At 73.0% G+C, this 55,962-nt stretch carries 48 protein-coding genes and 1 pseudogene; 20 read left to right on the forward strand and 29 right to left on the reverse strand.

Going from position 1 to position 55,962, the window contains the following annotated elements:
- Positions 1 to 92: 92 nt before the first annotated feature.
- The 4 genes from ACFV6E_RS35630 to ACFV6E_RS35645 all read right to left on the reverse strand — a co-directional run bounded on the left by ACFV6E_RS35630 (position 93) and on the right by ACFV6E_RS35645 (position 2,095).
- On the reverse strand, positions 93 to 470 hold the full coding sequence (locus ACFV6E_RS35630; protein ID WP_385165604.1) for a peptidase inhibitor family I36 protein: 378 nt from the start codon (positions 468 to 470) through the stop codon (positions 93 to 95).
- A 32-nt stretch (positions 471 to 502) separates the two neighbouring features.
- The gene (locus ACFV6E_RS35635) at positions 503 to 1,276 is read right to left on the reverse strand and encodes a hypothetical protein (protein WP_385467379.1); all 774 of its coding nucleotides are present in this window, start codon (positions 1,274 to 1,276) and stop codon (positions 503 to 505) included.
- Positions 1,277 to 1,279: 3 nt separating this feature from the next.
- The gene (locus ACFV6E_RS35640) at positions 1,280 to 1,648 is read right to left on the reverse strand and encodes a hypothetical protein (protein WP_385165540.1); all 369 of its coding nucleotides are present in this window, start codon (positions 1,646 to 1,648) and stop codon (positions 1,280 to 1,282) included.
- Between the two features lie 207 nt (positions 1,649 to 1,855).
- A complete protein-coding gene (locus tag ACFV6E_RS35645) occupies positions 1,856 to 2,095 on the reverse strand; it encodes a hypothetical protein (RefSeq protein WP_385165542.1) in 240 nt (79 codons plus the stop codon).
- Positions 2,096 to 2,238: 143 nt separating this feature from the next.
- Here ACFV6E_RS35645 and ACFV6E_RS35650 point away from each other — a divergent pair, with 143 nt between their 5' ends.
- Together ACFV6E_RS35650 and ACFV6E_RS35655 are read left to right on the forward strand one after the other, a co-directional pair.
- Entirely contained in the window at positions 2,239 to 3,276 is a 1,038-nt protein-coding gene (locus tag ACFV6E_RS35650; protein ID WP_385467382.1) for a PHP domain-containing protein, read from the forward strand.
- A gap of 40 nt (positions 3,277 to 3,316) precedes the next feature.
- Positions 3,317 to 3,982, forward strand: coding sequence for an HAD family hydrolase (locus ACFV6E_RS35655; protein ID WP_385165546.1), 666 nt, complete (start codon positions 3,317 to 3,319; stop codon positions 3,980 to 3,982).
- A 25-nt stretch (positions 3,983 to 4,007) separates the two neighbouring features.
- Here the strand turns inward: ACFV6E_RS35655 and ACFV6E_RS35660 are convergent, their stop codons facing one another.
- Positions 4,008 to 5,315, reverse strand: a complete 1,308-nt coding sequence (locus tag ACFV6E_RS35660; protein WP_385165548.1) for a hypothetical protein — start codon at positions 5,313 to 5,315, stop codon at positions 4,008 to 4,010.
- A 414-nt stretch (positions 5,316 to 5,729) separates the two neighbouring features.
- Between ACFV6E_RS35660 and ACFV6E_RS35665 the strand changes: the two genes are divergently transcribed.
- Entirely contained in the window at positions 5,730 to 6,701 is a 972-nt protein-coding gene (locus tag ACFV6E_RS35665) for an SDR family NAD(P)-dependent oxidoreductase (RefSeq protein ID WP_385165549.1), read from the forward strand.
- A 40-nt stretch (positions 6,702 to 6,741) separates the two neighbouring features.
- Here ACFV6E_RS35665 and nrfD read toward each other — a convergent pair whose 3' ends face one another.
- From nrfD to ACFV6E_RS35690, 5 genes are all read right to left on the reverse strand, one after another.
- On the reverse strand, positions 6,742 to 7,668 hold the full coding sequence (gene nrfD, locus ACFV6E_RS35670) for an NrfD/PsrC family molybdoenzyme membrane anchor subunit (RefSeq protein WP_385467404.1): 927 nt from the start codon (positions 7,666 to 7,668) through the stop codon (positions 6,742 to 6,744).
- Between the two features lie 65 nt (positions 7,669 to 7,733).
- Entirely contained in the window at positions 7,734 to 8,636 is a 903-nt protein-coding gene (locus tag ACFV6E_RS35675) for a 4Fe-4S dicluster domain-containing protein (protein ID WP_385165551.1), read from the reverse strand.
- Entirely contained in the window at positions 8,633 to 11,878 is a 3,246-nt protein-coding gene (gene fdh, locus ACFV6E_RS35680; RefSeq protein WP_385165553.1) for a formate dehydrogenase, read from the reverse strand. The genes ACFV6E_RS35675 and fdh overlap by 4 nt, the downstream gene beginning before the upstream one ends.
- 16 nt (positions 11,879 to 11,894) lie before the next feature.
- Positions 11,895 to 12,149: a hypothetical protein gene (locus ACFV6E_RS35685; protein WP_385165555.1), complete on the reverse strand. Its 255-nt coding sequence runs from the start codon at positions 12,147 to 12,149 to the stop codon at positions 11,895 to 11,897.
- A gap of 266 nt (positions 12,150 to 12,415) precedes the next feature.
- Positions 12,416 to 13,711 carry an ROK family transcriptional regulator gene (locus ACFV6E_RS35690; RefSeq protein WP_385165556.1) on the reverse strand — a complete coding sequence of 432 codons (1,296 nt, stop codon included), beginning with the start codon at positions 13,709 to 13,711 and terminating at the stop codon, positions 12,416 to 12,418.
- A gap of 178 nt (positions 13,712 to 13,889) precedes the next feature.
- Here ACFV6E_RS35690 and ACFV6E_RS35695 point away from each other — a divergent pair, with 178 nt between their 5' ends.
- The 4 genes from ACFV6E_RS35695 to ACFV6E_RS35710 are packed head-to-tail and all read left to right on the forward strand — an operon-like array spanning position 13,890 to position 18,516.
- Positions 13,890 to 15,209 (forward strand): ABC transporter substrate-binding protein, encoded by a 1,320-nt coding sequence (locus tag ACFV6E_RS35695; RefSeq protein WP_385165558.1) that lies wholly within the window; start codon positions 13,890 to 13,892, stop codon positions 15,207 to 15,209.
- Positions 15,210 to 15,258: 49 nt separating this feature from the next.
- Positions 15,259 to 16,257 (forward strand): carbohydrate ABC transporter permease, encoded by a 999-nt coding sequence (locus tag ACFV6E_RS35700; protein WP_385165560.1) that lies wholly within the window; start codon positions 15,259 to 15,261, stop codon positions 16,255 to 16,257.
- Positions 16,258 to 16,279: 22 nt separating this feature from the next.
- Positions 16,280 to 17,119 (forward strand): carbohydrate ABC transporter permease, encoded by an 840-nt coding sequence (locus ACFV6E_RS35705; protein ID WP_385165608.1) that lies wholly within the window; start codon positions 16,280 to 16,282, stop codon positions 17,117 to 17,119.
- Positions 17,120 to 17,157: 38 nt separating this feature from the next.
- Positions 17,158 to 18,516, forward strand: a complete 1,359-nt coding sequence (locus ACFV6E_RS35710; RefSeq protein ID WP_385165562.1) for a GH1 family beta-glucosidase — start codon at positions 17,158 to 17,160, stop codon at positions 18,514 to 18,516.
- Positions 18,517 to 18,531: 15 nt separating this feature from the next.
- Here ACFV6E_RS35710 and ACFV6E_RS35715 read toward each other — a convergent pair whose 3' ends face one another.
- Both ACFV6E_RS35715 and ACFV6E_RS35720 read right to left on the reverse strand, forming a co-directional pair.
- On the reverse strand, positions 18,532 to 19,512 hold the full coding sequence (locus tag ACFV6E_RS35715) for a phosphotransferase family protein (protein ID WP_385165563.1): 981 nt from the start codon (positions 19,510 to 19,512) through the stop codon (positions 18,532 to 18,534).
- A gap of 73 nt (positions 19,513 to 19,585) precedes the next feature.
- Positions 19,586 to 22,762 carry a cytochrome P450 gene (locus ACFV6E_RS35720; protein ID WP_385165565.1) on the reverse strand — a complete coding sequence of 1,059 codons (3,177 nt, stop codon included), beginning with the start codon at positions 22,760 to 22,762 and terminating at the stop codon, positions 19,586 to 19,588.
- Positions 22,763 to 22,914: 152 nt separating this feature from the next.
- Here ACFV6E_RS35720 and ACFV6E_RS35725 point away from each other — a divergent pair, with 152 nt between their 5' ends.
- Entirely contained in the window at positions 22,915 to 23,565 is a 651-nt protein-coding gene (locus tag ACFV6E_RS35725; protein WP_385165567.1) for a PAS domain-containing protein, read from the forward strand.
- 61 nt (positions 23,566 to 23,626) lie between these two features.
- On the opposite strand, the gene ACFV6E_RS35730 is transcribed toward ACFV6E_RS35725, so the two are convergent.
- Positions 23,627 to 24,484, reverse strand: coding sequence for a DUF3626 domain-containing protein (locus ACFV6E_RS35730; RefSeq protein ID WP_385467407.1), 858 nt, complete (start codon positions 24,482 to 24,484; stop codon positions 23,627 to 23,629).
- A gap of 265 nt (positions 24,485 to 24,749) precedes the next feature.
- Here ACFV6E_RS35730 and ACFV6E_RS35735 point away from each other — a divergent pair, with 265 nt between their 5' ends.
- Both ACFV6E_RS35735 and ACFV6E_RS35740 read left to right on the forward strand, forming a co-directional pair.
- On the forward strand, positions 24,750 to 26,006 hold the full coding sequence (locus tag ACFV6E_RS35735) for an aromatic acid exporter family protein (RefSeq protein ID WP_385165569.1): 1,257 nt from the start codon (positions 24,750 to 24,752) through the stop codon (positions 26,004 to 26,006).
- 50 nt (positions 26,007 to 26,056) lie between these two features.
- Positions 26,057 to 27,121, forward strand: coding sequence for a hypothetical protein (locus tag ACFV6E_RS35740; RefSeq protein WP_385467384.1), 1,065 nt, complete (start codon positions 26,057 to 26,059; stop codon positions 27,119 to 27,121).
- A 318-nt stretch (positions 27,122 to 27,439) separates the two neighbouring features.
- Here ACFV6E_RS35740 and ACFV6E_RS35745 read toward each other — a convergent pair whose 3' ends face one another.
- Both ACFV6E_RS35745 and ACFV6E_RS35750 read right to left on the reverse strand, forming a co-directional pair.
- Positions 27,440 to 28,168 (reverse strand): DUF2470 domain-containing protein, encoded by a 729-nt coding sequence (locus tag ACFV6E_RS35745; RefSeq protein WP_385165571.1) that lies wholly within the window; start codon positions 28,166 to 28,168, stop codon positions 27,440 to 27,442.
- An 86-nt stretch (positions 28,169 to 28,254) separates the two neighbouring features.
- Complete coding sequence (locus ACFV6E_RS35750) at positions 28,255 to 28,863, reverse strand: TetR/AcrR family transcriptional regulator (protein ID WP_385165572.1); 609 nt, start codon at positions 28,861 to 28,863, stop codon at positions 28,255 to 28,257.
- 108 nt (positions 28,864 to 28,971) lie between these two features.
- On the opposite strand from ACFV6E_RS35750, the gene ACFV6E_RS35755 reads away from it, so the two are divergent.
- Entirely contained in the window at positions 28,972 to 30,519 is a 1,548-nt protein-coding gene (locus ACFV6E_RS35755; RefSeq protein ID WP_385467387.1) for a cytochrome P450, read from the forward strand.
- Here the strand turns inward: ACFV6E_RS35755 and ACFV6E_RS35760 are convergent.
- The 10 genes from ACFV6E_RS35760 to ACFV6E_RS35805 form a co-directional block, all read right to left on the reverse strand.
- On the reverse strand, positions 30,481 to 31,368 hold the full coding sequence (locus tag ACFV6E_RS35760; RefSeq protein WP_385467390.1) for a pentapeptide repeat-containing protein: 888 nt from the start codon (positions 31,366 to 31,368) through the stop codon (positions 30,481 to 30,483). The two genes, ACFV6E_RS35755 and ACFV6E_RS35760, sit on opposite strands and share 39 nt — an antisense overlap.
- 54 nt (positions 31,369 to 31,422) lie before the next feature.
- Positions 31,423 to 31,641: a hypothetical protein gene (locus ACFV6E_RS35765; protein ID WP_385165577.1), complete on the reverse strand. Its 219-nt coding sequence runs from the start codon at positions 31,639 to 31,641 to the stop codon at positions 31,423 to 31,425.
- Between the two features lie 55 nt (positions 31,642 to 31,696).
- Complete coding sequence (locus tag ACFV6E_RS35770; protein ID WP_385165579.1) at positions 31,697 to 32,995, reverse strand: alpha/beta fold hydrolase; 1,299 nt, start codon at positions 32,993 to 32,995, stop codon at positions 31,697 to 31,699.
- A gap of 174 nt (positions 32,996 to 33,169) precedes the next feature.
- The gene (locus ACFV6E_RS35775; protein WP_385165581.1) at positions 33,170 to 34,195 is read right to left on the reverse strand and encodes a LacI family DNA-binding transcriptional regulator; all 1,026 of its coding nucleotides are present in this window, start codon (positions 34,193 to 34,195) and stop codon (positions 33,170 to 33,172) included.
- A gap of 92 nt (positions 34,196 to 34,287) precedes the next feature.
- Positions 34,288 to 35,700 carry a BNR repeat-containing protein gene (locus tag ACFV6E_RS35780; protein WP_385467393.1) on the reverse strand — a complete coding sequence of 471 codons (1,413 nt, stop codon included), beginning with the start codon at positions 35,698 to 35,700 and terminating at the stop codon, positions 34,288 to 34,290.
- 78 nt (positions 35,701 to 35,778) lie between these two features.
- Positions 35,779 to 36,099 carry an L-rhamnose mutarotase gene (locus ACFV6E_RS35785; protein ID WP_385165585.1) on the reverse strand — a complete coding sequence of 107 codons (321 nt, stop codon included), beginning with the start codon at positions 36,097 to 36,099 and terminating at the stop codon, positions 35,779 to 35,781.
- A 29-nt stretch (positions 36,100 to 36,128) separates the two neighbouring features.
- Positions 36,129 to 37,211 (reverse strand): rhamnose ABC transporter substrate-binding protein, encoded by a 1,083-nt coding sequence (gene rhaS / locus ACFV6E_RS35790; protein WP_385165587.1) that lies wholly within the window; start codon positions 37,209 to 37,211, stop codon positions 36,129 to 36,131.
- A 46-nt stretch (positions 37,212 to 37,257) separates the two neighbouring features.
- The gene (locus tag ACFV6E_RS35795) at positions 37,258 to 38,256 is read right to left on the reverse strand and encodes an ABC transporter permease (RefSeq protein ID WP_385165589.1); all 999 of its coding nucleotides are present in this window, start codon (positions 38,254 to 38,256) and stop codon (positions 37,258 to 37,260) included.
- Positions 38,249 to 39,289 (reverse strand): ABC transporter permease, encoded by a 1,041-nt coding sequence (locus ACFV6E_RS35800; protein WP_385165591.1) that lies wholly within the window; start codon positions 39,287 to 39,289, stop codon positions 38,249 to 38,251. The genes ACFV6E_RS35795 and ACFV6E_RS35800 overlap by 8 nt, the downstream gene beginning before the upstream one ends.
- Before the next feature lie 91 nt (positions 39,290 to 39,380).
- Positions 39,381 to 40,895: a sugar ABC transporter ATP-binding protein gene (locus ACFV6E_RS35805; protein ID WP_385165592.1), complete on the reverse strand. Its 1,515-nt coding sequence runs from the start codon at positions 40,893 to 40,895 to the stop codon at positions 39,381 to 39,383.
- A 308-nt stretch (positions 40,896 to 41,203) separates the two neighbouring features.
- Between ACFV6E_RS35805 and rhaI the strand changes: the two genes are divergently transcribed.
- The 7 genes and pseudogenes from rhaI to ACFV6E_RS35840 all read left to right on the forward strand — a co-directional run bounded on the left by rhaI (position 41,204) and on the right by ACFV6E_RS35840 (position 50,179).
- Entirely contained in the window at positions 41,204 to 42,364 is a 1,161-nt protein-coding gene (gene rhaI, locus ACFV6E_RS35810) for an L-rhamnose isomerase (RefSeq protein ID WP_385165594.1), read from the forward strand.
- Positions 42,365 to 42,480: 116 nt separating this feature from the next.
- Positions 42,481 to 44,520, forward strand: coding sequence for a bifunctional aldolase/short-chain dehydrogenase (locus ACFV6E_RS35815; RefSeq protein WP_385165596.1), 2,040 nt, complete (start codon positions 42,481 to 42,483; stop codon positions 44,518 to 44,520).
- Positions 44,521 to 44,525: 5 nt separating this feature from the next.
- Positions 44,526 to 45,977, forward strand: coding sequence for a rhamnulokinase family protein (locus ACFV6E_RS35820; RefSeq protein ID WP_385165612.1), 1,452 nt, complete (start codon positions 44,526 to 44,528; stop codon positions 45,975 to 45,977).
- 99 nt (positions 45,978 to 46,076) lie between these two features.
- On the forward strand, positions 46,077 to 46,850 hold the full coding sequence (locus ACFV6E_RS35825) for a (Fe-S)-binding protein (protein WP_385165598.1): 774 nt from the start codon (positions 46,077 to 46,079) through the stop codon (positions 46,848 to 46,850).
- Positions 46,847 to 48,334 (forward strand): LutB/LldF family L-lactate oxidation iron-sulfur protein, encoded by a 1,488-nt coding sequence (locus ACFV6E_RS35830; RefSeq protein WP_385165600.1) that lies wholly within the window; start codon positions 46,847 to 46,849, stop codon positions 48,332 to 48,334. The genes ACFV6E_RS35825 and ACFV6E_RS35830 overlap by 4 nt, the downstream gene beginning before the upstream one ends.
- A gap of 11 nt (positions 48,335 to 48,345) precedes the next feature.
- Entirely contained in the window at positions 48,346 to 48,993 is a 648-nt protein-coding gene (locus ACFV6E_RS35835; protein ID WP_385165614.1) for a lactate utilization protein C, read from the forward strand.
- 22 nt (positions 48,994 to 49,015) lie between these two features.
- Positions 49,016 to 50,179: pseudogene (locus ACFV6E_RS35840) on the forward strand (ABC transporter ATP-binding protein).
- A 44-nt stretch (positions 50,180 to 50,223) separates the two neighbouring features.
- On the opposite strand, the gene ACFV6E_RS35845 reads toward ACFV6E_RS35840, so the two are convergent.
- The 4 genes from ACFV6E_RS35845 to ACFV6E_RS35860 all read right to left on the reverse strand — a co-directional run bounded on the left by ACFV6E_RS35845 (position 50,224) and on the right by ACFV6E_RS35860 (position 53,623).
- Positions 50,224 to 51,057 (reverse strand): hypothetical protein, encoded by an 834-nt coding sequence (locus tag ACFV6E_RS35845; protein WP_385177531.1) that lies wholly within the window; start codon positions 51,055 to 51,057, stop codon positions 50,224 to 50,226.
- 205 nt (positions 51,058 to 51,262) lie between these two features.
- Complete coding sequence (locus ACFV6E_RS35850) at positions 51,263 to 52,213, reverse strand: ABC transporter substrate-binding protein (RefSeq protein ID WP_385467396.1); 951 nt, start codon at positions 52,211 to 52,213, stop codon at positions 51,263 to 51,265.
- Positions 52,210 to 52,881, reverse strand: a complete 672-nt coding sequence (locus ACFV6E_RS35855) for an ABC transporter permease (RefSeq protein WP_385177527.1) — start codon at positions 52,879 to 52,881, stop codon at positions 52,210 to 52,212. Before ACFV6E_RS35855 ends, ACFV6E_RS35850 begins: the two co-directional genes overlap by 4 nt.
- Before the next feature lie 61 nt (positions 52,882 to 52,942).
- Positions 52,943 to 53,623 (reverse strand): ABC transporter permease, encoded by a 681-nt coding sequence (locus ACFV6E_RS35860; RefSeq protein ID WP_385467399.1) that lies wholly within the window; start codon positions 53,621 to 53,623, stop codon positions 52,943 to 52,945.
- A gap of 189 nt (positions 53,624 to 53,812) precedes the next feature.
- On the opposite strand from ACFV6E_RS35860, the gene ACFV6E_RS35865 reads away from it, so the two are divergent.
- Together ACFV6E_RS35865 and ACFV6E_RS35870 are read left to right on the forward strand one after the other, a co-directional pair.
- Positions 53,813 to 54,604 carry an ABC transporter ATP-binding protein gene (locus ACFV6E_RS35865; RefSeq protein WP_385467402.1) on the forward strand — a complete coding sequence of 264 codons (792 nt, stop codon included), beginning with the start codon at positions 53,813 to 53,815 and terminating at the stop codon, positions 54,602 to 54,604.
- Positions 54,605 to 54,607: 3 nt separating this feature from the next.
- Positions 54,608 to 55,918 (forward strand): FtsX-like permease family protein, encoded by a 1,311-nt coding sequence (locus ACFV6E_RS35870; protein ID WP_385177521.1) that lies wholly within the window; start codon positions 54,608 to 54,610, stop codon positions 55,916 to 55,918.
- Positions 55,919 to 55,962 lie beyond the last annotated feature (44 nt).

A 55,962-nucleotide genomic window follows, 5' to 3' on the forward strand; every position in this document is an offset into this window, starting at 1 on the left:
CCCCAACCTTCCGGGGCGGGTGGGGTGGGGGCGGGCCGCGCCGGGCGGCGGGGGGCGGGGGGGGGTGGCCCGGCCCACGGCCCTCCCCCGGTTCAGCAGGTCATGGCCCAGGTGTGCGAGTCGCCCCGGTCGTTGGCGACTCCGTTGTAACCGACCTCCTCCCCGGGCGAGAGACAGATGGTCATGTCGCCGCCCTGCCAGGCGTCCTCGTAGACCTGGACGTGGTCCTTCACGCCCGGTCCCGAGATGCCGTGGTTGGCCCAGGAGGAGTCGGAGTCGGCGATCCAGCTCTCCCACCAGCCGTCGTCACCCGACCAGTTGGCCCGCTGCCCGTCGAAGTCGGCGTTCTCCCAGACGCAGAAATTCCCGCTGGGACAGTCGGCGGCGGCGGAGGGCGTGGCGAGCGCCAGACCTCCGGTGAGGGCGAGCAGGAGTGCGGCGGCGGAGCCGGCGAGGCGCTTGGTGATCATCATGGGTACTGCCTTTCTCTCGGTTCGGTTCGTCATGACGCGCTGTGCTTCCGTGGCGCGGCGTGAGGTGTCTCCTCCTGGTGCGCCGGGTCGGTGCGCTCGGCGTACAGGGCCGCCGCGCGGTGCAGTGCGCGGAGACGCAACTGCCGGTAGGTGGTCAGCTGGTCCCGCCGGTCGGCGCGGACCCCGGCCAGCAGGGCCGGTGCCAGCCGGGCGCGCAGCCGGGCGAGACCGCTGCTGCGGGCGCAGCGCGCGGAGACGGCCGGGTCGGGCCGCTCGGGGCGCGGCCGGTGCGCCGGGGTGGCACAGCGGGCCCAACGGGCCGTCGCGGCGCGGTAGTCGGGGTCGCGCCGCATCCGCTGCTGTGCCTCGGCCCGCAAGTTGTTCACGACGGCCCGCGCCCGGAACCACCGCCGCTGGTCCCCGTACAGCGCGCGCTGGGCGGCGGCGAGGCAGCCGTCGGTGTGCGCGGTGACGGTGTAGCCGGTGGCGAGGGTGACGGACAGCTCGGGGCGCCCGCGCCCGAAGACCGCCTCCTGGAGCCGCCGGTCCTCCCGGACGGCCGTACGGCTCGCCCGGGTGCGGTGGCGTGCGTCATGGCGAGGCACCGGGTGACGCAGGGTCAGGCCGCGGCGGGCCAGGCAGCGTTCGACGAGACGGTGTTCCGCGGTGTCGACGAGGGCGTCCCGGGAGCGTGCGTCGCGGGGCAGGGGCGGCCGGTCCGGACCCGACGCCTGGCCCGCGGCGCAACCGGTCAGCGCCAGGATCACGAGGGCGGCGGCGCACAGCGCGCGCAGGAGGGGCACGGGTCAGCCGACCTGGCAGTCCATCGTGGTGTCCGCGACCCCGTCGAGGCGGGCGCCCCAGGGCCAGTTGTCCGCCAGGTCGTGGGCGCGGATCAGCCGGTAGTAGCAGGTGTCGCGGGCCCAGTCGATGGCGTACACGTCGGTGTCCGCGTCCGAGCGGTACGCCGCCGCCTTGTCGTGCAGGAACTCCGGTACGTCCGTGTAGCCGGGCGGCGTGTAGCACCAGGACTGGCCGTGCTGTCCGGCTCCGGTGTAGAAGCACACGCTTCCGGCCAGCGGGGCGCCGGTGGCGGGGGCGGCGACGGCGGGGCCCGCGGCCAGGGACAGGGCGGCGGCGAGGACGGCTGCGGGCATGGCGAGGCCACGGAACATGACGGCTCCCGTCGGGAAGGGGGATTCCGGGGCGGATACCGGCCCCCGGCAAGGACAACGGTGCCCCGGCCGGTACGCGCGCACGCGCGGTTCCCGCTGATCGCCCCTTCTCGCCGAGGTGCGGGGGCACCCCTCCGGCGGCAGCTCACGAGGGCGTGAAACCCGCAGGTCCGCGCGCTCCCGACGATCTGTCCCGTTCCCTGCGCGCTACCGGCGCGGCGTCCAGGTGAGCTTGTCGCCGCCCACCCAGCGGATGGTGTCGGGGTCGTCGAGGTCGTGGACCGTGATGCCGCGGGCCGACGCGGCGATCAGGACGTCGGTCAGGTCCCTCGCCTCGCCGACCACCTCGCCGTCGATCTCGACGATGCGGAAGGGCGGCGTGCCCGGCTGCACTCCGAGCACGGTGATCCGGGGAGTGGGGATGTAGGGGCTCGCGCTTTCGGTCATATGTCGAGGTTAAGGCGGTTCCTCCGGGTCAGCAGCCCGCCACCGGCCCGCCGTGCGGGCGGACGGCGGCTGGGCAACGCTGGACACCACAGGCGGCGCCCGCGTACCGGAGAGGCGGCGCCGGACCCGTACCGGAGGTGGCGATGGAGCCCGTGGCGGCGCTGGAGCGGATCGCGTTCCTGCTGGAGCGGGGGCAGGCGCCCACGTACCGGGTGCGGGCCTTCCGCACGGCGGCCGGGGTGCTGGCCGGGCTGCCGCAGGACGAGGTCCGGGAGCGGGCCGCGGCCGGGACGCTGGAGTCCTTGAAGGGGGTCGGGCCGAAGACGGCGCAGGCGGCGCGCGAGGCGCTCGCCGGTGAGGTGCCCGGGTATCTGCTCAAGCTGGAGAAGGCGGCCGAGGCGCCGCTCGTCCCCGGCGGTGAGACGCTGCGGGCGCTGCTGCGCGGCGACTGCCATCTGCACTCCGACTGGTCGGACGGCGGCAGCCCGATCGAGGCGATGGGCCGGGCCGCGGCCGGTCTCGGACACGAGTGGGCGGTGCTCACGGACCACTCGCCGCGGCTCACCGTCGCCCGCGGCCTCTCCCCGGACCGGCTCCGCGAACAGCTGGACGCGGTGGCGGAACTCAATCGCACCTGGGCGCCGTTCCGGCTGCTCACCGGCATCGAGTGCGACATTCTCGAGGACGGCTCGCTGGACCAGGAGCCGGAGCTGCTCGACCGGCTCGACGTCGTGGTGGTCTCCGTCCACTCCAAGCTGCGGATGGACGCGCGGTCGATGACGCGGCGCATGGTCGCCGCCGTCGGCAATCCGCTCGCGGACATTCTCGGCCACTGCACGGGGCGGCTGGTCACCGGGCGCGGGCGGCCCGAGTCCGAGTTCGACGCGGACGCCGTCTTCGCCGCGTGCGCGGAGGCCGGGACGGCCGTGGAGATCAACAGCCGTCCCGAGCGTCTGGACCCGCCCCGCCGGCTGCTGCGGCGGGCGGTGGACGCGGGCGTGCTGTTCGCCGTGGACACCGACGCGCACGCGCCGGGCCAGCTCGACTGGCAGGCGTACGGCTGCGCGCGGGCCGAGGAGTGCGGGGTGCCCGCCGAGCGTGTGATCACCACGTGGACGGTGCGTGAGGTGCTGGAGTGGACCAGGAAACGGCAGGTTCCGCAACGCGTGGCGCGTGTCTGACGTGGTACTCGGGCGGCGGCGCAGGAGGAGGAGAGGGCTCATGGAACGCGCAGCCGTGTTCGACATCGACGGCACGTTGGTCGACACCAATCATCTGCATGTGACGGCGTGGTGGGAGGCCTTCCGGCAGGCGGGCCACCAGGTGTCCATGTACGCGATCCACCGGGCGATCGGGCTCGGTTCGGCGGATCTGATAGCGCATCTGCTGGGCGAGAACCGTGATCCGGACGAGGTCGACACGATCAGCAAGGCGCACAAGGCCCTGTACGGCACCTACTTCGACCGGCTGCCGCCGCTGCGGGACGCCGGGCGGCTGCTGAAGCAGCTCGACGCGGACGGCTGGACCGTCGTCCTCGCGACCTCGGCCGGCGGCTTCGAGCTGGGCGCGCTGCGCCGGGCGATCGGCGCCGACGAGGCGATACGGGCCACCGCGAGCGCCGACGACGTGGAGCGCGGCAAGCCGGAACCGGACCCGGTCGTGCACGCGCTGGAGCTGGTGGACATCCCCGCGGCCCGAGCCGTCTTCGTCGGCGACAGCGTGTGGGACATGCGGGCGGGCGACCGGGCCGGGGTCACCACCGTGGGCGTGCTCTCCGGCGGCATCCCGCGCGCCGACCTGGAGGAGGCCGGGGCCCGTGCGATCTACCGGGACCCGGCCCATCTGCTCGCCCTGCTGCCGGACAGCCCGCTGGCCCGGGAGGGCTGAGGACCCGGGTCCGCGGAACCGGCGCTCAGGACCGGGGTGCCGCCGCCTTGCGCAGGTTTGTGATGCACATGTCCAGGGCGGCCTGGAGCTCCTCCAGGCGCTGGAGCATGTCGTCCTCGTAGATCTCCTGGATGTCGCCGCCGTCCTCGACGTCGTCGAAGGTCAGCTCCTCGAAGACCTTCGTCGCCCGCTGGAGGCTGCTGTAGAACTTCGCGCGCCGCTCCTGGACCCGCAGCTCCGGGTCGGCCCGTACGGTCTCGGCGACGAGTTCCCTGACGCTGTCGTACGCCTCGGTGGCCCACTGCCCGGCGTCCTCGTCGTCGTCGAGCTCGTCGATGAGGGAGAGGTGCCGCTCGGCCTCCGCGCGGAGGTCGGCGGGGGCGTCGATCGTCTGCCCGGCCGCGGTCTTGGCCTGGCCGTTCTCCGCGATCTGCCGCACGTAGCCGATGCGGTCGGCGGCGCGGGCCTCGGTGGCGACCGCCTTCTTGAGGTCGTCGGTCCGCGCGATGTCGCGGGCCAGCTCGGTCTGGAGGGTCGGGTCCTCCTTCAGCCGGTCGAGCAGCGCCGTCCGCGCGGCCTGCGCGGTGGAGGGGTCGCCGAGGATCGCGGCGCGCAGGGCGGTGGGGTTCTCGGCGACCTCCAGCGCCTTCGTCGGCCGGATGCCCTCGGCCTCGGCCGACGCGGAGATGGCGGCGCCGCGCTCGGAGGCGGCGCTGGAACGCGGCACGTAGTACGTGTGCCACAGGTCGGAGTCCGGCAGCTCGACGTCCGCGCCGGGCGCCAGGACCTCGAAGTACGGCACGACCCCGTCGTCCGCCGCCTTGTCCCACGCCTTGTAGTAGCGCATGACGCGCTCGGGCGAGCAGCCGGCCAGCTCGGCGAACGCCTTCGCCGACACCTTCGCCGTCTCCCCCGCGGCCTGCCCGCCGGGCCGCACGCTGCGCGCCACCTTCAGGGCGAACGCCCAGCCGCCGGCCCGCACGTACTCCCCGAAGTCGCGGGCGTCCCGGGCGACGCTCTCGTCCACGACACCGCCGTCCGACAGCTCGTCCGCGGCACCGTCCGACGATTCGTCCGACGGCTCGTCCACAGCGCCGTCGGGCAGCTCGCCCGCGGCATCGTCCGGCAGCTCGTGCGCCGCGCCGTCCGGGGCCCGGCGCCCGGCCGGGACGGCCGCGGTCACCGGGGTGGTGTCCTCGGCCGCGTCCCCCGCGGTGTCCCCGGCGACCGCCGCTGCCGCGGCCGGGGCGCCCTCGACCCAGATGTTCTCCTCGCCGGACGGCTCGGCGGCGGGCGGGACGGCCGCTTCGGACACGGCGCTCGGTACGGACACGGGGCGCTCCTCCAGATCGGTGCGGGCGGACCGGCACGCGGCCGGTCACGCGGGACGAACAGGTCGAGCAGCCTATAGGACCCCCGGTACACGCCCCGGTCAGCGCCTCGCGTGACCCGGATCACCTGGATCACCCGGAATCCCGGGAACACCGGAAGGTAGTCCACCGTTGAACCAACCGTGGGTGCGGATGGGACAGTGTCCCCGGGCCTCACCTATTGCCCACAGGGACGATCGTCCGGCTGAAGCCCTGTGGAGCGTCTCGCCGAGAGGCGACCGCCATGCGTACCCACACCCTGACGAGCCCCGGCCGTGATCCCCCCGTCCCGGTCGGGGCTCCTCCCTTGCCCGGGCCGGCCCCGCGGCCCCGCCGCGCTTGACTTCGAGCACTCTCCAATTCGTAGCGTGCTGCGCATGACCACTGCACAGCACAAGATCGGTTCCGGCTTCGGTTACCGGAGCACGGCCGACGACGTTCTGCACGGCATCGACCTCACCGGCAGGTCGGCCCTCGTCACGGGCGGCTACTCGGGCATCGGCCTGGAGACCACGCGGGCGCTGCTGAAGGCCGGGGCCCACGTGACCGTCCCCGCCCGGCGCCCTGCCACCGCCCGGGAGGCGCTCGCGGACCTCGACGGCGGCGACCGCGTCGAGGTGGACGAGCTCGACCTCGGCGACCTCGACAGCGTGCGCGGCTTCGCCGAGCGGTTCCTCGCCACGGGCCGCGTCCTCGACCTCGTCATCAACAGCGCCGGGATCATGGCCTGCCCCGAGACCCGGGTCGGACCCGGCTGGGAGGCTCAGTTCGCCACCAACCACCTCGGCCACTTCGCGCTCGTCAACCGGCTCTGGCCGGCGATCGAACCGGGCGGCGCACGGGTGGTGTCCGTCTCCTCCCGCGGCCACCACTTCTCCGGCATCCGCTGGGACGACGTCCAGTGGGAGCGGGACGCCTACGACAAATGGGTGGCGTACGGGCAGGCGAAGACGGCGAACGTGCTCTTCGCCGTGCACCTCGACCGGCTCGCCCGGGAGTCCGGAGTGCGCGCCTTCTCGCTCCACCCGGGCGGGATCATGACGCCGCTCCAGCGCCACATCCCCCTGGAGGAGAAGATCGAGCGCGGCTGGATCGACGAGAACGGCGACCCGCTCAACCCGGAGCAGTTCAAGACGCCCGAGCAGGGCGCGGCCACCCAGGTGTGGGCCGCCACCTCCCCGCAGCTCGCCGGGCTCGGCGGGGTGTACTGCGAGGACTGCGACATCGCCGGGCCCGCCGTGCCGGGCGACCAGAGCGGCGGCGTGTGCGACTACGCCGTGGACCCCGGGCAGGCGGCGCGCCTGTGGCGGCTCTCGGCGGAGCTGACCGGGGTGGACGCCTTCGCGTGACCGGCCCCGGAGCCTGACGTCCGGTCCGCCGGCCCGGACGTCAGGCCGCGCCCTGCTGCCGCTCGCGTTCCCGCGCCTCGTGCTCCAGCCGTTCGCGCTGCGGCACCACCGTGTACTTCGGGTCCTGAGCCGAGGCGATCCCGGCCTCGAAGATCCCGAAGCGGGTGCAGGCGGACCCGGCGAGCAGGGCGAGCCCGCTGACGGCCGCCGCGCCCCGGGAGCGGCCCCCGAAGAGCGCGGCGCCGATTGCGCCGCCCGCGGTGAGGGCGCGGGCGGTGCGCAGCAGCGTGCCGGCCCTGCCCTCGCGCCAGGTCTCCGCGACCATGCCGAGGCGCCGTTCCGCGGCCCGGGTGACCGCCGTCTCGGCGAGCGCGGCGAGCCCGGCGGCGCAGCGGGCGGGCCCGGTCTCCCGGGGCGGGGCGACGGCCAGCGCCATCCCGGCGGCGGCCGCGGTCGCGGAGGCGGCGAAGAGGTAGGGCAGCTCCCGGTGGGCGTCGTGCCAGGCCGGTACGGCCGTGTCCGCCGCGAGGACCGCGGTGTACGCGGCGACGGCCGGGCCGAGCAGGGCGGCGGCGCCGGTCGCGGCGGCCCCGGCCCGGGGCAGGCGGCCGGTCACGGCGGTGGCCGCGGCCACGCCCGCCGCGGGTCCGTACGCGGAGAGCAGCCAGGAGCCGACGCTCATCGGCGAGGTGGGCTTGCAGACGCGGAGCATGTTCACGAAGCGGCCGGGGCGGCCGAGGTCGTGGACGAGGGCGGCGGCGGAGAGCGAGACGGCGGTGAGCGAGGAGATCTTCAGCGCGGTCGCCGTGGTGGTCCGGCCGGTCAGGTGGGCGCCCGCCGCCAGTACGGAGCCGGCCCCGGCGAGCCCGCCGAGGAAGAAGTAACCGGCGATGTCGGACGCCGACCAGGAGGGTGCCTTGATGACGGGCCGGCCGTAGTACGAATCGAACTCGGCGCGCGGCACCATGAGTTGTTCGCCGCGCTTGCCGCGGCGCCGGCCCGGCCGCTGGGGGCGGGTGCTGTCGGTGCTGGTCATCGGCGGCCCTTTCCGGCGCCGGCGCCCTTCCCGGCGACGGCGTACGAGAGCGCGATGCCGCCGAGCAGGGAGAGGGCGGCGGCGCCCGCGTGCTTCCACATGGCGGGCAGGTCGCGGGTGGTGACGACGGGGTCCGGCGGCAGTCCGTACACCTCGGGTTCGTCGAGGAGCAGGAAGAACGCGCCGTCGCCGCCCACGCCGTTGTCGTCGTGCCCGTAGAGGCGGGCGTCGGTGACCCCGGCCTCGTGGAGCTGGTCGACGCGCAGGGCCGCCTTCTCGCGCAGTTCGTCGAGCGGGCCGAACTGGATGGACTCGGTGGGGCAGGCCTTGGCGCAGGCCGGTTCCTGGCCCGCGCCGAGCCGGTCGTAGCACATCGTGCATTTGAACGCCCGGCCGTCCGCGGGGCGTTGCTCGATGACGCCGTAGGGGCAGGCGGGTACGCAGTAGCCGCAGCCGTTGCAGATGTCCTCCTGGACGACGACCGTGCCGAACTCGGTGCGGAACAGCGAGCCGGTCGGGCAGACGTCCAGGCAGGCGGCGTGCGTGCAGTGTTTGCACACGTCGGAGGACATCAGCCAGCGCATGCCGCCGTCCGGGGTGGCGGCGGCGGTACCGGGCTGTGCGGCGTCCTGCGCCAGCGGCAGTTCGGTGCGTCCCTCCGGTTCCGGGCGCTGCGGCTGTTCGATGAACGCCACGTGCCGCCAGGTCGAGGCGCCGAGCGCTTCGGTGTTGTCGTACGACATGCCGGTCAGGGAGAGGCCGTCCTCGGGGAGGGCGTTCCACTCCTTGCAGGCCACCTCGCAGGCCTTGCAGCCGATGCAGACGGAGGTGTCGGTGAAGAAGCCGACGCGTTCCCGGCTCGTCTCCGCGCCCGTCTCCGGGCTCGTGTCCGCGCTCACTTGCGGGGCTCCGTTCCGGTGGTTTCGGTGATGCCCGCGCGGCGGCGGTACTCGGCGACCAGGCGGGGCAGTTCGGGGCCGCGCGGCCGGCGGCCGGGGCGGATGTCGGCGGTGAGCGCCTTGTCCTCCTGGATGTGGGCGTTGGGGTCGAGGGCGATGGCGACGAGTTCGTTGACGGCGTCGCCGGTGACCATGCCGTTGGGTCCCCAGTGGAAGGGCATGCCGATCTGGTGGACGGTGCGGCCGTGCACCTTCAGGGGCCGGATCCGTTCGGTCACCAGGACGCGTGCCTCGACGGCGTTGCGTGCGGTGACGACGGTGGCCCAGCCGCCGTGCGTCAGACCGCGCTCCTTCGCGAGTTCGGGTGAGATCTCGCAGAACAGCTCGGGTTGCAGCTCGGACAGATGGGACGACCAGCGGCTCATGCCGCCCGCGGTGAAGTGCTCGGTCAGCCGGTGCGTGGTCACCACGTACGGGTAGACGTCCGCGCCCGGGTCGTCGCCGCTCGGGTGGTAACGGTTGCCCTCGCGCTCGATGACCTGGCGGACCGGGGAGCGCGGGGTGGACGGGTACAGGGCGTTGGTGAACGGCGAGTCCTGCGGCTCGTAGTGCGTGGGCAGCGGGCCGTCCTCCAGACCGGCGGGCGTGAACAGCCAGCCCTTGCCGTCGGCCTGCATGATGAACGGGTCGTCGCCGCGCAGCGCGTCGGGTCCGGTGGCGTCGTCGTCGGGCACGAAGCCGGGCGCGCGGTCGGGGATGAAGTCCGGCACGTCGCGGCCGGTCCACTTCCCCTCCTCCGGGTCCCACCAGACGTACGCCTTGCGTGCGCTCCAGGGGGTGCCGTCGGGGGCGGCGGAGGCGCGGTTGTAGAGGATGCGGCGGTTGGCGGGCCAGGCCCAGGCCCATTCGGCGGCCACCCAGTCCTGTTCCGACCCCGGTTTCCGGCGGGCCGCCTGGTTGACGCCGTCCGCGTACACACCGCAGTAGATCCAGCAGCCGCAGCGGGTCGAGCCGTCGTCCTTCAGCTCGGTGTACGAGCCGAGCGGGCCGCCGTCGGGGCCCTGGCCGTTGATCTCGGCGAGCACGGCGTCGGCGACGGGCTCCTGGAGCGGCCCGGTGAGCGGGTAGTCCCAGGTCAGGTCGCGCACCGGGCGGTCCATGGGGTCGGTGGAGGCGGCCAGCCGCTCCTTGATGCGGCGGCCCAGGTGGTACATGAACCACAGGTCGCTGCGGGCGTCGCCCTCGGGTTCGACGGCCGCGTGGTGCCATTGCAGCCAGCGGTTGGTGTTGGTGAAGGAGCCTGACTTCTCGGTGTGGGCGGCGGCGGGGAAGAAGAACACCTCGGTGCCGATGTCCTCGGTGCGCAGTTCGCCCGTCTCGATCTCGGGGCCGTCGCGCCACCAGGTGGCGGACTCGATGAGGGAGAAGTCGCGGACGACCAGCCATTCGAGGTTGGCCATGCCCAGGCGCTGGAGGCGGGTGTTGGCGGAGCCGACGGCCGGGTTCTCGCCCATCAGGAAGTAGCCCTTGCAGTCGCCGTCGAGCTGCTTCATGACCGTCTGGTAGGTGGAGTGGTCGCCGGTGAGGCGCGGCAGGTGGTCGAAGCAGAAGTCGTTCTCCGCGGTGGCCGCGTCGCCGTAGTACGACTTCAGCAGGGAGACGAAGTAGGCCCGCATCTCGCCCCAGAAGCCTTTCTGCGTACGGCTGGTGGAGACGAAGTCGTCCAGGCTCATGTGCGCGTGGGCGTGCGGCATCGGCAGATAGCCGGGGAGCAGGTTGTAGAGGGTGGGGATGTCGCTGGAGCCCTGGATGGAGGCGTGGCCGCGCAGCGCCTGGATGCCGCCGCCAGGGCGTCCGATGTTGCCGAGCAGCAGCTGGAGGATGCTCGCGGCGCGGATGTACTGGGAGCCGACCGAGTGCTGGGTCCAGCCGACGGCGTACACGAAGGCGCTGGTGCGCTCGCGGCCCGAGTTCGACGTCAGGTCCTCGCAGACCTGGCGGAAGGCCTCGCGCGGGACGCCGCACACCTCCTCGACCAGTTCGGGGGTGTAGCGGGCGTAGTGCCGCTTGAGCACCTGATAGACGCAGCGGGGGTGCTGGAGGGTCTCGTCGCGCGGGGGGCGGGGCCCGGTGCGGGCGCCGCCCGAGCCGTGCGCCTCGGCGCTGGCGGTGTCCTTGAGCCGGGCCTCGTAGCGGTCGTCGACGTCGCCGGTGGGCTGCTGGACGTCGACGCCCTCGTACTGCCAGCTCGTCGTGTCGTAGTGCCGCTCGTCCTCGTCGAGGCCGGAGAAGACGCCGTCGAGGTCCTCGGTGTCCCGGAAGTCCTCGCTGACCAGGCTGGCGGCGTTGGTGTAGTTGAGGACGTACTCGCGGAAGTCCTTCTCCTCGGTGAGCACGTGGTTGATGATGCCGCCGAGGAAGGCGATGTCGCTGCCCGCCCGGATGGGTACGTGCAGGTCGGCGAGGGCGCTGGTGCGGGTGAACCGCGGGTCGACGTGGATGATGCGGGCGCCGCGCGCCTTGGCCTCCATCACCCACTGGAAGCCGACCGGATGGGCCTCGGCGAAGTTGGAGCCCTGGATGACGATGCAGTCGGCGTGCTGGAGGTCCTGCATGAAGGTGGTGGCGCCGCCGCGGCCGAAGGAGGTGCCGAGTCCGGCGACGGTGGAGCTGTGGCAGACCCGGGCCTGGTTCTCCACCTGGACCACGCCGAGGCCGGTCAGCAGCTTCTTGATGAGGTAGTTCTCCTCGTTGTCGAGGGTGGCGCCGCCGAGGCTCGCGATGCCCATGGTGCGCGCGGTGCGCACCCCGTCCTGCTCCCACTGCCAGGTCTCGCGGCGGGTGCGCACGACCCGTTCGGCGACCATGTCCATGGCCGTCTCCAGGTCCAGCGGCTCCCAGTCGGTGCCGTACGGGCGCCGGTAGAGCACCTGGTGCTCGCGCGCGGAGCCGGTGGTGAGCTGGAGCGTCGCCGAGCCCTTGGGACAGAGCCGGCCGCGGCTGACGGGCGAGTCGGGGTCGCCCTCGATCTGGACGACCTTGTCGTCCTTGACGTAGACCTGCTGGCCGCAGCCGACGGCGCAGTACGGGCAGATCGACTTGGTGATCCGTTCGGCCGAGTGGGTGCGCGGCCGCAGCTGTCCGGTGTACCTGGACTTGGCGGCGCTGCCCCGGCCCGAGGGATCCTCGCCGGTGAGCTGCCGGTAGACGGGCCAGTCGCGGAACCGGTCGGTCAGACCCATGAACACTCCCTGTGGCTCAGCCGGAGGACTCTTCGGCACCGGGGTGCTCGGGGTGAACGGTGTCCGAGCGGGGCGTGCCGTGCCGGCCGGTGCCCGCTTCGTCGGTGTCGGGCACGTCCGAGCCGGGTTCGGCGCCGTCGTCCTCGTCGCCGCCGCCCGCCGCCGGGCCCGCGTCCCACTGGTCCTCGCCCTCGTGGGCCTGCTGGTCGGGCAGGTCGCGGGGGATCGGGGTCCCGTGCTCCCCCGGGCCCTCCATCCGGTGATCGGTCACAGCGCGCTCCGTTCTTCGCTGGTACCGGGCCCGCACATGCCGGTGCGGGCCTCGGCGGCGTGGCGCCGGGTACCGCGTGGGACACCGGCGAAACCACCCTGCCCGATCGGCGCGGTGCGCGCCCGCGCGCCGGGCGGACGGCCGAACCAGCGGGCCGGGTGCGCGCCGGGCGGACGGCCGCGCTCCGCGGCCCGGTCCGCACGGGATCAGTGCGGTGCGCGCTTCCGAGGGCGGTGCTCCAGGCAGGTGACCGGCCGCGCACGGGGTCAGTGCGGTGCGCGTTCCTCCAGTGCCGTGCGCCAGGCGGGTGACCGGCCCTCCCGTACGGTCTCGGCGCGGCGGCCGCCGCGGGCGAAGAAGTCGGCGAGCGGCAGGATCGCGGCGCCGACGGTGACGGCGTCGGGGCCGAGCCTGCCGAGGTCGATGGTGACGTGCTCGGCCGGATGGCGCAGCGCGTAGGAGACGGCGTAGCGGCGGACGGCGGGCAGGAAGCGGGCGCCGAGCTGGAGTCCCGCCCAGCCGCCGATGAGGATGCGTTCGGGCTGGAAGAGGTTGATGAGGTCGGACAGGCCCGCGCCCAGGTACTCGGCGGTCTCCTCCAGGACGGCCAGGGCGACGGGGTCGGGGGCGGTGTCGTCCGCCGGGTAGGCGGCGGCGAGCATGGCGGTGAGCGAGGTCTCCTCGTCGACGCCGGCCGGCGGGCGTCCGCCCTCCTCGCGCCAGCGGTCGAGCAGCGCCTCGGCGCCCGCGTACGCCTCCAGGCAGCCGAGGGCGCCGCAGCGGCAGCGGCGGCCCCTGACCCGTACGGTCAGATGGCCCCATTCGACGGCGCGGCCCTGGTCCACCTCCTCGGTGACCAGGCTGGCGCCGACGCCCGAGCCGAACAGGACGACGACCGCGTTGCGGGCGCCGCGCCCCGCGCCGAACCACATCTCGGCCTGGCCGAGGGTCTTGGCGCCGTTGTCGGTGAAGTACGGGACGGAGTCGGGGAGCCGGGCGGTGGCGCGGAGCAGGGCTTCGAGGGGGACGGCGTCCCAGCCGATGGTCTGGCCGTGCACGACCGCGCCGTGCTCGGGGGTGCGGGCGACGATGCCGGGGACGCCGATGCCGACGCCGAGCAGCCGGTCGGGGGCGAGGTCCGCGCGGGCCAGGACCTCGGTGATGCCGTCGCCGATGTGCCCGACGATGGACTCGACGTCGTAGCCCCGGCGGGCCGGTTCCAGCGGGCGCTCGGTGCGGGCGAGTTCGGTCAGGGTGAGGTCGAACAGCTCGATGCGGACGCGGGTCTCGCCGACGTCGACGCCGATCATGTGGCCGCTGTCCGGGGCGACGCGCAGCAGGGTGCGCGGGCGGCCGCCGTCGGAGTCGACGCTGCCGGCCTCCTCCACCAGGCCGTCGGCGAGCAGTTCGGCGACCACGTTGCTGACGGAGCCGGAACTCAGTCCGGTGGCCGGGCCCAGCTCGTAGCGGCTCAGCGGCCCGTCGAAATACAAATGTTGCAGGACGGCGGTGCGATTGCCCCGCCGCAGGTCACGTACCGTCCGCCCGTTCCGCCCCGCCATGTGGGTCCCTTCCGCTTGGCCCGACCTGCAAGATACCTCTGCGCGATCCCTTGACGCGACTTTGTTCCAGGTCTTAACTCACAGCCTAAATTAAGCCCTGAGGGGCCTTCGGGAAGTGAACGCGGTGCTTCCGCCCTCCTCTTGGGGTTCTTCCTGTCCGGAAAGGGACGTCTGAGCCATGCGCAGAACCCGAGCCGCGGCCGCCGGTGCGGTCACCGTCTGCCTGCTGACCGCCGTGACCGCCTGCGGCGGCGGCTCGTCGACGGACGGCGGCGGATCCAACGAGTCGCCGAAGACGCTCACCTACTGGGCCTCCAACCAGGGGCCGAGCGTGGAGGCCGACAAGAAGATCCTCACGCCCGAGCTGAAGAAGTTCGAGAAGCAGACCGGTATCAAGGTCAAGCTGGAGGTCGTCCCCTGGTCGGACCTGCTCAACCGGATCCTCGCGGCCACCACCTCGGGCCAGGGCCCGGACGTCCTCAACATCGGCAACACCTGGTCCGCCTCGCTCCAGGCGACGGGCGCGCTGCTGCCCTGGGACCAGGCGAACTTCGACAAGATCGGCGGCAAGGACCGCTTCGTGGAGTCCGCGCTCGGCTCGGCGGGTGCCGAGGGGCAGGACCCGGCCGCGGTCCCGCTGTACTCGATGGCCTACGCGCTCTACTACAACAAGAACATGTTCGCCGACGCGGGCATCTCGAAGCCCCCCGCGACCTGGGACGAGCTGGTCGCCGACGGCAAGAAGATCTCCAAGGACGACAAGTGGGCGCTGGGCGCCGAGGGCGCCAACCTGTCGGAGAACATCCACCACGTCTTCGTCCTCGGCAAGCAGCACGGCGCCGACTTCTTCGACGCCGAGGGCAAGCCCGACTTCACCTCGGACGGCGCCGTGGCGGCCGTCCAGCAGTACGTCGGCCTGATGGGCACGGACAAGATCATCGCCCCGGGCAACGCCGAGTACGCGCAGAACCAGTCCCTGACGGACTTCGCCAAGGACAAGACGGCGATGGTGCTGTGGCAGACCGCGTCCGCCACCTTCGAGGCGCACGGCATGAGCGACGACGAGTGGGGCGTCGCCCCGGTGCCGGTGCAGTCCGGCACGCCCGGCTCGGGCACCGCCACCAACTCGATGGTCGCCGGCATCAACATGGCCGTCTTCAAGAACACCAAGAACATCGACGGCGCCACCGAGTTCGTGAAGTTCATGACCAGTGACGCCGAGCAGAAGATCCTCAACAAGACGTACGGCTCGATCCCGCCGGTGAAGACCGCGCAGGCGGACAAGGCGTTCAGCACCCCCGCCCTCGCCGTCATCCGGGACACCCTCGCCAAGAGCGCCGCGCCGCTGCCGCAGGTCACCGAGGAGTCGCAGTTCGAGACGGCCGTGGGCACCGCGGTGAAGGAACTGTTCGCGGACGCCGCCGCCGGACGGGCGGTGACCACCGCCTCGGTGAAGTCGGCGCTCGCCAAGGCCGAGCAGCAGATGCCGAAGAAGTGAGCGCCCGGATGCCTGTGAAGTCCGCGACCGGCTGGAAGGCGGGCGCTGCATGACCGTGACCGCCGTCCCCGGCACCGACGGGCGGACGGTGGGCAAGGACTCTCCCGGGACGGCGCGCGGCCGGCGCCGCCGTCCCGGGCGGATCCGCCGCACCGGCCTGCCCTACCTGCTCCTGCTGCCCGCCCTGCTCCTCGAACTCCTCGTCCACCTGGTGCCGATGGCCGTCGGCATCCTGATGAGCTTCAAGCAGCTCACCAACCTCTACATCCGCAACTGGGACGCCGCGCCCTGGGCGGCCCTGGACAACTACCGCCTGGTGGTGGACTTCGACGCCCCGCTCGGGGAGTCGCTGCTCCACTCCTTCTACGTCACCTGCGGCTTCACCGTGCTGTCCGTCGGGCTGTGCTGGCTGCTCGGCACGGCGACGGCGGTCTTCCTCCAGGAGACGTTCCGCGGCCGTGGCCTGCTGCGCGCGCTGTTCCTGATCCCGTACGCACTGCCGGTCTACGCGGCCACCATCACCTGGGCGTTCATGTTCCAGCACGACAACGGCCTGGTGAACCACGTCCTGCACGACCAGCTCGGACTCACCGACCAGCCGTCCTTCTGGCTGATCGGCGACAACAGCTTCTGGGCGCTGCTGACCGTCTCGGTCTGGAAGGGCTGGCCGTTCGCCTTCCTGATCGTGATGGCGGGACTGCAGAACATCCCCAAGGAGCTGTACGAGGCCGCCGCCATCGACGGCGCCGGGATCCGGCAGCAGATCCGCCGCATCACCCTGCCGTCGCTGCGCCCGGTCAACCAGGTCCTCGTCCTGGTGCTGTTCCTGTGGACGTTCAACGACTTCAACACGCCGTACGTGCTGTTCGGCAAGTCGGCGCCGAAACCCGCCGACCTGATCTCCATCCACATCTACCAGTCGTCGTTCCTGACCTGGGACTTCGGCACCGGCTCCGCGATGTCCGTCCTGCTGCTGCTCTTCCTGCTGGTGGTGACCGGCGGCTATCTGGCCGTCACCTCGCGCGAACGGAGGTCCGCCCGTGCCTAGGACCGCGCCGCCCCGGTCCCCGATGGCGCCGCCGGCGTCCTTCCTGTGGTCGCGGCGGATCTTCCTCACCCTGCTCACCGGCTTCGTCCTGCTGCCGGTGTACGTGATGCTCTCCAGCTCGCTGAAGCCGCTTCAGGACGTGTCGGGCAAGTTCCGCTGGCTGCCGAGCGGGCTGACCGTCCGTCCCTACATCGACATCTGGTCGACCGTCCCGCTGGCCAAGTACTTCGTCAACTCGGCGATCGTGGCGGGCGCGGCGACGGTCTGCTCGGTGGTGATCGCGGTGTTCGCCGCGTACGGCGTCAGCCGCTACCGCTTCCGCGGCCGGCGCGTCTTCACGGTGACCGTGCTGTCCACCCAGATGTTCCCCGGCATCCTCTTCCTGCTCCCGCTGTTCCTGCTGTACGTGAACATCGGCAACGCCACCGGCATCGCCCTGTTCGGCTCGCGCGGCGGCCTGATCCTCACCTACCTCACGTTCTCGCTGCCGTTCTCGATCTGGATGCTCATCGGGTACTTCGACTCGGTGCCGCGGGATCTGGACGAGGCGGCGACGGTGGACGGCTGCGGGCCGTTCGGCGCGCTGTTCCGGGTCGTCGTGCCCGCCGCGGTCCCGGGGATCGTCGCGGTCGCCGTGTACGCCTTCATGACCGCCTGGGGCGAGGTGCTGTTCGCCTCCGTCATGACCAACGACACCACCCGCACCCTCGCCGTCGGCCTCCAGGGCTACGCCACCCAGAACGACGTGTACTGGAACCAGGTGATGGCCGCCTCGCTCGTCGTCAGCGTCCCCGTGGTCGCCGGGTTCCTGCTCCTCCAGCGCTACCTGGTGGCCGGCCTCACGGCGGGAGCCGTCAAGTGACCCGAACCCCTCTTACCGATCCCCTCGAAAGGACCTCCGTGACCATCGATCTCGCCGCACTCCCCCGGGACTTCCTCTGGGGCACGGCCACCTCGGCCTACCAGATCGAGGGCGCCGTCGCCGAGGACGGCCGCTCCCCCTCCATCTGGGACACGTTCTCGCACACCCCCGGCAAGATCGACAACGGTGACGACGGGGACATCGCCTGCGACCACTACCACCGCTGGCGCGAGGACATCGCCCTGATGCGGCGGCTCGGCACCAACGCCTACCGGCTGTCCGTCGCCTGGCCCCGGGTGCTGCCCGGCGGCGACGGCGAGGTCAACACGCGCGGCCTGGACTTCTACGACGCGCTCATCGACGCCCTGCTGGAGGCGGGCATCACCCCGTCCGTCACCCTCTACCACTGGGACCTGCCGCAGGTGCTCCAGGACCGCGGCGGCTGGCCGGAGCGGGACACGGCCCACCACCTGGCCGCGTACGCGTCGGTCGTCGCGGAGCGTCTCGGCGACCGCGTGCAGCACTGGACCACCCTCAACGAGCCGCTGTGCTCGGCATGGATCGGCCACCTGGAGGGCCGGATGGCGCCCGGCTGGACCGACCTCACCGCCGCGGTCCGCGCCTCGTACCACCTGCTGCTCGGGCACGGGCTCGCCGCCCAGGCGATCCGCGCGGCGGCCCCGGACGCGCAGGTCGGCATCGTCAACAACCTCTCCAGCGTCGAGCCCGCCACCGACCGCCCCGAGGACGTCGCCGCCGCGCTCCGCATGGACGGCCACACCAACCGCTGGTGGCTGGACCCGGTGCACGGCCGCGGCTTCCCCGCCGACATGCGGGAGGTCTACCGGGTCGAACTCCCGGAACAGGCAGGCGACCTGGAAACCATCGCCCAGCCGCTCGACTGGCTGGGCCTGAACTACTACTTCCCGACCGCGATCGCCGACGACCCCACGGGCCCGGCCCCCCGCGCCCGCGAGGTGCGCAGGCCCGGCGTCCCGCGCACCGGCATGGACTGGGAGGTCGACGCCGCCGGCATCGAGAGCCTGCTGCTGCGCCTCACCCACGACTACAAGGCGCCCAAGCTGTACGTCACGGAGAACGGCTCCGCCTACCCGGACGTCGTACGCCCGGACGGGACCGTCGACGACCCCGAGCGCACGGCGTACCTGGAGCAGCATCTCGCGGCGTGCGCCTCGGCGGCCCGCAAGGGCGCCCCGCTCGCCGGCTACTTCGCCTGGTCCCTGCTGGACAACTTCGAGTGGGCCTACGGCTACGACAAGCGGTTCGGGCTCGTGCACGTCGACTACCGGACGCAGGCGCGGACGGTGAAGGGCAGCGGGCACCGGTACGCGGACCTCATCCGCGGGCACGGCGGCCGCGGGCGCAGCGCGGCCTGATCCCGGGGCCCGGGCTCACGCGGCGCCACGGTCCAGCTCCGCCAGCGCGGCGAGCAGTGCGGGATCCGTGTAGGCGCGTACCCGGGCCACGTGTGCCGGGTCGTACGCGCGGGGCACCGTCTCCGTCAGCATGATCAAGTAGAGGTAGCTGCGGTAGAGGGCGAGGCGGCGGCGGGCCGGCGGGCCGAGGGCGGCGGGCCCGTCCCCGGCCCGGTAGCCGGTCAGGAAGTCCTCGTCCCGGGTGATGTCCCCGAGGAGGGCGAGCGAGACGAAGTCCGCCACGGGGTCGCCCCAGAGCATGCGCTCACCGTCGATCAGCCCGCCGATCCGCGGCGCCGCCCCCGCCCGGTCCACGAGGATGTTCCCCCGCCACAGGTCGAAGTGGACCAGGCGCGGCTCGGTCACCTCGTCGAGCAGGTCGTAGGCCCTCTTCGCCGTACGGGCCACCTCGTCCACCGGCCGGGGCAGCCGGGCGCCGTAGCGGCGGGCGTCGTCCAGGACCGCCTCGTACATGGCGGTGAAGGCGGTGCGCCAGTCGGCGGCGAGCGGTCCGAGCGCGCCGGACGGGTAGCCGAAGCCGGGGCCCGTCACCCGGTGCAGGCGCGCCGTCAGCCCGCCCAGTTCGGTGCGCAGGACGGCCCGGTCGGCGTCGTCGGCGGCACCCCACGGGTCGCCCGGACAGGCCGTCATCAGCAGGTAGCGGCCCGTCGGCGCGGACGCGTCGGTGCACACGCCGACGGCCTCGGGCGCGGGCACGCCGACGGTGGCGGCCGCCCGGTAGAACTCGGCCTCCGCCGCCAGCAGGTTCCGCTCGTGCGCGAGACCGGGGGCGGCGAGCGGCGGCGGGATCTTCAGCATGTACCGGCTGCCGTCGGTCAGCCGCAGCTCCTCGACCGCGTTGTACGTGCCACCGGGCAGCGGTCGGCTCACCGCGAGGGCGTCCGGCGGCAGGCCCGCCGCCGCCAGGACCAGCCGTGCCCGTTCCCGGATGTCCACCGCGGCCCCCGTCCGTCACCGGTGGGCCCACTGTGCCAGCCGGGTCCACCGCCGCGCACCCCTCACGCCGGCCTCAGCCCGCGTACACGTCCTCGGCGTAACGCCCTTGCGCCATCAGCCCGTTGAGCCACTCTTCGGGATCGCCGTCCGGGACGCGGTCCCGGTGCAGCGTCCGGAACGCCTCCCGCACCCCGGGGGCCATCCGGGCGCCGTCGCCGCACACGTACACCCGCGCTCCCGCCTCCAGCAGTCCCCAGACCTCGTCGGCCTCGGCGGCGATCCGGTGCTGGACGAAGGCGGCGTCCGCGACCGGTGCGGCGCTGAAGGCGGGCCGCAGCGAGACGGCGCCGGCCGCCTCGGCGGCGTGCAGTTCGTCCGCGTGCAGATAGTCCGCGTCGGGGGCGTCGCAGCCGAAGTAGCAGATCGCGGGCGCGAGTCGAGCCCCGGTGGCCAGGAGCGAGACACGGTCGGCGACGGCGGCGCGGAACGGGGCGAGGCCGGTACCGGCCGCGATCAGGATGACCGGCGTGTGCGCGTCGTGCACGACACGGAACGCCTCCCGGCAGGGCTGCACCCCGGCGAGGACGGTGTCCCCGGGCTTGACGGTGGCCAGATAGCCGGAGCCGGTCCCCCGGTACGTCCCGTCGCCCGAGCGGGCCGGCGCCTGGAGCAGCGAGACCATCAGGTCGGCGTGGGCGGGGTCGGTGGCGGGCGAGGAGGACACCGAGTAGTGCCGCGGGCGCAGCGGGGTCAGGACGTCGAGCAGGGCCGGCCAGTCCAGGGCGCCGCGCAGGGCGGGGTGCGCCTCGGCGAGCTCGGCCAGGGTCCGCGGGTCGTCGGTGAGCGCGGCGAGGGCCGCCCGCTCGGGCGGGCACGGGTTCGCCGCCGCGACCACGGCGAGCTGCGCCTTTGTCGGTCGGGCCTGCAATTCGACGTGGTGGGTGAGCAGGTGGCGTACGGTCAGCGGCCGGTCGACGGCGAGCCCGTCGCGGCGCGGGCGGGTGGCCCGGATGTCGAGGACGGTGTCGAGGTCCAGGCCGAGGGCCGTGGCGGTACGGGTCACGAGGGCCGGGTCGTTGACCGGGAGGACGGTGAGGTGGTCGCCGCTGCGGTAGGCCGTGCCGTCCGGCAGGGCGAGGCGGACGAACCGCTTGGTGCGCGGATGATCCGGCGCGGTGAGGTCGTGGGCGTCGGTCACGGTCATGGGCACCAGACCGTGCCGTTCGGCGAGCGCGTCGAGCGGGCCGCCGGTGACCACGCGCACCTCGTACGCCGCTTCGGGCGCGGCGTCGGCCGCCGTGGCGGCGGGGTCTCCGTACCGCTCCAGGAGGGCGGTGCGCAGCCGGGCCGTGAAGGCGGCGACGGTGCCGGTCAGGTCGCCGGAGGCATCGGCGGCGGCGCGGTCCAGGAGGCGGGTGCCGCCGAGTTCCGCGAGGCGTTCGTCGATACGGGTGGGGACGTGCTGGTAGGTGGCGGCCCAGTTGCGGTCGCCGACGCCGAGGACGGCGTAGGCCGGTTCGCCGATTCCCGCGGACCGCTCCAGCCGGGCGGCGAAGGCCGTGGCGTCGTCCGTCGGGCGGCCGTTGTACGAGGCCGCGGTGATGACCACGGGCCGGTCGGCGGGCAGTCCGTCCGCGTAGGCGTCCAGCGGGGCGACCTCCGCCTCGCAGCCGATCGCGGCGGCCTCGTCGGCGAGTCGGGCGGCGATCTCTCGGCACGTCCCGTAGTTGCTGCCGTGCAGGAAGAGGACGCGGGTGCCGGGACGTACACGGGCGGGCATCGATCCCGCTCCGGCCGGAGTCCCGGCCGGGACGGTGCCCGTGCCCGTGCCCGTGCCCGGGAGCGGCGCGTGCGTGCGGTCGGCGGCGGTGCGCGGCGAGAGGGTCAGCGTAAAGCCGTCCGGCTTCAGGGTCAGCGTCTCCCTGACCGTGAGCCGGTAGCCGGCGTGGTCGTGCAGCCGGTAGCGGTGGACCAGCATCGCCAGCAGCATGGTCGCCTCGTGCAGCGCGAACTGCCGCCCGATGCAAGCCCGTTCACCGGTGCCGAACGGCTTGAACGCGTGCGGCGAGCGGGCGGCCTCCGCCCCGGGCGCGAACCGGGAGGGGTCGAACAGCTCGGGGTTGTCACCCCAGACCGGCTGCCGGTGCAGCATCGGCGTCAGGACGGAGACCGGCTGCCCGGCCTTGAGCGGGATCCGCCCGCCGAGCAGGGTGTCCTCGCGCGCCTGCCGGCCGAACGCGGCGGCCGTCGGCCACAGCCGCAGCGCCTCGTTCAGCACCTGCCGGGTGAAGTCCAGCCGCCCGACGTCCTCGAAGGTCGGCTCGGGGTCCGCGGCGTCGCCCCACAGGGCGTCCACCTCCCGCCGTACGAGATCGAGCACCGCCGGGTGCTTGGCCAGGTAGTACAGCGCGAAGGACATGGCGCCCGACGTGGTCTCGTGCCCGGCGATCAGGAAGGTGATGACCTGGTTGCGGATGTTGGCGGCGTCCAGGGTGGTGCCGTCGGCGGGGTGCTCGGCGGTGAGCATGAGCCCGAGCAGGTCCCCGGCGGACCCGTCGCCCCCGGCGACACGTGCGGCGATGACCTCGTCGACGACCTGCGCCAGGTGGTCCGCGTCCCGCCGGAACGCCGCGTCCGCCTCGCTGTGGTCGCTGCCCGGGACCCGGGCCAGCCGGGTCATGCTCCACTCCAGACAGCGGACCATCGACTCCACGAACGGGTGCGGCTCGGCGCGTGTGAAGGAGCCGAAGTCGTAGCCGAACCCGGCCAGGCCGATGGTGTCGAGCGTCATCCGGGTCATGTCCTCGGGGACCTCGACCGGGCGCCCGTCCCGCTGGGCGCGGTCCCAGGAGTCGATCAGTCTGCGGGCCACCCGCAGCATGACGGGGTGGTAGGTGTGCATCGAGCCGAGCGCGAAGGCGGGCATCAGGATGTCGTGCGCCTTCGCCCAGTTCGGCTCGTCGTTGTACGCGGTGAACAGGCCGTCGGCGGCGAACTCCCGGACGTTGCGCAGGGCGGGCCCGACGGCCTTCGCGAACCTGGTCTCGTCGGACAGCTCCGTGACCAGGTCGAGCTCGCTCACGAACAGCACGTCCCGGCCGTGCAGGCGCCGCACCAGGGCCGGGCCGTGCTCCCGCATCAGCTCCATCACCTGCTGCATGGGCGTACGTCCCGGCCCGGTGCGGGAGACGTCGACGACGGGTACGGGGTGGGAGTCGGCCGGGGACGAGGGGCGCTCGGTGGGGGGCATGCGCGGCAACTGCCTTTCGCGGTACGTAAGTCCTGCCCCACCAGCCTGGCCGCCGGAGCCCGCCGGAACGCGTGTCGCGACTACATGATTGTGTAGTGCATGTACAGCGGCCGGTCTTGCCCCGGCCCCGTCCGGATGGCTCTGGAGACACGGTGGATCTCACTCTCGCCCGGCCCGACGCGGTGGTGTGGCGGAACCGGGCACTGCTGCTGTTCGACCGCATCCCGCTGCCGGTGGCGGTCTGCGACGTGCAGGGGGCCGTCGCCCTGGCCAATCCCGCGATGGCGACGGAGTGGGGCACGACGCCGGGCGGGCTGCGCGGGCGCAATGTGCTGGAGCTGTTCAGACCGCAGGAGAAGACGCAGGTGGCGCGGATCGTGCAGGCGCTCAGGCTGGGGCACCGCTCGCGCTATCCCGTCTCGGTGTGCTGGGACGCCGCCGACGGGGCGCGGCGGCACGGGGAGCTGACCGCGGACCCGGTCAGCGACTCCGCCGAGGCGCCCACGGCGCTGCTCGTCGCGGTCCGGGTGCTCGGCGAGCGGCCCCGTCCTGACGAGCCGCCCGCGGAGCCCCCGGCGAGCCCCGCCGAGGCGGAGATCCTCGCCCTGCTGGCGGGCGGCGCGACCACGGCCCGGGCCGCCCGGGAGACGGGCCGGACGGTGGACGGGGTCAACTACCATCTGCGGCGGCTCTCCGCCCGCTGGGGCGCCGCCAACCGCACGGAACTGATCGCCCGCGCGTACGCGCTGGGTGTGCTGGCCCCGGGCGAGTGGCCGCCCAGGGCGATGCCGCCCGCGTCCTGAGGGCCGGTGCCGGACGGGCCGGCACCCTCCGCACCACCGTCACACACGGGCCCGCGCCCCCTCACCCGAGGGCGGCGTCCGCGTCCTTCGTGGTGCCGACCCGCAGGGCTGTCCCCGCTCCCGGCGGTGCGCCGAAGCGGGCGAGGCAGTGCCAGACCTTCTTCAGGTCCTGGAGTTCGTGGCGGCCGGTGCGCGCGGCGTCGCCGATGATCCGCGGGTCGAGCCGGCCGTCCCGGGCGATGCGGGCGCCGAGCTCGACGTACTCCGGGCCCCGGAAACCGGGACGGCGCCGCAGTTCCGTGACGGAGAGCCGGTAGCCCGGGTGCCACTCGACGGGGCACGGCAGCCGCCGGGCCGCCGCCTCCACCTCCGTGCCACGGAAGCTCGCGTCGAGGACGAGTGCCTCCACGTCGCGGTCGAGGAGGACGCCGCCGTGCACCTGCGCCTCGATGTAGTCGTCGAGCGCGTCCCGGTCGTCCGCCTCGGCCAGCGCGACGAGGGACAGGCCCGCGGCGACCCCGAACGCGGACGGCTCGGCCGCGCTGCCGGGGTAGCAGAACGTGGCGCGCCGGGTCGCCGCGCCGGTCAGCCGGAAGTGGGACGAGCCGAACCGCGGCGCCGCCCCGACCACCTGGCGCCGGAAGTCGAGGCCGCCGTAGACCGGGCGCTCGTGCGGGGCCGCGGTGTCGTAGCAGCCGCCGAAGATCCGGCTCTCCCAGCGCCAGCGGTCGCCGCCGGGGTGCGCGGTGAACCCGCCGTTGCTCGTGCCCGTGACGAACTGGGAGTGGTACCCGCCGTCCTCGGCCAGCGCCCGCAGGATGGGCAGCCCGCGCACCGGCCGGTCGGGGTGGAAGTTCAGGGTCACCCGCAGCGCGGGGTCCACGGCCGGGCCCGAGGAGAGCGCCGCGACATGGCGCAGCGCGCGGTCACCCGCCGACAGGGCCTGCGGTGGCGGCGCGCCGGCCGGCTCCCCCGGGCGGACGGCGTCGGCACGCACGGAAACCCTCACCCCTCCCCTGGCCACCGGCGGTGCGGTGGGCCGTCCATGAGATCACACCGCGGGCGAAGCGTGCACGGCTCGTGGGCCGGGCCCTGTGGCGCGGGCCTCCCCCGCCCTGTGGATTCATCCGCTCGAAACGGGTGAATACGTTCCTTGATCCACGTGAGAGGAGTGGAGCGCGAGGATGCCAGAGGTTCGTGGGGAAAGGGCGAGGTCCGTCGTCCGGTTCGTGCAGCGACGCCGGGAACCGGTGGTCGTCCAGGCGCTCAGATCGGCCGCGGCCGCCACCGTCGCCTATGTGGTCGCCGTGCGCCTGAGCCCCGAGGCGGCGCCGCTCACCGCACCGCTGACGGCTCTGCTGGTCGTGCAGGTCACCCTGTACGCCACCATCTGGATGAGCATGCGGCGGGTCAACGCGGTCGTGGCGGGGGTGCTCGTCGCGATCGGCTTCAGCTCGCTGGTGGGGCTGACCTGGTGGAGCCTGTTCACCATCATCGTCGCCTCACTGGCCGTCGGGCATCTGGTGCGGGTCGAGGAGTTCGTGGCCGAGGTGGCGATCAGCGCCATGCTGGTCCTCGGTGTCACGAACGTGGGCGACACCGCGTGGGCGCGCATCCTGGAGACACTGATCGGCGCGGTCGTGGGGCTCGGCTTCAACCTGCTGTTCGCTCCCCCGGTGTGGGTGGGCGCGGCCGGCGAGTCCATCGAGGACCTGGCCCGCCGGATGCGGCAGCTGATGCTGCGGCTCGGTGAGGAGGCCGCGGGGCACACCCCGTACGCGCAGGCGGCGGAGCGGCTGCACGAGGCGCGGCGGCTGGACCAGGACATCGCGCGGGTCGACGGGGCGCTGCGGCAGGCCGAGGACAGTCTGAAGCTCAATCCGCGCGTCCGGGAGGGGCTGCTGTACCGGATCGTGCTGCGCACCGGCCTGGACACCCTGGAGATCTGCACGGTGGTGCTGCGGGTCCTGGCGCGCAGTCTCACCGACCTCGCCAAGGAGCAGGACCCGGAGCCGTTGTTCGAGCCGAAGGCCGGGGAGGTCGTGGAGCAGTTGCTCGCCGAGACGGGTGACGCGGTGGTGAGCTTCGCGGTGCTGGTGACGACGCCGGTGGCCAGCAACGCGGAGTCCGCGGAGGAACGGCTCACCGCGGAGCTGGCCACCGCCGCCGCCACCCGCGACAGGCTGGCCGGGCTGCTGGCCGAGGGCGTCCGGCGGGACGACCGGCTGTGGCATCTGCACGGCGCGGTGCTGACCGAGGTGAACCGGGTCATCGACGAACTCGACCTGGAACACCGCTCGCGCCGCCTCCTGGAGGAGCTGGACAACTGCGCCCGCGCCCAGCGGGAGCGCTGGCCGCGGCTGACCCGGCTGCGGCAGCGGCTGCGCGCACTGGTGCGCTCGCTCCGGAACCGCCGCTCCCCCGGCAGGCGTTCTACCTGACGGGCGCCGCCGGGACCCGCGGCGCCGGAGCTACGAGGGGAAGTGTTGCGATGCCCGACGGCACCGTGCGGATCGACGGCGACTCAACTCTGCTGCCCGGGGGTGTGCGTGTCCGGTTCATCCGGACGCTGCGCCTGCCCGAGACGGGGACGCACGCGTTGCCGCCGGGGCTCGGCCAGTTCCCCGTCCGCCGGGTGGAGGACTACGCGGACACGGTGCCCGCCGATTGGCGGGCGCGCGGTGGGGTGATGCTGCCGGTGTATCTGCGTGAGGCCATGTGGCTCAGCTTCGCGGGCTCGGGCGAACCGGCGGCCCTCCAGGTGGGGGCGGGCAAGGTGTGCGCCGTCTCGGGCAAGCCGTGGAGCGACCGCCTCGACCGCGACCCGCAGAACTACGTGGTGCTGCCGCGTCAGCCGTGGCTCGACGGCATCAAGTCGGGCAAGGGGACGGTCCGCCAGTTCGTGGCGGTGCCGCTCGGTCTGGGGGCCACCGTCGAGGGCCAGGTGACCGGCGAGGAGACGTTCGGCGGGATCCAGTTGCAGAGCTTCCCGCTTGCCGCGGTGAAGCTGGCCGAGTGGCGCGAGGAGCAGCGTCTCGCGGCGGAGCGGGCACGGGAGCAGGCGTCCCAGATGTCCTGGATGTCCTACGGGGCGCCGCCCGCGCCGGGAGCGGGACCGGCGGCGCCCGCCGCGATGGCCGCGCCCGCCGCGCCGGGGGGCGCCCCGCAGCGGGCAGCGGCGATGGGCCTGGGCGTCGGCGGTTCGATGCGCCAGGAGGTCTACCAGGACACCTGGCCGCGCGGCAGTTGGGCCGAGCGGCCCGCGGGCCGGGTCTTCGTGCATCTGGTGACGCCTCCGGAGTGGCGGCGCATCACCGGCGAGGCCCCGCCGCCGTCCCCGGTGGACCGGGCGGCGTACACCCGGGCCGGGCTGCCCTGGTTCGACTACTACGACGAGGGCGCCGAGGACGTGACACCGACGGACACCCTGGGTGGCGTGCGGCCGGTCGGCGACTGGCTCGGCGACGACCACGAGCCCTGGCAGCCGCCCGCCCCCGGCCAGATCAAGCCGCTCGGTGACGCACCGGGCAAGCCGGTCGGCGACGGCGACTGGTGACCGACCGCACGCACGCCCCGGTCACTGCCCGGGGCTTCCTCGCGCCACGCGGGTCGCGCACACCAGGGTGACCGCCGGACCGGGGCGAGCCACCCGCGAGGTGCAGGCATGAACGGTGGAGGCAGGCCGGGACCGGCCGCACCGGGCGGCTGGAGCAGGCGGCGGTTCGCCGGGGCGGTCACGGCCGTCGCGGCTCGCGGGCGAGCCGTTCGCCTCACCGGTCGCGGTCTGTGCGCTGCCGCTCCAGCGGACGGGGGCAGGCCGCGGAGCCGGCCTGGGCGGTCACGGCCGTCGCGGCTCGCGGGCGAGCCGTTCGCCTCACCGGTCGCGGTCTGTGCGCTGCCGCTCCAGCGGACGGGGGCAGGCCGCGGAGCCGGCCTGGGCGAGCAGGACGTGCATGCGCTCGGTGAGCTGGCCGAGGTCGTCGGCGGGCCGGTGGAAGGGCAGCCGTACGTCGCCGTTGCCGCGGGCGCGTTCGATGCGCAGGGTGAGCCCGTGCCGGTCGACGGCGAGCGGCTGCACCCGGACCGCGGCGTGCAGGCTGTCGGGCTCGACGAGCCGGGTCAGCCGCTCGACGGCGTCGGGGTGGGCGTCCGCGAGGTGGGTGAGGAGTTTGGCCTCGGCGGTCGCGAGCGGGTCGGGCGCGGCGGCGGCCAGCTCCTCCAGGCCGACGACGACCGTCCCCGACGCCTCGCGCAGCACCACGCGGGAGGGCTGGAAGGCGAGCCGTCCGTCGTCCTCCAGGGCGAACCAGCCGGCGAGCCACAGTCTGGCCCGGATCCGGTTGCGCACCGGGACGGGCGCGACGTCGGCGAACTCCAGGACGGCGGACGGCTCGCCGCGCGGCGCGCAGATCGCGGCCGCGACGAGTGTGCTGTCCTCCGGTACCTGCAGCAGCACCCGGCCGTCGTCGTCGACCGTGTGCGCGCCGACGAACTCCTCCCGGCCGCCCTCCGCGGTCACCGCGCAGGACCATGCGGCGGCGAGCACCGAGCGGGCGCGTTCGGCCGCGGCAGGCGCGGCCGTCCAGGTGTGACGGTCACCCATCCTGTTCCTCCTTAGGTAAGGCTCACCTAACCTATCGAAGATCGGGGTGTACGCCAACCGCGCCGCGCCGCCTGTGTGCCCGCTGTTCAGGAAGTGACGGCGCCCAGCAGCGCCCGCGCGCAGAGGTCGCGCACCTGTTCCCGGGTCAACTCCCCGTCGCGCAGCCACTCCAGGCAGACGGCCGTGGTGAAGGCCAGCCAGCCCCGGACGGCGATGCGGAGTTCGGGACGCCCCTCGGGCGTGCAGCCCAGTTCGGGGTCCGCGGCGAGGGCGTCGAGGATCTGCCGCTCCTGATCGGCCAGCGCCCGCCGGTAGACCTTCCGCACCGCCTGGTCGCCCGCCGCGTCGGCCCGGTGGAAGGCGCGGAAGCCGTGCGCGTGCTCCTCCACGTAGCCGAGGAAGGTGTCGAGGCCCGCGCGGAGCTGCTCACGCACCGGGACGCCGGGGACCGCGGCCGTCATCCGCAGCATCCGCGCGCTCTCGCGCTCGACGACCCCGGCGAAGAAGTCCCGTTTCGTCGGGAAGTAGTGGTACAGCAGCCCGCGCGAGACACCGGCGAGCTCGGCCACCTGCTCGATCCACACTTCGTCGTACGGATTCTCCGAGAACAGCCTCGCGCCGACCGACAGGAGCTGCTCGCGGCGCTCCCCGGTACTGAGCCGACGGCGCCTGCGCTCCTCCTGCTGCCCGGCCATGGCCGCACTTTACTTGACGCCGTTTCCGCGCCGGGACCACACTGGAAACCGTTATTGAACTCACGTACAACAGGTGCAACCAGCCGTGGACGCAAGGGAGATGGCGTGATGGACGGTACGAAGGGAGCCGCGCCGCCCGCGCTGCCCAAGGGGTTCCGCAGTGCCGAGCTGGGCTGGCCCGAGCTGCGCCGCATCCCGCACCCGCCGTACCGGATCCCGTTCGCCGGCGACCTGATCGGCGCGAGCGTGAGCACGCCGGTGCAGGACTCGCTGCGCCACGGGCGCCGGCTCGGCCCGGTCTTCCGGCGCAAGGCGTTCGGCAAGGAGATCGTCTTCGTGTGGGGCGGCGGCCTCGCGGCGGAGCTGGCCGACGAGTCGCGGTTCGCCAAGCACGTGGGGCTCGGCGTGGCCAACCTCCGCCCGGTCGCCGGGGACGGCCTGTTCACGGCGTACAACCACGAGCCAAACTGGCAGCTCGCGCACGACGTCCTGGCGCCCGGCTTCAGCCGTGAGGCCATGGAGACCTACCACCCGATGATGCTGGCCGTGACCGAGCGGCTGATGGAGCACTGGGACCGGTCGCGGTCCGCGGGCCGGGCCGTGGACGTCCCCGGCGACATGACCAAGCTCACCCTGGAGACGATCGCGCGCACCGGCTTCGGCCACGACTTCGCCTCCTTCGAGCGCACCGAACCGCACCCCTTCGTACGGGCCATGGTGGGCGCCCTGACCTACGCGCAGCGCCGCAACGTCGTCCCCGCGCCGCTGGCCCCGCTGCTGCTGCGCGGCGCCGCCCGGCGCAACGCGGCGGACACGGCGTACCTCGACCGGACGGTCGACGCGGTGATCGCGGCCCGCCGCGCGGGCAGCGGGGAGAGCGGCGGCGGAGCGGGCGGCGGCAAGGGCGATCTGCTCGACCGGATGCTGGCGACCGCGCATCCGGAGACCGGTGAGCGGCTGGCCCCGGAGAACATCCGGCGGCAGGTCATCACCTTCCTGATCGCCGGGCACGAGACCACCTCGGGCGCGCTCTCCTTCGCACTGCACTACCTCTCCCGGCACCCGGACATCGCCGCGCGGGCGCGGGCCGAGGTGGACCGGGTCTGGGGCGACGCCGACCGGCCCGGCTACGAGCAGGTCGCCCGGCTGCGGCTGGTGCGCCGGGTGCTCGACGAATCGCTGCGGCTGTGGCCGACGGCGCCCGCCTTCGCCCGCGAGGCGCGCCGGGACACGGTCCTCGGCGGGGTCCACCCGATGCGGCAGGGCGCCTGGGCGCTGGTCCTGACGACGCTGCTGCACCGAGACCCGGAGGTGTGGGGCGCCGACGCCGAGCGGTTCGACCCCGACCGCTTCGACCCCGGGGCCGTACGCGCCCGGCCCGGGCACACCTTCAAGCCCTTCGGCACCGGCGCGCGGGCCTGCATCGGCCGCCAGTTCGCGCTGCACGAGGCGGCCCTGGTCCTCGGACTGCTGCTGCGCCGCTACGACTTCGTGCCCGACCCGGGCTACCGGCTGCGGGTGGCCGAACGGCTCACCCTGATGCCGGACGGGCTGCGCCTGCACCTCGGACACCGGGCGCCCGCCACGCCGGACGGGCCCCGGGCCGAGGAGGCCGTCTCAGCCGCGCGCTGTCCAGTGACCGGGGCACGCGACTGACCCGGGGAGCTTCGTCCCGGCGCCGCCCCTGGCCCCGTCGACCTGCGGCTGGGTGAGGAAGAACGCGCCGGTCAGGTCCGCGTCGGTGAGATCGGCGTCGCGCAGGTCCGCGCCGATCAAGTCCGTGTCGCGCAGGTCCGCGCCGGTGAGGTCGGCCGCGATCAGGTAGGCGCCGCGCAGACTGGCGCCCCGCAGATCGGCGCCCCGGAGCCGGGCGCCCATCAGGTCGGCGCCGCGCCGGTCCCTGGGCTTCTTGCCGCGCCGGGTCCGCACGCCGGCCCGGGCCAGTTCGCTGGTCCGCAGCAGCAGGACGTTGACCTCCTGGCGGTGCGCGCCCACGTCGAGGCCGGACAGCTCCTTCGGGGGCAGCAGGGCCAGCCCCTCGGTCCGCTCCAGCATGCCGCGCAGCTCGGCGTGGACCGGCCGGGCGGCGGGCAGGGACAGCGCCTCGGTCAGATACCGCAGCAGTTCGTGGAGCTGCCGCATCACGGGGAAGACGTCGAACATCAGCCTGGCGCGCTCCGGCGGCCCCGACCGCCAGTCCTGGCCGCCGAAGGTGACCTGGGAGACCCGCTGCCCGGCGCCGAAGCAGTCGTAGACCGTGCAGCCGGTGAAGCCCTTCCGCCGCAGCCCGGTGTGGATGCCGCACCGGAAGTCGGCCGCCAGGTTCGAGCAGGGCTTCCCGGCCGGCTTGTCCACGGCGAAGTCCGCCGAGCGGGCGAAGGGCAGCGCCACACAGCACAGCCCGAAGCAGCGGGCGCAGTCGGCGCTCAGCTCCGCACCCGGCTCAGGGCCCGGCTCCGCGCTCCGGTCCCGCACGTCCCCCGCCGCCCCGCTGTCTTCTCGCATGACGACCAGCGTACTGACCTGCGCGGGAGCAGCGGAAACGGAAAACGGACGGGTTCAGACGGCCGCCTCGTACTGATGGGCCGCGGCGCCGCGCCAGTGGATCCACTCCGGGTCGTCGAGCAGGTCCTCGGCGTCGGGCAGCCCGGCCCGCCCGAGGAACTCGACCACGTCCTCGTCGGTGAAGGCCAGGCCGAGGTCCTCGCCGCGCGCGGTGACGCGGCGGCCTCCGGTGCCTTCCGGCGGGTGTACGACCACTGGGGCCCGTCCTGACATGTCTTAAGGATCGCCCGGCGGGCCACGGCCCGCACCCGGAGTGTCCCCGGGCCGGTCAGACCTCGTCGCGGGCCAGGGCGAGCAGCCGGTCCAGGACCCGCGGGCCGCCCGCGCGCACCCCGTCGTGCTCGAACTCGTCCGTCACCCAGGTGCGCAGTCCCCGCACGGCGCGCGCCGTGCGCAGCGAGTGGTCGCGGTCCACGTACATGTCGTCGTGGTAGACCGCCGCCGCGACCGGCACCTCGTTCCCGGCGAGGCGGGCCGGGTCGTAGAGCGGCGTCCAGGCGTGCGCGGCCAGTGCCTCGGCGGTCTCCCGCAGCGGGCGCAGCGCCGGGTCGTTCTCGAACATCCAGGGGTGGATGGATTCGCCGGTGAACAGCAGCGGCCGGTCCTCGGTGAGCGTCTTGGCCGCGTCGAACTGCGGGAACTCGGCGCGCACGCGCTCCGCGGACCAGTTCGTGGGCCGGTCGTCCTGGCCGTAGCACGCCTCGTGGACCAGGGCGTACAGGGGGTGGCCCGCGTAGGAGAGCAGGCCCTGGACCTCCTCCTGGAAGGCGTCGGACAAGGCGGAGCCCTGCGGGGTGCGCACGAAGGCGTGCTCCAGGAGGAAGTGCAGGCGGTGGCTGCCCTCGCCGCCGCCGAGCAGGATGCCGAGCGACTGGAACGCCTCGACGGTGAGCCGGTAGCCGCCGGGCAGCACCGGCTCGTGCGCGATCAGGTACTCGGCGATCTGCCGGGCCCGCTCGACGTCCTGCGGGTAGCGGGCGTAATGCGCGGCGACCTTGCGCTCGATGCGCGGGTAGGCGGCCCGGTAGACGTCGTCGGCGTGCGCGTCGAGCGAGGGCAGTCCGCCGGTGACGAGCGCGGTGCGCAGGCCCTCGGGGGCGGTGGACAGGTAGTTCACCGTGCAGAAGCCGCCGAAGCTCTGGCCGAGCACGGTCCAGGGGGCGCCGCCGGTGACCTGCGGGCGGACGGCCTCGCAGTCACGGACGATGGAGTCGGCGCGGAAGTGCGCGAGGTAGTCGGCCTGCTCCCGGGGGCCGCCGCGCAGCGGGAGGGTCTGCCGGTTGGCGGGGGTGGAGTGCCCGGTGCCGCGCTGGTCGAGCAGCAGCACCCGGAACTCCTTCAGGGCGCGGCCGAGCCAGGCCTGCCGGCCGACGAAGCGGTGGGCGCCGAACCCGGGCCCGCCCTGGAGGTACAGCAGCCACGGCAGGTCCTGGTCCGCCTTGTCGCCGGCGACGGCCTCGCGGGCGAAGAGCTCGACGGTCTCTCCCGTCGGGTCGTCGTGGTCGAGCGGCACGGTGAAGTACCGGTCGGTGAGGACGACGCCGGGCTGGCGGTAGCTGGTGGTCAACAGGGCTCCCGAGAGATACGGATCCAGGCTGCGTCCCAGTTGACCACATGCGGCGCGCCGGGCCGTGGCCGGGACCGGCATCCGGTACTGAACGGCTGCTCAGCGCTCCGTCGGAACGCGTACTGAACAGCCGCTCAGCACCCGGGCCGTGGAACCCCGCCGTCCGCGGGCGGCTCAGCGCGCCGACAGGCTGGAGCGGCGGACCACCAGCTCCGGCTGGAGGACGACCTTGCGGTGTTCGTGCACCGTGGGCGCGGTCTCCGCCTCGGTCTCCTCCAGGAGCAGCTCGGCGGCGAGGGCGCCCATGGTCACGGCGGGCTGGCGGACCGAGGTGAGCGGGACGGCGGCGGCGGCCGCGAACTCGATGTCGTCGTAGCCGACGATCGCGAGGTCGTCGGGGACGGCGACACCGGCCGCGTACAGGGCCTGGAGGACGCCGAGCGCGAGCAGGTCGTTGGCGCAGAAGACGGCGGTCGGGCGCTCGGCGAGGCCGAGGAGGCGGGCGCCGGCGTCCCGTCCGGCGGCCACGTCGAGGCGTTCGGTGGGCAGTTCGCGCAGCGCGTCGGGCCCGAGCCCGGCCTCGGCGAGCGCGTTCAGGGCGCCCTCGCGGCGGTCCCTGACCTGGTTGAGTCCGGGCGGTCCGCTGACGTAGGCGATGGAGCGGTGCCCGGCGTCCACGAGGTGGCGGACGGCGAGGGCGCCGCCCGCCACGTCGTCGACGGAGACGGAGCACTCGGTGACGCCCTCGGCGACCCGGTCGACGAGCACGAACGGGATGCCGTGCCGCCGGAACGTCTCGATGTTGCGCCCGGTGGCGTCGGCGGGGGTCAGCAGCACCCCGCGGACCCGCTGTTCGGCGAAGAGGGAGAGGTAGTCGTTCTCCTCGGCGGGGCTCTGCGCGCTGTTGCAGACCATGACGCCGAGTCCGGCGTCGCGCGCGGCGCGCTCGGCGCCGCGCGCCACGTCCACGAAGAACGGGTTGCCCATGTCGAGCACGAGCAGGCCCATGATGCGGCTGCGGCCCGCCCTGAGCTGGCGCGCGGACTCGCTGCGGACGTAGCCGAGCCGGTCGATGGCGGACAGGACGCGCGCCCGGGTCTCGGACGCGACCGTGTCCGGGCGGTTGATGACGTTCGAGACCGTGCCGACGGAGACTCCGGCGACGCGGGCGACGTCCTTGATACCCACCGACTGGGCCATCGGGCGGGGACCTCCAGAACGAAGAGAGAGGGACAACGGGAGCGGCGGGCAGGGAACCTACACATTACCGGCGCGGGCGCCGCCCGCCGTGCTCACGCGGGAAGCCGGAAGTCGGCGACGTGCAGCGGCGAGGGCGTCGTACCGGTGGACTTCTCCTGGTACAGGAACGACAGTGTTCCGTCCTGCGCCACGCGTGTCTCGTCGATGACGACCTCGCCGAACGCGTTGAGCCCGGCGGCGTCGTACAGCAGGCTCCAGTCGGTGTACCCGGAGGACTTCGAGGCGGCGGCGATCCGGCCGAACGGCAGGACCGCGTAGGCGTTGTCGTAGCGGTCGAGGACGAGTTTGGTGCGCTGGCTGGAGCCCGGCGGGACCGGGATCTCGGTCTTGGTCCAGCTTCCCGAGGCGTTCTTGCGCAGGTGGAAGGCGCGGCCGTTGGCGGTGCGGTCGGCGACGTAGTCGGTGGTGCACTGGCCGAAGCGGCCGGGTACGTAGCTGATGATCGCGTGCGGCCGCCCGGCGGAGTCGGTGGCCTGGCTCTCCTGGTTCATCAGCGAGTGGTCGGGGTTGAGCGCGTCGACCACAAGACCGGCGTCGGTGACGAGGACCTGGTTCGCGCCGCCGGTGGTGCCGACGACGGTGCCCGCGTCGTTGCGCCAGGTGCGTCCCCGGTCGGTGGAGTACACGTAGCCGGTGTCGTGGTTGGTGATGCCGCCGCCGGCGCACATGACGGAGGCGGACTGCTCGCGCCAGGTGAACAGGGCGTGCAGCCGGCCGTCGGGGCCGTAGTCGATGCCGTGCAGATACATGTTGCGGGCGGTGCTGGAGCCGTGCTCGCTGGTGTACGTGCCGGTCGAGCCGCTCCATTCGCCGAGCGCCGTCCATGCCGAACCGCCGTACTCGGCAAGGGCGTTGCGCCCGTTGCCCGAGACGCCCGCCCGGTAGCTGAGCTGGAGCCGGCCCTCGGGGGTGGCCACGAACTGCGGATAGGTGAACTGCGAGGTGAGCACGAGCCCGTCCAGGCTGGTCTGTACGGCGCCGAAGGCGGCGGCGGTCCAGGCGGTGGACGCCGGGCCGTCCATCAGTCCGGCCGCGGACTTGACGTAGAAGAAGCCGTCGCTGTGCGCGTCCATGACGGCGTGCAGCCTGCCGTCGGTCCTGGACACGCCCAGCGAGATGACGTTGTGCGAGTCGTCGCTCTTGAGCTTGTGGGCGAGCGTGACGGTGGACCAGGTGGTCGCGGTGAGCGCCCGGCGGGCCAGGACGGCGCTGCGGTCGGCGGTGTACCAGGCCGCGTACTGGTAGCCCTTGTACGTCAGCAGGCCGTTCTTCTGGAACGCGTTGTTGTTGACCAGGCCGTCGTAGGAGACGAAGAACAGCGCGCGGGCGTCGAGCCGGGTGGTGCCGGCCGGGGTGACCGACGGACCGGGGTCCGCCGCCCGTGCCGTACCGGGGGCCGCCACGACGCCCGCGAGGGCGGTCATCAGCAGAGTGCGTCTTCTCATGTGGGGGGACTCCTCTGTTCGGTTGTTCGGTCGACAACGGACGGACAAGAGGGACGAAGAGAGGTACCGGCACAAGCGTCAGGCCAGGTGGAACACCTCGCTGAGGGGTTTCATGGCCTCGTCGGGTCTGGCGCCGTCCAGCGACTCGAAGAACGGCGCCATCTCCGCCTGCCAGCGTGCGTTGACGTCGGTGGCCTCCATGGCGGCCTGGGCAGCCGCGAAGTCCTCGGTCTCCAGATAGCCGACCAGCAGTCCGTCGTCGCGCAGGAAGAGCGAGTAGTTGTGCCAGCCGGTGGCCGAGAGCGCCTCGCGCATCTCGGACCACACGTCGGCGTGGAGCTCGCGGTACTCCTCGACCCGGTCCGCCCGGACTTTCAGCAGGAAGCACACACGCTGCATCGAAGGATCCCTTCCATGACCCGGCGGGCTCAGAAGTCGAAGTCGTCGACGTTCTTCTTGTCGAAGACGGTCGGCTTGCCGAGGTTGATCACGCCGTCCTTGCCGATGGTGTACTCGCCCATGTCACCGGCCTTGAAGGTCTCGCCCTCCTTGCCGGTGATCTGCCCGGAGGACAGCGCGACGGCGGTACGGGCGGCCAGCTCGCCGAGCTTGGCCGGGTCCCACAGCTCGAAGGCGTCGACGGTGCCGTTCTTGACGTACTTGCGCATGTCGTTCGGGGTGCCGAGGCCGGTCAGCTTGACCTTGCCCTTGTACTTGGAGCCGGACAGGTACTGGGCCGCGGCCTTGATGCCGACGGTGGTCGGGGAGATGATCCCGGCCAGCTTCGGGTGCTCCTGGAGCAGGCCCTGGGTCTGCTGGAAGGACTGCTGGGCGTCGTCGTTGCCGTACGCGACCTTCACCAGCTTCATGTTCTTGTACTTGGGATCCTTCAGCTCGTCCTTCATGAAGTCGATCCAGGTGTTCTGGTTCGTCGCGGTCTGCGCGGCGGACAGGATCGCGATCTCGCCCTTGTAGTCGAGCTGTTCGGCGAGGAGCTGCACCTCGGTGCGGCCCAGGTCCTCGGCGGACGCCTGGGAGACGAAGGCGTTGCGGCAGTCGGTCTTGGTGTCGGAGTCGTAGGTGACGACCTTGATGTCGTTCTTCATGGCCTGCTTGAGCGCGGTGCACAGGGCACCCGGGTCCTGCGCGGACACGGCCATCGCGTTCACCTGCTGCTGGGTGAGCGTGTTGACGTAGCTGACCTGCCCGGAGGTGTCGGTGGCGCTGGACGGGCCGACCTCCTTGTAGGTGGAGCCCAGCTCCTTGACGGCCTTCTCGCCGCCCTTGTCGGCGGAGGTGAAGTACGGGTTGTTGACCTGCTTGGGCAGGAAGCCGACCGTCAGGCCCTTCTTGGTGGCGGCGTTCGGGTCGGCCTTGCCGGCCGTCTGGTTGGAGCCGCCCTCGTCCTTGACGTCGTCCTTGGTGGTGCCGCCGCACGCGGTGACGGCCAGGGCGAGGGAGGTGACGGCCGCGAGGGCGGCACAGGTACGGCGGATCGAGCGCTTGCGCATGGTGAAGATCCTTTACGAGGTACGAGGTACGAGGGACGAGGTGCGGTTACGGAGTGGGAGTCGGGGTGGAGGCGGCTCTGCGCCCCGCCCTCGCCACGGAGATCTGGCGGCCGACCCGGGGTCCGAGCACGGAGACGACGAGCAGGACGCCGGTGACGACGATCTGGGACTGTGCGGAGACGTTCAGCAGGCTCATCACGTTCTGGAGCGCGCCGAGCAGGAAGACACCGGCGACGGCGCCGCCGAGGGTGCCCTTGCCGCCGTCGAAGTCGATGCCGCCGAGCAGCACGGCCGCGACGACGGACAGTTCGAGTCCGGTGGCGTTGTCGTAGCGGGCGCTGGCGTAGTGCAGGGCCCAGAAGATGCCGGTGAGCGAGGCCATGAAGCCGGTGGCGACGAAGAGGATCAGCTTCTGCCGCTTGACGCGGATGCCGGCGAACCGGGCGGCCTCCTCGCTGGCGCCGACCGCGAACAGCGACCGGCCGAACGGGGTGGCGTGCAGGACGACGACGGCGACGGCCAGCAGCACCAGGAAGGGCAGCAGCGCCTGCGGAATGAAGGTGTCGCCGATGCGTCCGGAGGCGAAGTCGAGGTACTGGGTGGGGAAGTCGGTGACCGCGTCGGAGCCGAGGACGATCTGCGCGATGCCGCGGTAGGCGGCGAGCGTGCCGATGGTGACGGCCAGCGACGGCAGCCCGAGGCGGGTCACCAGCAGACCGTTGACCAGCCCGCACACCACGCCGAGGAGCAGGCACAGCGGGATGATCGTCTCGATGGTCATGCCCTGGTTCCACAGGGCGCCCATCACCGCGCCGGACAGTCCGGCCGTGGAGGCGACCGACAGGTCGATCTCGCCGGACACCACCAGCAGGGTCATCGGCAGCGCGATCAGCGCGATGGGCAGCGTGTTGCCGATCAGGAAGGACAGGTTGAGCGCGTTGCCGAAGCCGTCCACGAATCCGAAGGAGAACAGCAGGACGACGATCAGGAGGGCACCGACCACCGTGTCCCAGCGGACGGCGCGCGCGAGGGGCGAGTCAGCCATGGCGGGCGTTCCTCTTCTTCAGGGCGGAGGCCACGCGCAGGGCGACGATCCGGTCGACCGCGATGGCGAGGATGAGCAGGACGCCGTTGATGGCGAGCACCCAGACGGAGCTGACGCCGAGGGCGGGCAGCATGCTGTTGACGGAGGTGAGCAGCAGGGCTCCGAGCGCCGCGCCGTAGACGCTGCCGGAGCCGCCGGTGAAGACGACGCCGCCGACCACGACCGCGCTGACGACGGTGAGTTCATAGCCGTTGCCGGTGCTGGAGTCGACGTTGCCGAACCGGGCCAGGTACAGCGCTCCGGCGAGCCCTGCGAGGGCGCCGCAGAAGGTGTACGCGACGAGGATCCGCTTGCGGACCGGGATGCCCGCGAGCCGGGCGGCCTCCGGGTTGGAGCCCAGCGCGTACAGCTCACGGCCGCTGCCGAAGTGCTTGAGGTAGTACGCCGTCGCCACCAGGACCGCGAGCGCGATCAGCGCGAGGTAGGGCACCGCGGAGACGCCGCCGGAGCCGAAGTCGACGAAGCCGTCCGGGAGGTCGGCCGCGGTGATCTGCCGGGAGCCGACCCAGATGGAGTCGATGCCGCGGATGATGTAGAGCGTGCCGAGGGTGACGACCAGCGCGGGCACCTGGCCGAGGCTGACCAGCAGTCCGTTGACCAGGCCCCAGCCGATGCCCAGCAGCACCGCGAGGACGATCGCGACGACGGGGTTGCCGCCGCCCTGGAGGTAGGTGCCGGCCGCGAAGGCGCTGATGCCGAGGGTCGAGCCGACCGACAGGTCCACGTTCCGGGTGATCACGACGAGCGACTGGCCGGTGGCGACGAGCACCAGGATGGTCGCGTTCAGCAGCAGGTCCTTGATCCCCTGCTCGGAGAGGAACTCGCTGTTGCCCGCCTGGGTGACGGCGATCATCACCAGGAAGACGACCAGGATCGCCAGCTCCCGCATCTTGAAGACACGGTCGGCCAGGCGGGTGCCGCTGGACTTGGGCACCTCGGCGACGGGGGCGGGGTTGGGCGCGGTCACCGTCATGCCCCTGCCTTTCTGTTCGCTTCTCCGCCCACGCGGCGCAGAGGCGCGGGCATCGTGTCTGTCTGCGGCTGAGCGGCCGCGCGTGCGTCGCTCACGCGGCCCTCCCGGTGGCTGCGGCCATCACGGTTTCCTCGGTGGCTTCGGAGCGCGGGATCTCGGCGGTGAGGCGGCCCTCGTGCATCACCAGCACGCGGTCGGCCATGCCGAGGATCTCGGGCAGGTCGGAGGAGATCATCAGGACGGCCACGCCGTCCGCGGCCAGCTCGCTGAGCAGCCGGTGCACCTCGGCCTTGGTGCCGACGTCGATGCCGCGGGTCGGCTCGTCGACGATCAGCACCTTGGGTCCGGTGGCGAGCCACTTGGCGAGGACGACCTTCTGCTGGTTGCCGCCGGACAGGGTGGCGACGGTGTCCGCGATGCGCGCGTACTTCACCTGGAGCTTGACGGCCCAGTCGAGCGACCGGCTGCGCTCGGCGCCCCGGTCCATCAGGCCTGCCTTGACGGTCGTACGGAGTCCGGTGAGGCCGATGTTGCGCTCGATGGACATGTCCATCACCAGGCCCTGGGCGCGCCGGTCCTCGGGGACCAGGGCGAGGCCCGCGGCCATGGCCGTGGAGGGGGCGCCGTTGGTGAGGCCCTTGCCGTCGACCTCCACCTCTCCGGCGTCCCAGCGGTCGACGCCGAAGACGGCGCGGGCGACCTCGGTGCGGCCGGCGCCGACGAGCCCGGCGAGGCCGACGATCTCGCCGCGGCGGACGTCGAAGGAGACGTCGGTGAAGACGCCCTCGCGGGTCAGCCGGCGCACGCTGAGGGCGACCTCACCCGCCTCGACGTCCTGCTTGGGGTAGAGCTCCTCGAGGTCGCGGCCGACCATGCGGCGCACCAGGTCGTCCTCGGTCATGCCGTCCAGCGGCTCGCTGGAGATCCAGGCGCCGTCGCGCAGGGTGGTGACCCGCTGGCAGATCTGGAAGATCTCTTCGAGGCGGTGCGAGATGAAGAGGACGGCGGAGCCCTGTTCGCGCAGGGTGCGCACGACGCCGAAGAGCCGGGCGACCTCGCTGCCGGTGAGCGCGGCGGTCGGCTCGTCCATGATCAGGACGCGGGCGTCGAAGGAGAGGGCCTTGGCGATCTCGACGATCTGCTGGTCGGCGATGGACAGGCCGCGGGCCGGGCGGTCGGGGTCCAGCTCCACGCCGAGCCGCTTCATCAGGGCGAGCGTGGCGGCGTGGGTGGCCTTGTGGTCGATACGGCCGAGGGCGCGCCGGGGCTGGCGGCCCATGAAGATGTTCTCGGCGATCGACAGGTCGGGGAAGAGCGTGGGCTCCTGGTAGATCACCGCGATGCCCGCGTCGCGGGCGTCGGCGGGGCCGTGGAAGACTGCTCGCTCGCCGTCCAGCAGCACCGAGCCGGCGTCCGGTCGGTGCACGCCGGCGAGCGTCTTGATCAGGGTCGACTTGCCCGCGCCGTTCTCACCGGCGAGCGCGTGCACCTCGCCGGGGAACAGTTCCAGGGACACGTCCCGCAGGGCGCGTACGGCACCAAAGGACTTCGAGATGTCCCTGAGCGCCAGCACGGGGGCCGGACCCGCGTCGGACCGGTGGGTCATGAGGGCTCCTCAACGGCGCGGGCGAGTCGGCCTCACGACGTCGTGAAAGGTTTCAACTAGGTTGCCGGGACGTTAGGCAGGCGACGCAGGTCACGTCAATGGGTCCGGGCCGAAATTTTCGATCCCTAGAGGTCACGACCGAATCACGGGAAGGAGTCCGCGCGCAGGGGGTTGACAGCCTTCTGCGGGGCTCATAGCTTCGGCTTTCTGAATCGTTTCAGACGACCGGGTCGTTCTGAACCGAGGCAGAACACGTACGAGATCCGTGTGAGAACCGAAGTCGCACCCGAAGTCACAGGAGCCCCGAAGTGACCGAGCTCGCCGCGGTGAAGGCCGCCCTCAAGACCCAGGCAGTAGAGACGCCGTCGTGGGCGTACGGCAACTCGGGAACCCGCTTCAAGGTGTTCGCACAGCCCGGCGTCCCGCGCACGCCCCAGGAGAAACTGGACGACGCCGCGAAGGTCCACGAGTTCACCGGTGCCGCCCCGACCGTCGCCCTGCACATCCCCTGGGACAAGGTCGACGACTACGCCGCCCTCGCCAAGCACGCCGGGGAGCGCGGCGTGAAGCTGGGCGCCGTCAACTCCAACACCTTCCAGGACGACGACTACAAGCTGGGCAGCGTCTGCCACCCCGACGCCGCGGTCCGCCGCAAGGCCGTCGACCACCTCCTGGAGTGCGTCGACATCATGGACGCGACCGGGTCCCGGGACCTGAAGCTGTGGTTCGCCGACGGCACCAACTACCCCGGCCAGGACGACGTCCGCGGCCGGCAGGACCGGCTCGCCGAGTCGCTGGCCGCGGTCTACGAGCGGCTCGGCGACGACCAGCGGATGCTCCTCGAGTACAAGCTCTTCGAGCCCGCCTTCTACACCACCGACGTCCCGGACTGGGGCACCGCGTACGCGCACTGCCTCAAGCTCGGCCCCAAGGCGCAGGTCGTGGTCGACACCGGGCACCACGCGCCGGGCACCAACATCGAGTTCATCGTCGCCACGCTGCTGCGGGAGGGCAAGCTCGGCGGGTTCGACTTCAACTCGCGCTTCTACGCCGACGACGACCTGATGGTGGGCGCCGCCGACCCCTTCCAGCTCTTCCGCATCATGTACGAGGTCGTCCGCGGCGGCGGCCTCGCCTCCGACGTCGCCTTCATGCTCGACCAGTGCCACAACATCGAGGCCAAGATCCCGGCGATCATCCGCTCCGTGATGAACGTGCAGGAGGCCACGGCGAAGGCGCTCCTGGTGGACCGCGAGGCGCTGGCCGCGGCGCAGCGGGCCGGTGACGTGCTCGGCGCGAACGCCGTGCTCATGGACGCGTACAACACGGATGTGCGGCCGCTGCTGCGGGAGGTCCGCGAGGAGTCGGGGCTCGACGGGGACCCGATGGCGGCGTACGCCCGCTCCGGGTGGGCGGAGAAGATCGTCGCGGAGCGCATGGGAGGAGAGCAGGCCGGCTGGGGAGCGTGAGCGTCTGCCACCTCGCGTCTCCCGGCGACTGTCCGCCGTATGCGGCCGGTCGCGCAGTTCCCCGCGCCCCTCAAGGAGCGCTCGTACCCACCCTCCTCTGAAAAGGAACGAAGTTCATGGCACCCCACCCCGAAGCCGCCGCTCTGCTGGCTCGTTCGCATCGGCTCGGAGCGGATCCCCGTAACACCAACTACGCCGGCGGCAACGCGTCCGCGAAGGGGCGGGGAAGTGATCCGGTCACCGGTGGTGACGTCGAGCTGATGTGGGTCAAGGGGTCCGGTGGCGACCTCGGGACCCTGACCGAGGGCGGGCTCGCCGTGCTGCGGCTCGACCGGATGCGCGCGCTGACCGAGGTGTACCCGGGCGTGGAGCGCGAGGACGAGATGGTCGCCGCGTTCGACTACTGCCTGCACGGCAAGGGTGGTGCCGCGCCGTCGATCGACACCGCCATGCACGGGCTCGTCGACGCCGCGCACGTCGACCACCTCCACCCGGACTCCGGGATCGCCCTTGCCTGCGCGGCCGACGGCGAGAAGCTGACCGCCGAGTGTTTCGGGGACAGCGTGGTGTGGGTGCCCTGGCGGCGGCCCGGATTCCAGCTCGGTCTGGACATCGCCGCCGTGAAGGAGGCCAACCCGCAGGCGATCGGCTGCATCCTGGGCGGGCACGGCATCACCGCCTGGGGCGACACCTCCGAGGAGTGCGAGCGCAACTCGCTGCACATCATCCGTACCGCCGAGAAGTTCCTTCAGGAGCGGGGGAAGGCCGAGCCGTTCGGGCCCGTCATCGAGGGGTACGGCGCGCTGCCCGAGGGCGAGCGGCGGGAGCGGGCCGCCGCGCTCGCGCCGTACGTGCGGGCCCTCGCCTCGCAGGACCGGCCGCAGGTCGGGCACTTCACCGACTCCGGCGTGGTGCTCGACTTCCTCGCCGCCGCCGAGCACCCGCGGCTCGCGGCCCTCGGTACTTCCTGCCCCGACCACTTCCTGCGGACCAAGGTGCGTCCGCTGGTCCTGGACCTGCCGCCCACCACGCCCGTGGACGAGGCCGTCGCGCGGCTCAAGGAGTTGCACGCCGAGTACCGCACCGAGTACGCCGCCTACTACGAGCGGCACGCCGACGCCGACTCCCCCGCGATGCGCGGCGCGGACCCGGCGATCGTGCTGGTCCCGGGCGTCGGCATGTTCTCCTTCGGCAAGGACAAGCAGACCGCGCGCGTGGCCGGTGAGTTCTACGTCAACGCGATCAACGTGATGCGCGGCGCCGAGGCGGTGTCGGCGTACGCGCCGATCGAGGAGTCGGAGAAGTTCCGCATCGAGTACTGGGCGCTGGAAGAGGCCAAGCTCCAGCGGATGCCGAAGCCGAAGCCGCTCGCGACGCGGGTGGCGCTGGTGACGGGGGCCGGGAGCGGGATCGGGAAGGCCATCGCGCACCGGCTCGTCGCCGAGGGCGCGTGTGTCGTCGTCGCGGATCTCGACGCCGAGAACGCCGCCGCCGTGGCCGAGGAGCTGGGCGGGGCGGACAAGGCCGTCGCCGTGCGTGTGGACGTGACGGACGAGGAGCAGATCGCCGCGGCCTTCAAGGCCGCCGTGCTCGCCTTCGGCGGGGTCGACCTGGTCGTCAACAACGCCGGTATCTCCATCTCCAAGCCGCTGCTCGAAACCACCGCCAAGGACTGGGACCTCCAGCACGACATCATGGCGCGCGGCTCCTTCCTCGTCTCGCGCGAGGCGGCCCGGGTGATGATCGCGCAGGGCCTCGGCGGCGACGTCGTCTACATCGCCTCCAAGAACGCGGTCTTCGCCGGACCGAACAACATCGCCTACTCCGCCACCAAGGCCGACCAGGCACACCAAGTCCGGCTGCTGGCGGCCGAGTTGGGTGAGCACGGCATCCGCGTCAACGGGGTCAACCCGGACGGTGTGGTGCGCGGCTCGGGGATCTTCGCGGGCGGCTGGGGCGCCAAGCGCGCCGCCGTGTACGGGGTGGAGGAGGAGAAGCTCGGCGAGTTCTACGCCCAGCGGACCATCCTCAAGCGCGAGGTGCTGCCCGAGCACGTCGCGAACGCCGTGTTCGCGCTGACGGGCGGGGACCTGACGCACACCACGGGGCTGCACGTCCCGGTCGACGCCGGCGTGGCCGCCGCCTTCCTGCGGTGACCGCTGTGCACACGTACGCCGCGGTCGACCTCGGCGCGTCCAGCGGGCGCGTCATGGTCGGCCGCGTGGGCCCCGGCTCGCTGGAGCTGACCGAGGCGCACCGCTTCGCCAACCGGCCGGTCCGCACCCCTGACGGCCTGCGCTGGGACATCCTCGCGCTGTACGCGGGCGTCCTGGACGGGCTGCGGGCGGCCGGGGCCCGCTCCGGCGGGCGGCTCGACTCCGCCGGCATCGACAGCTGGGCCGTGGACTACGGGCTGCTCGACGCCGACGGCGCTCTGCTCGGCAACCCGGTGCACTACCGCGACGCCCGCACCGAGGGCGTCGCGGAGCAGGTGTGGCAGACGGTGCCCGCCGCCGACCTGTACGCGGCGACCGGGCTCCAGTACGCGCCCTTCAACACGCTGTACCAGCTCGTCGCGGCCCGCCCTTCCGCCCAACTGGCGCACGCGGAGCGGCTGTTGCTGATACCCGACCTGCTGACGTACTGGCTGACGGGCGAGGCGGGCACCGAGCTGACCAATGCCTCCACCACCCAGCTCATCGATCCGCGGACCGGGGACTGGGCGCGGGAGGTCGCGGACCGGCTCGGTGTCGACCTGAAGCTGTTCGCGCCGCTTCGCCGCCCCGGCGATCCGGCGGGCGTGCTGCGCCCGCACGTCCTGGAGGAGACCGGACTGACCGGTCCCGTCCCGGTGACGACCGTCGGCTCGCACGACACCGCCTCCGCGGTCGCCGCCGTACCGGCCGCCGGTGAGAACTTCGCCTACATCTGCACCGGCACCTGGTCGCTCGCCGGTCTCGAACTGACGGCGCCGGTGCTGAGCGAGGCGAGCCGGGCCGCCAACTTCACCAACGAGCTGGGCCTGGACGGCACGGTCCGCTATCTGCGCAACATCATGGGCCTGTGGCTGCTCCAGGAGTGCGTACGGGAATGGGGCGACCCCGACCTGGCCGTACTGCTGCGGGAGGCCGCCGAGGCGCCGTCGCTGCGCTCGGTGGTGGACGCGGGGGACGCCGCGTTCCTCGCGCCGGGCCGGATGCCCGAGCGGATCACGGCGGCGTGCCGGGAGTCGGGTCAGCCCGAGCCGCGCTCGCGCGGCGAGATCACCCGCTGCATCCTCGACTCGCTCGCCCTCGCCCACCGCCGGGCGGTCGCCGAGGCGCAGGAGCTCGCCGACCATCCGGTGGACGTGGTGCACATCGTCGGCGGCGGCGCCCGCAACGAGCTGCTGTGCCGGCTCACCGCCGACGCCTGCGGACTGCCGGTGGTGGCGGGCCCGTCCGAGGCCGCCGCGCTCGGCAACGTACTCGTCCAGGCCCGTGCCCAGGGCGTGGTGGGCGACCGCGCGGAGCTGCGCGCACTGCTCGCGGACACCCAGCCGCTCAAGCGGTACGAGCCCGGCGGCGACCCGGCCGCCTGGCTCGCGGCGGAGCGCCGGCTCGCCGGCCGGTGAGCCGAGCGCCGACTCACCGGCCGGTGAGCGGGACCTCCCCGGCCCCGCGCCCGCCGCGTAACCTGCACCCCATCCGATGATCGACCCCGAGGAGCCGCGATGCGTGTCGCTCTGTTCCTGACCTGTGTCAACGACACGCTCTATCCGGACACCGGCCGCGCCACGGTGAAGCTGCTGAACCGCCTGGGGGTCGACGTCGACTTCCCGATGGGCCAGACCTGCTGCGGGCAGGCCCACTACAACACCGGGTACCGGCACGAGGCCGAGCCGCTGGCCCGGCACTTCTCGGAGGTCTTCGCCGGGTACGAGGCGATCGTGACGCCGTCCGGCTCGTGCGGCGCGATGGTGCGGGAGCTGTACCCGCGGATGGGCGAGCGGGCGCGGGCCGAGGGCCGCGGGGGTTCCCTCGCGGCCACCCTCGCGCCGGTGGTGCCGAAGACGTACGAGCTGACCGAGTTCCTGGTCGACGTGCTCGGGGTGACGGACGTCGGCGCGTACTTCCCGCACACGGTGACGTACCACCCGACCTGCCACGGGTTGCGCAGCCTCGGGCTCGGGGACCGGCCGCGGCGGCTGCTGGAGGCGGTGAAGGGGCTCGAACTGCGGGAGCTGCCGGGCGCGGAGGAGTGCTGCGGCTTCGGCGGCACGTTCGCGGTGAAGAACGCGGACGTGTCGACGGCGATGGGCACCGACAAGGTGCGCAACGCCGAGTCGACGGGGGCCGAGGTGCTGTGCGCCGCGGACAACTCCTGCCTGATGCACATCGGCGGCACGATGACCCGCCTGGAGACGGAGATGCGGCCGGTGCACATCGCGGAGATCCTGGCGAGTACGGAGGACCAGCCCCTGGTCGGAACGGAGCGCCGGGCATGAGCGGGACCTTCGTCGGGATGCCGGCCTTTCCGAAGGCCGCGCACGACGCCGTCCGTGACACGACGCTGCGCGGCAATCTGAAACACGCCACCCACACCATCCGCGCCAAGCGCGCCAAGGCGGTCGCCGAGGTGTCCGACTGGGCGGAGCTGCGCGAGGCGGGCAAGCAGATCAAGGACCACACGCTGCGCCATCTCGACCGCTATCTGGTCCAGTTGGAGGAGGCGGTCACGGCGGCCGGGGGCACCGTGCACTGGGCCGCCGACGCCGACGAGGCCAACCGGATCGTCGCGGACCTGGTGAAGGCGACCGGCGAGAGCGAGGTCGTCAAGGTCAAGTCGATGGCGACCCAGGAGATCGGACTCAACGAGGCCCTGGAGGCCGAGGGCATCCACGCCTACGAGACCGACCTCGCCGAACTCATCGTGCAGCTCGGCAAGGACCGCCCCTCGCACATCCTGGTCCCCGCCATCCACCGCAACCGCGGCGAGATCCGGGACATTTTCGCCCGCGAGATGGGCGAGTGGGGCCGCCCGGCCCCGGAGGGCCTGACCGACACGCCCGCCGAGCTCGCCGAGGCGGCCCGGCTGCACCTGCGGGAGAAGTTCCTGCGGGCCAGGGTCGGCATCTCCGGCGCCAACTTCATGGTCGCGGAGACCGGCACCCTGGTGGTCGTGGAGTCCGAGGGCAACGGGCGGATGTGCCTGACCCTGCCCGAGACGCTGATCTCGGTCGTCGGCATCGAGAAGACCGTGCCGACCTGGCGGGACCTGGAGGTGTTCCTCCAGACCCTCCCCCGCTCCTCGACGGCCGAGCGGATGAACCCGTACACGTCGATGTGGACGGGCACCACGGACGGCGACGGTCCCCGGACCTTCCATCTGGTCCTCCTGGACAACGGGCGGACCGACACGCTCGCCGACGAGGTCGGGCGCCAGGCGCTGCGCTGCATCCGCTGCTCGGCCTGCCTCAACGTCTGCCCGGTGTACGAGCGGGCGGGCGGCCACGCGTACGGCTCGGTCTACCCGGGCCCGATCGGCGCCATCCTCAGCCCCCAACTGCGCGGTACGCAGAGCGAGATCGACGCCTCACTGCCGTACGCCTCCTCGCTGTGCGGCGCCTGCTACGAGGTCTGCCCGGTGGCCATCGACATCCCGGAAGTACTGGTGCACTTGCGGGAGCGGGTCGCCGAGGGCGGTGTGGTGACGCGGGACGGCGGCAAGGTGCTGCTGAAGCCCGCGAAGGGGCATGCCGCCGAGCGGGCGGCGATGCGGGCGGCGCGCTGGGCCTTCGGGCGTCCGGGCGCGCTGCGCGCCGGGCAGCGGCTCGCCTCCCGCTCGCGCCGCTTCCATCCGCGGACCCTGCCGGGTCCGGGACGGGCCTGGAGCGCGTCCCGTGACCTGCCCGCCGTGCCCGCGGAACCCTTCCGCGACTGGTGGCAGCGCACATACGGCGGCAACGGCGCGAAGGGGGCCGGCAAGTGAGCGGCACGGACATGAACGGCAGGGACGTGATCCTGGGCCGGGTGCGGCGCGCCCTGGCCGGTACGCAGCGGGACGAGGAGCCGTACGAGCGGGCGGTCGAGCGCGGCTATCTGCGTGAGCACGGTGCGCGGAGCGTCGCGGAGACGGTCGATCTGCTCGCCGGGAACCTGGCGGACTACCGGGCGCTCGTGCACCGCTGCACGGCCGGGGAGCTGCCGGGCCTGCTGGCGCGGCTGCTGGCCGAGCGGGGCTCGCGCGGCGTCCTCGCCCCGCCGGGACTGCCGCCGCACTGGCTCGCGGCGGTCGGCACGGACCGCGTCGAGGACGATCCGGAAAGCACCCCGCACCAGCTCGACGAGGTGGACAGCGTGGTGACGGGCTGCGCGGTGGCGATCGCGGAGACCGGCACCATCGTCCTGGACGGTTCCCCCGACCAGGGCCGCCGCCGCGTCACGCTGGTGCCCGACCACCACGTCTGCGTCGTACGGGTGCCGGAGCAGGTGGTCTCCGCCGTCCCGCAGGCCCTCGGACGCCTCGACCCGGCGCGGCCGCTGACCTGGATCTCCGGACCGTCCGCGACCAGTGACATCGAGCTGGACCGGGTGGAGGGGGTGCACGGTCCGCGCACCCTGGAAGTCGTCCTGGTGAGCGGGGACTGACCGGCGCGGTCAGCGTGTGGTCATGATCCGGTTCGAGCAGGTCACGAAGCGGTACCCGGACGGCACGACCGCCGTGGACGGCCTCTCCTTCGAGGTCGCCGAGGGCGAACTCGTCACCCTCGTCGGACCGTCCGGCTGCGGCAAGACGACGACCATGATGATGGTGAACCGGCTCATCGAACCGACGTCCGGCCGGATCCTCGTGGACGGCGAGGACATCGCGGCGGTCGACCCGGTACGGCTGCGGCGGCGGATCGGTTACGTCATCCAGCAGGTGGGCCTGTTCCCGCACCGGACGGTGCTCGACAACACGGCGACGGTGCCCTCGCTCGTCGGCTGGAAGCGGGCGAAGGCACGGGCGCGCGCCGCGGAACTCCTCGACCTGGTCGGCCTCGAGCCGTCGGTGTACGGCGACCGCTACCCCGAGCAGCTCTCCGGCGGCCAGCGGCAACGGGTGGGCGTGGCCCGCGCGCTGGCCGCCGACCCGCCGGTGCTGCTCATGGACGAGCCGTTCGGAGCCGTCGACCCGGTGGTCCGCGAGCACCTCCAGAACGAGTTCCTGCGCCTCCAGCAGTCCGTCCGCAAGACCGTGCTCTTCGTCACCCACGACATCGAGGAGGCGGTACGCCTCGGCGACCGCATCGCCGTCTACGGCGCCGGGCGCATCGAGCAGTTCGACACGCCGGGCGCCGTGCTGGGCGCGCCCGCCACGCCGTACGTGGCCGGGTTCGTGGGCGCGGACCGGGGCCTGTAGCGGCTCTCGGTCACCGAGATCCAGGCCGACGACCTGGAAGAACCGCCCGTCGCCCGGCTCGGCGAACCCGCCGCGCGGGCCGCGGCCCGGCTGCGCGCGGAGGGCGCCCGCTGGGCCGTGGTCCTGGACGCCGGGGGCGATCTGCACGGCTGGGTCGGCGTCGACGAGGTCGATCGCGCCGGGGCCGGGGGCACCGTCGGCGACCTCGTCCACCGGATGAACGCGTGGGTCCCGGTGGGCGCGCCGCTGAAGCAGGCGTTCGGCGTCATGCTCCAGCACGACGCGGGCTGGGTGGCGGTCCTCGACGACACCCGCTTTCTCGGCGTCCTCACCCCGTCGAGACTCCACGAGTCCCTCCGCCGCTCCGTGGACGCGGACGCCCGCGGAGTCCCACGCGACCAGGTCCCCTTCGACTCGGTGTCGGACGCGTGAGCGCCCGGGGCGCGGCGCGCGAGCGGGCCGGCGCGCCCGTCGCCTCAGTGTGGCTTCGGCCCCGGTTTCGAGGTGGCGTCGCGGCCCAGTAAGCCGTACGCCCAGCGTTCGTTGAAGCCCGCTACGAAGCCGACGGCGCACCAGAAGCCCCAGAACTTCGTGCCCTTGTCCGCGCTGCCTTCCCGGCCGGCCGCCGGGCAGATGTCGGCGGGGTTGTCGGGCAGGTCGACCAGGGTGACGAAGTCCGACGTGAGCAGGAAGTACACCGCGAGCGCCAGGATCCAGCCGACGAAGACGCGGTAGACGCCCTCGCGGAGCATGCTGCTGGACATCTGGGCGGGCGCGACGACGCCCTCGTGGCCGTTGGTCCGGCGGCGGGACAGCTCGTCGCCGCTGTTGCGCAGCCGCACCAGGACGCTGAGCACCGCGCCGAAGGCGCCGACGCCGCCGCAGACGAACGCGCCCATCAGGCTCCACCGGTCGGTGCAGCTGAGCGTGGCGCCCGAGATGCCGTGCAGCAGCCGTTCGCCCCACAGCAGGGGCACGCTCAGCAGCAGCATGCTGATCAGCGTGCCCAGGCCGAGCCCCAGGTTGAGCCCGCGGCTGACGGCCACCGCCCGGTCCTGCCCGAGCCTGGCCTTCAGGCCGATGATCTCCTGGTCCAGGTACTCGGCCACGTACGGGTTGGCCGGCGCGTCGCCCAGCCGCGGATCGCCCAGCACACTGCGCAGCACGCACTGCAGGGTGACCCGCAGCGAGTCCCTGGTCCGGGCCTCGAACGCGCGCTGCGAGGCACCGAAGAGCACCTGCAACTGCACCTGCTGTTCCGGATAGGTGTCGCCGAGCTGCGCGTAGGCCCGTTCGGCCCCGCGCGGCACGAGGTCGACGAGTCCTTCCGGTTCCCGTTCCGCGCCCGCCCCGTCCGGCGCTCCGCGTCCCCGCCGGCCCCTCACATTCGGTTTCCGCCACCACCTCGGGTGGCGCTTTCCCCCGTTTTCCCCCATGGGACAGGTGTACCGAACGCACGCCGGGGCCGAGAACCCGAAGGCCCGCACCAGTACCGTAATGACGGTCACAGAGGTGTCACTTCAGCAGTCCCTTGTCCTTCAGGTAGCGGCGGGCCACGTCCCGCGGCAGCCGGCGCCAGCTGTCGACCTGCTCGTTCATCGACGCCAGGTCGGCGGTGGTGAGCACCTCGTTGAGCCTGTTCAGGGCCTTGGCGGCGCGGCCCCCGCCGGCCCGGGAGCGGTTGACGACGGGGACCAGGTGATCGGCGTTCTGCACATGCCTGTCGTCGGTGAGCAGGACGAGCCCGAAGTCGTCCAGGGTCGCGTCCGTCGTCGTGGTCAGCACGAGCTGGTCCCGGCCGTCCTGCACGGCGCGCTTGGCCTGGGTGGTGCCCACACCCTTGGGGTCCACGGCGGTCACGTCGATGCCGTAGGTCTTCTTCAGGCCCGGTGCGCAGTACGGCCGCCGCACGCATTCGTCGCCCGCCGCGAGCCGTACCGCCGGCCCGGACGCGCCGAGGTCGCCGAGCGTCTTCAGCCGGTGCCGCCGCGCGAAGTCGCGGGTCACGGCGAAGGCGTTCTGGTCGACGGCCCGGCCGGGTCGGAGGACGGTGAGCCCGCGGGGCGCGGCCAGCCTCCGCAGGGCGGTCATCGTGGTGCCGAGGTCGGGCGAGCCGACGGCGGGCGCGTCGGCGCCGTGGGTCTTGGCGTTCAGCCAGTCGGCGAAGGTCGCCGCGTACTCCGCCACGACGTCGATCTGACCGGCCTCCAGGGCGGGTTCGTACAGCTCGCGGTTGGCGACGGTGAGCAGGGAGGTGCGGTAGCCGGCCCGGTCCAGGAGCAGGGCGTACATCTGGGCCAGCAGGTCGCTCTCGGTGAATCCGGCGGAGCCGACGGTCAGCCGGCTGCTGTCGCCGGGCGACGCGGTGACCTCGCCGCGGTTCTCCAGGGAGGGGCCGGTGGCGCATCCCGCGAGCAGGGGTACGCCCGTCAGGACGCAGACGGCTGGTCTGCCGCGCCGCTTCACCGGGCGCCCCTGGTCCAGTGCGGCGCGAGGCGTTCCACGAGCGCGAACAGTCCCTCGACGAGCAGGGCGAAGACGGCGACGAGGACGGCCCCGGCAACGACCTGCGGGGTGCTCGCCAGGTTGAACCCGGCGGTGATGATCCGGCCGAGTCCGCCGCCGCCCGCCAGCGCCGCGATGGTGGCGGTGGCGACGAGCTGGACGGCCGCGATCCGTACCCCGTTCATCACCAGGGGCAGCGCGAGGGGCAGTTCGACCCGCAGCAGCATCTGCCGGCCCGTCATCCCCATACCGCGCGCGGCCCGCACCACATCGCGGTCGACCTCGCGCATGCCGACGTAGGCGTTGGTGAGCAGCGGCGGTACGGCGAACAGCACCAGGGCGACGACCGTGGGGCCCTCGCCGTACCGGCCGAGCGGGGTGAGCAGCAGCAGGACGAGGACGGCGAAGGTGGGGACGGCCCGGCCGGTGTTGGCGAGGTTGACGGCGAGCGCGCCGCCCCTGCCGAGGTGGCCGAGGACGAGCGCCACCGGGAGGGCGATCAGACAGCTCACGGCCAGGCAGACGGCGGTCAGCAGCAGGTGCTGGACGAGCCGGTGCCCGATGCCGTCGTCGCCCGCCCAGTGCGCGGCGTCGGTGAGCCACCGCCAGGAGTCGCCGAGGGTCTTCACGCTCCGCCTCCCCCGCTCGCCGCACGCGCCGCGCCGCACCCGCTCCCGTTCCCGCGCCCGCTCACCGGCGGGCCGCCCGGATCCACGGCGTGATCCACCACTGCACCCCGAGCAGCAGCAGGTCGGCGGCGACGGCGATGACCACGCACAGCACGGACGCGGTGAGGACCTGGGCCTTGAAGTAGGTGTTCATACCCGCGTAGATGAGGTTGCCGAGCCCGCCGAAGCCGACGATCGCGCCGACCGTCGCCAGGGACACCGCCGAGACCGTGGCGATCCGCAGCCCTGCCATGGCGGCGGGCAGGGCGAGCGGCAGTTCGACGGCGAGCAGCAGGCGGACGGGGCCGTAGCCGAGGCCCCGGGCCGCCTGCCGGGTCTCCTCGGGCACCGCGCGCAGGCCCGCGAGGATGTTGCGGACCAGCAGGGTCAGCGAGTACAGGACGAGTCCGGCGACGACCAGGGCGGCCGACAGCCCGTACAGGGGCAGCAGCAGCGAGAACATCGCGAGGGACGGGATCGTGTAGAGGACCGTGGTCAGCGCGAGGACCGGGCCCGCGGCCCAGCGCAGCCGGCGGGCGAGGACGGCCAGCGGGAGGGCGATCGCGAGGCCGATGAGCACCGAGACGGCGGTCAGCTGGAGGTGCTGGACGGTCGCGTCGAGGAGGATGTGCCGGCGGCTGGAGAGGTAGGCGCCGCAGATCCACTCGTTGCGCGCGAGGCAGTCGTCCGGGGGCGCGGTCACCCGTCCATTGCACCGGACCCGCGCTCCGGTCCGCGCGTTCAGCTCGCCCGTACGGGCGGGCTTCCGGCCCGGGGGTGGCGTTGAGTACACCCCCCGATACGGGTTCTGCGCCCCGTGTGGTGCGTGCGCCGGCTCCGTAGTTTCGACGGTGAGGCAGGCGCAGGGCGTGCCGGACGGGGAGTGATGACGATGACGGTGCTTCGCCGGAGCGCGCGGTCCGCGCAGCGCACCGGGCCTTCGCGGGAGGCCCTGCGGCTGGTGAAGGTCAGCAAGACCTACGGGAGCGGCGACGGTGCCGTGACCGCTCTGGACGGGGTGTCGCTCAGTCTGGCGCGGGGCACCTTCACGGCGGTCATGGGGCCGTCCGGGTCAGGCAAGTCCACGCTGTTGCAGTGCGCGGCGGGGCTCGACCGGCCCGACGGCGGGATCGTGACGGTGGACGGGGCGGAGATGACGGGCGGCACCGAGACGGAGCTGACGAAGTTCCGCCGCCGCCGGATCGGTTTCGTCTTCCAGCAGTACAACCTCCTGGACACGCTGACGGTGGCGCAGAACACGGTGCTGCCGCTGCGGCTCGCCGGGCGGCGCGTGGACGGGCGGCGGGCGCAGGAGGTGTTGACGGCGGTAGGGCTCGGCGACCGCCTCGGCCACCGTCCCGACCAGTTGTCAGGAGGGCAACGGCAGCGGGTGGCGATCGCCCGGGCCCTGGTCACCGAGCCCGCCGTGATCTTCGCGGACGAGCCGACCGGCGCCCTCGACACCCGCAGCGCGCGGGACGTGCTGCGGCTGCTCCGGGAGACGGTACGGGCGCACGGGCGGACCGTGGTGATGGTGACGCACGATCCAGTGGCCGCGTCGTACGCCGACTCGGTGCTGTTCCTGGCCGACGGCCGGCTCGCGGGCGAGCTGCCCGCGCCGACGGTGGACGCGGTCGCCGAGCGCCTGGCGCACCTGGGCGACGACGTGCGAACGGCGGTGTGAGCGATGTTCTCGCTGGCTGTACGGTCCGTGCGGCAGCGCCCCGGGCGCTTCGTCGCGACGCTGCTGTCCGCCTTCCTGGGCGCGGCGATCGTCATGACCTTCAACTCGATGCACGACACGGCGGGACAGCCGGGCGTCGACTCCGTCAGCGCTCAGTCGCTGACCCTGTCGGCGAACGTCGTCGGCGGTTACGGGACCCTGCTGGTGTTCTTCGCCGTCGCCTCGACGCTGACGGTGAACGTCCGTCAGCGCGCCGCCGAGATGGAGCTCTTGCGCTGCTCGGGGGCGACGCCCGCGCAGCTCGGCCGGATGGTGGTGGGCGAGTCGGTGGCGGTGGCGCTGCTCGGCGTGGTGGCGGCCGTGGGGCCCGCGGTGCTCGGCGGGCGGGCCCTGCTCGGCCTCTTCCAGGACAGCGGCCAGGTCGCCCGCTCGGTGGACTACTCCTTCGGGCCCGTCGCCCTGCTGTCCGGGCTGGCGGTCACCCTCGTCGCGTCGGCCGGTGCCGCGTTCCTCGCCGTGCGGCGCGCGACCCGCGGCCGGCGCCCGGCGGGCCGGCTGCGCCGGTACGGGGCGTACGCCGCGCTGATCGCCGGTGCGGTGTCCGTCTGCTCGACGTTCGGCCTCTCCGCCACCGACTCGGCGCTGATGGCGCCGGCCGCGTACGGGGCGATCGTGCTCTCGGCGGGGTTCGCGCTGCTCGCGCCGCGGCTGCTGCCGGCGGTCCTGAAGCGGCTGCCGCTGACGGGCGCGAGCGGCTGGCTGGCCGTGCGGACGATGCGCCAGGGGTCCGAGCGCCTGGCCGGGGTGCTGATGCCGCTGATCATGTTCACCGGTACGGCGGTCGCCACGCTGTACATGCAGGGCGTGGAAAGCGACGCGGTCGAGGCGTCCGGCCTCACCAAGTCGGTCGGGGACAAGAACCTGGAGACACTGAACTTCACGGTCGTCGGGATCATCGTCGCCTTCTGCTGCATCATGCTGGTCAATTCGCTGTACTCGGCGACCGTCTTCCGCACGGGCGAGTTCGGGCGGCAGCGCCTGACCGGGGCGACGCCGGGCCAGGTGCTCCGGACGGTCGGCGTCGAGGGCCTGCTCCTGACCGTGACCGGTGTCTTCTTCGGGACGGTGGCGGGGCTCGCCGGGATCGTGCCCTTCACCGTGGTCCGCGCCGACTCCGTACTGCCCGGCCAGGGCCTCGGGATCTGGCTGGCGACCGTCGCGGTCGCCGCGGCGGCGACGCTCGGCACCGGACTGCTCACCGCCTGGCGGACCCTGCGGACCCCGGCGGTGGCGGCGGTCCGGCTCGCGGCCTGAGCCGACGGGCCGCGCGTCCGGCACTGGCAGGGGCGGCTCCGGGC

Source organism: Streptomyces sp. NPDC059785 (assembly GCF_042732375.1).
Lineage (GTDB): Bacteria > Actinomycetota > Actinomycetes > Streptomycetales > Streptomycetaceae > Streptomyces.

Bases quoted from the DNA above. Each gene is read 5' to 3' on its own strand.
- ACFV6E_RS35785 (WP_385165585.1), bottom strand. From the start codon at position 36,099: ATGCAGCGTGTGTGCTTCCTGCTGAAAGTCCGGGCGGACCGGGTCGAG.
- ACFV6E_RS35645 (WP_385165542.1), bottom strand. From the start codon at position 2,095: ATGACCGAAAGCGCGAGCCCCTACATCCCCACTCCCCGGATCACCGTG.
- ACFV6E_RS35705 (WP_385165608.1), top strand. From the start codon at position 16,280: ATGGCGCCGCCGGCGTCCTTCCTGTGGTCGCGGCGGATCTTCCTCACC.
- ACFV6E_RS35665 (WP_385165549.1), top strand. From the start codon at position 5,730: ATGACCACTGCACAGCACAAGATCGGTTCCGGCTTCGGTTACCGGAGC.
- ACFV6E_RS35755 (WP_385467387.1), top strand. From the start codon at position 28,972: ATGGACGGTACGAAGGGAGCCGCGCCGCCCGCGCTGCCCAAGGGGTTC.
- ACFV6E_RS35735 (WP_385165569.1), top strand. From the start codon at position 24,750: ATGCCAGAGGTTCGTGGGGAAAGGGCGAGGTCCGTCGTCCGGTTCGTG.
- ACFV6E_RS35650 (WP_385467382.1), top strand. From the start codon at position 2,239: ATGGAGCCCGTGGCGGCGCTGGAGCGGATCGCGTTCCTGCTGGAGCGG.
- ACFV6E_RS35745 (WP_385165571.1), bottom strand. From the start codon at position 28,168: ATGGGTGACCGTCACACCTGGACGGCCGCGCCTGCCGCGGCCGAACGC.
- ACFV6E_RS35740 (WP_385467384.1), top strand. From the start codon at position 26,057: ATGCCCGACGGCACCGTGCGGATCGACGGCGACTCAACTCTGCTGCCC.
- ACFV6E_RS35870 (WP_385177521.1), top strand. From the start codon at position 54,608: ATGTTCTCGCTGGCTGTACGGTCCGTGCGGCAGCGCCCCGGGCGCTTC.
- ACFV6E_RS35765 (WP_385165577.1), bottom strand. From the start codon at position 31,641: ATGTCAGGACGGGCCCCAGTGGTCGTACACCCGCCGGAAGGCACCGGA.
- ACFV6E_RS35775 (WP_385165581.1), bottom strand. From the start codon at position 34,195: ATGGCCCAGTCGGTGGGTATCAAGGACGTCGCCCGCGTCGCCGGAGTC.
- nrfD (WP_385467404.1), bottom strand. From the start codon at position 7,668: ATGGTGCCGCGCGCCGAGTTCGATTCGTACTACGGCCGGCCCGTCATC.
- ACFV6E_RS35830 (WP_385165600.1), top strand. From the start codon at position 46,847: ATGAGCGGGACCTTCGTCGGGATGCCGGCCTTTCCGAAGGCCGCGCAC.
- ACFV6E_RS35780 (WP_385467393.1), bottom strand. From the start codon at position 35,700: ATGAGAAGACGCACTCTGCTGATGACCGCCCTCGCGGGCGTCGTGGCG.
- ACFV6E_RS35835 (WP_385165614.1), top strand. From the start codon at position 48,346: ATGAACGGCAGGGACGTGATCCTGGGCCGGGTGCGGCGCGCCCTGGCC.
- ACFV6E_RS35655 (WP_385165546.1), top strand. From the start codon at position 3,317: ATGGAACGCGCAGCCGTGTTCGACATCGACGGCACGTTGGTCGACACC.
- ACFV6E_RS35760 (WP_385467390.1), bottom strand. From the start codon at position 31,368: ATGCGAGAAGACAGCGGGGCGGCGGGGGACGTGCGGGACCGGAGCGCG.
- ACFV6E_RS35720 (WP_385165565.1), bottom strand. From the start codon at position 22,762: ATGCCCCCCACCGAGCGCCCCTCGTCCCCGGCCGACTCCCACCCCGTA.
- ACFV6E_RS35750 (WP_385165572.1), bottom strand. From the start codon at position 28,863: ATGGCCGGGCAGCAGGAGGAGCGCAGGCGCCGTCGGCTCAGTACCGGG.
- rhaS (WP_385165587.1), bottom strand. From the start codon at position 37,211: ATGCGCAAGCGCTCGATCCGCCGTACCTGTGCCGCCCTCGCGGCCGTC.
- ACFV6E_RS35695 (WP_385165558.1), top strand. From the start codon at position 13,890: ATGCGCAGAACCCGAGCCGCGGCCGCCGGTGCGGTCACCGTCTGCCTG.
- ACFV6E_RS35800 (WP_385165591.1), bottom strand. From the start codon at position 39,289: ATGACGGTGACCGCGCCCAACCCCGCCCCCGTCGCCGAGGTGCCCAAG.
- fdh (WP_385165553.1), bottom strand. From the start codon at position 11,878: ATGGGTCTGACCGACCGGTTCCGCGACTGGCCCGTCTACCGGCAGCTC.
- ACFV6E_RS35640 (WP_385165540.1), bottom strand. From the start codon at position 1,648: ATGTTCCGTGGCCTCGCCATGCCCGCAGCCGTCCTCGCCGCCGCCCTG.
- ACFV6E_RS35630 (WP_385165604.1), bottom strand. From the start codon at position 470: ATGATCACCAAGCGCCTCGCCGGCTCCGCCGCCGCACTCCTGCTCGCC.
- ACFV6E_RS35700 (WP_385165560.1), top strand. From the start codon at position 15,259: ATGACCGTGACCGCCGTCCCCGGCACCGACGGGCGGACGGTGGGCAAG.
- ACFV6E_RS35865 (WP_385467402.1), top strand. From the start codon at position 53,813: ATGACGGTGCTTCGCCGGAGCGCGCGGTCCGCGCAGCGCACCGGGCCT.
- ACFV6E_RS35805 (WP_385165592.1), bottom strand. From the start codon at position 40,895: ATGACCCACCGGTCCGACGCGGGTCCGGCCCCCGTGCTGGCGCTCAGG.
- ACFV6E_RS35795 (WP_385165589.1), bottom strand. From the start codon at position 38,256: ATGGCTGACTCGCCCCTCGCGCGCGCCGTCCGCTGGGACACGGTGGTC.
- ACFV6E_RS35825 (WP_385165598.1), top strand. From the start codon at position 46,077: ATGCGTGTCGCTCTGTTCCTGACCTGTGTCAACGACACGCTCTATCCG.
- ACFV6E_RS35690 (WP_385165556.1), bottom strand. From the start codon at position 13,711: ATGGCGGGGCGGAACGGGCGGACGGTACGTGACCTGCGGCGGGGCAAT.
- ACFV6E_RS35815 (WP_385165596.1), top strand. From the start codon at position 42,481: ATGGCACCCCACCCCGAAGCCGCCGCTCTGCTGGCTCGTTCGCATCGG.